Genomic DNA, 57,671 nt, shown 5'->3' on the forward strand with positions numbered 1-57,671 from the left:
ATACAAACATTGAGGGTGTAGTAATTAAAAACCAAGAGTAACAATAAGTAACAGCCAGCGATTAAGGATTAATTAAGCAGGCGTCATACGGTAAAACTGGGGTTACTTAAAATAAATGAGTGAAACGACAATAAATTAAGTGTGAGTCAACTGTAAAAAGTGAACTAGACCCACACTCATAAATATTCGACAGTAAAATTATAATAAATGTAACAGCTAGCCTAACACTTCAAACTCATCATCAACTAACTTAGCACAACTATTTTCTTGCGTTCGCATTGAACAATAAGGTTTGCCAAAAATGCTTAGGCTTCAGTACCAACAAACTCGCCACAAAAATGAGCAAGGCTGTTAGATCAAAGCAAAAGACTAGCCGCGACTCTATGCTCATACCGACGAGCAATGCCCGCTCCATACAGTTTATGCCCTCCATGACTTTGGTCGCACTCCGCCGCTACTTGCCAAGCAAACTATAGAAACGCTTATAGAAACCTTTAACCAATAGCGCACTACAGCGGCTGAGACGAGATAAAGCACTAAGCTAGCCTGCTTTTAGCTACATAGTTACTGCTATAAAACAAAATTATTAGCAGCGTTTAGCATTTTTAAAGGCCTGTACCTGATTTGTTTTGATAAAGCTGCTAACATTGCTGGCAATTTTTGAAGCTTAGTGAGAAAGATCAAGATGGGCAGAGCATACCAAAACCGCAAAGAATCCATGGCGAAAACTGCTGGGCAAAAAACGAGACTCTATTCTAGATACGGAAAAGAGATCTATGTTTGTGCCAAGAATGGTGGTTTCGATCCCGATGGCAACCTTGCACTTCGTCAAATGATTAACAAGGCTAAGAAAGATCAAGTGCCAGCACACGTTATTGAGCGCGCAATTGATAAAGCCAAAGGCGGTGGTGGCGAAGACTACGAAACTGCACGTTATGAAGGTTTTGGTCCTGGCGGTTGTATGGTGATTGCAGACTGTCTAACAGACAACGGCAAGCGTACTTTTACCGAAGTTCGTCAAGCATTCGTTAAAAACGATGCAAAATTAGGTGGCCCGGGTACTGTTGGCCACATGTTCGATCATCAAGCCGTATTCGTATTTGCAGGCGATGACGAAGATGCCATCCTTGAAATGCTAATGATGGCTGACGTTGATGTAACAGACGTTGAGCTTGAAGATGGTATGATCAGTGTCTATGCACCACACACAGAGTTCTTCAAAGTAAAAACCGCATTAGCGGCTGAGCTACCGGAAGACACTGACTATGTAATGGAAGAGATTACGTTCGTGCCGCAGACTATGACTGCTATCACCGATCCTGAAGAAGTTGAGCAGTTTGAGAAGTTCCTTGCTGCACTTGAAGATTGTGACGACGTACAGAACGTTTACCACAACGCAGAACTTCCACAGTAACCTTTAAATTTTAATGACTAGCAAAACGCTAATCAGCAAAAAAGGCACTCATTGAGTGCCTTTTTTATTACTCGTGACTACCCGAGCCAACTACTTCTTAAGCTATTTCTTAAGCAAGTAACGTAGCATGACGCCCTGTTGGCTAATGTCTAATATATAGTAGATAACCTCGTAACCGTGCCGCTCTTGATATTAGCGGCATCATTTGAGCTTTGCTTTTAACTTATTTCTTAAGCTACTTCTTAAGCAAATAACGTAGCATGACGCCCTGTTGGCTAATGTCTAATACTTCGTAACCATGGTTCTTGGCATCATTAGGAATGTTATTAATCGACTGCGAGCAGTCGGTGATCACTTCCAATACTTCACCCGCTTTAAGTGACTGCATCGCTTCAAGCGTAGCAACCGCAGGATAAGGACAAGGCTCACCGTAAATCTCTAAATTGTAATCGGGTACGATAGATGCTGTCATACTATACTCCTCAGCAAAACGTCGGCTCAACGGGCTTGAGCCGAATATAAAACAAATAGAATCAATTCATTATTTTTTAAACGAGTATTTTAAGCTTGAGTGGCTGACGTTACTGTACCTGTCACCACAGGCGCTACCTTTAACTCAGCAAGCTTTGCAGCCAGCGCTTGTTGCTCACTCTTTTGCTTATTAAAGAAGCGTTGCTCCCAGACTAAAATCAGCACAAAGGATAAGCCCAGTAATAGATAAGTCACACCTAAGCCCCCTAGTGGCCCAAACACATCCAATAGGTTGACCTTATCCCAGCTAGTCGCCAATGGCGCTGCCACCACATCCCAGTAGTAGGCTAATATCGTTGCACCAAGGATATTACCAATACCCACCCACCAAAAGTGCACCTGACCTTCTAAGGCACGGTACATCCAGCCTGTTTCACAGCCACCAGCAATCACAATACCGATACCAAATAATAAGCCACCAATCACCGCATTCGGGCCGGCCCATAGGGTTTTGGGGGGCATGCCTAGCTGCACATAGCTGTAAATACCGATAACACTCACCGCCATGCCTAAGATAATCGCCTTAGCCATATGGGTGCGGCCTGTTATCCACATGTCTCTAAATGCCGAGGTAAAGCAGATCTGCGCCCGTTCAATCAATAAACCAAAGATAATCCCCATGAACATGGCAATACCCAGCTTGGTTGAGTTTTGCATGATATAGAGTGAACCCGCGATCATGGCTGCAAACACTACCCAGCCTAAGCGAAAGCGATTTTGTACTTGATTAGGATTGGGTTTAGCAACTTGCTTCAAGCCACCCACTTTCAGCGTGGCGGTTGAGCGGAAAAACGGTAGCAAGGTGATCTTAGCGCCAATATAGGTGCCTGCCGCTGCGGCAAAGGCAAAGATCCATGCATGTAGCGTAAACTGTGGAATACCAGTGAAGAAGGCCGCTAAGTTGCATCCCATTGCCAAACGCGCACCAAAGCCTGCGATCATGCCGCCAATTAGTGCCTGTGCAATACGCTTTTTGGAGCTTGGCATACGCAGCTTCATGTTGTTGGCCCATAATACCGCAGCCAAACACCCACCAAACATACCGATAATCATCACGCCGCCAACGCGATCCAGTGGGGTGCCATTAAGGCCGATAATCTTAAAGTACTGCCATGACTCAGGCTCAGCGCCGAACCATTGCAAGATATGCCCCCCCCAACGAGTAAACTCCCCCGTTACCGCCCAAAGTGAACCGGTAAGACCAAAAAAATAGGTCGACAAAATACCTGCCGCAATAACGGCGGCAAAAGGCGACCAGAATTTAATAAAAAACTGATTTTTAAACGTTAACCACATATTTAAACTTTACCAACTAACATGAGAATTAAATAAAACACTTAATTTAAGCAATTGAGTCAAACGCTTAAATTAAGCACTTAAATGCAGCCCTTAATCTAAGTAAATAATTTAAGGGCCAAAAGTTAAAACACATTAATCACTGAGATAACACACTTAACTAGATTACAGCCAAGCTATTATTTTCAACATTACTTAGTGTTTTATTACATAAATACAACCTTTCAGGGTGGGTATAAATTGTCACTCTATTTTCACGACAAAACCCAACCAAGGTAATATTCGACCTGTTCGCGATATCAATCGCTAACGAAGTTGCAGAAGAAATTGCAAATATAATACTAATATTTGAAATGGCGGCTTTTTGTACCATTTCAAAACTAGCTCGACTGGTTAATAACAAGGCCGACTGACGAGTCTGATTATCAAAGCTGATATGACCAATTAATTTATCGAGGGCCACATGGCGACCAACATCTTCGAAGCAGCACATAATATCACCTTCTGCCGACAACATGGCAGCCGCATGTGTGGCACCGGTCAAATTAAATGCACTTTGATGCTTATGCAGGTTACCTAGGGCTGTTTTTAAACTGTTTAGATTAAACTTTTCATCCCCTGTGACTTTTACAATCGGTTTAACCGTTTGCTCTATCTGTTCTATGCCGCAAAGGCCACAGCCTGTGCGCCCGGCAAGACTACGGCGATGCGCTTTTAACTGCATAAAACAGCGTTGAGACACTTCTATATGTACCAGCACACCAGTGGCAATGGTTTCAATCTCAATAGAACGGATATCGCGTACGCTTTCGATAATGGATTCAGACAAACTAAAGCCAATGGCGAACTCTTTTAATGCCGTTGGACAGGCCATCATCACCACATGAGAAATACCATTATAGATCAGCGCGACTCTCACTTCTTTCGCTACCGTTTCTATTAATACTTGTTCTCTGTCATTACGAAAACAAGTGACTGAAGTCTGCTCGGTAATATTATTTAAGCCACACACAAGTTCCGTCATAGCGCTGTTCCATTTGTCCTGGTAAATAATGTCCCACTCAGCGATATCAATATCGATAAATGGTATTTAGATTCACATTTAATAAAGTTTGAAATCGACCGATATTGTTTAGCCAAACACAATTATCTATTATCTCCGAAAGTGATACGGAAGAACGTCGTTTCCGGTGAAACGTCTGGATTTCAAATCCAGGTGGGGCTGCCAGCAGTCCCGGGTAGGTTCAACTCCTATGTTCTTCCGCCAAATCACTCGTTATAAATATGCTGCCATCTCGAATGACTCTCGAATTATCCTTTTTCTTTCTCCACGTTAATCCACTGCGATCATAAAACTCCAACAATTGAATACTGGCCTTGCGGCCTAACTTAATCATTGAATTAAAATCAGCCGTTTTTATTTCGCCACGAATATTAATTTGCTGCCTAATAACATCCGCGTAAAAATAAAGGCGTTCAGTTAACATAAAGCGGTCTTTAATAATGGCGGATAAGTAACCTAATTGAATCAGCTTACGGCACAGTGGCCGTATGCTTGTGAGCTCTACATTAAGCTGCTTAGCCAGATCCGATGACCATAGCGGACCATTTGCTGCCAACATCAATTGTTTAATACTGAGCCAGAGCTGTTGCTCATGCTCCGACAAGCTCAAGCTATGTCTCGGCAGGTGCAACAGGCCGCGGGTGCTCTGTAGCTGTTGCTGCTCACGCAAACTGTCGGTCAGTTTGAGTAACACTGGCAAAGGGTATTGCCCATGGGTCATGCGCTGTAGACGGTTAATGCTTAGACCAAGCAGCTCTGGGGATGCCTGATGATAATCTTCCACTAGGGTTAATAGCTGAGTTTCAATATGCTGCTTTAATGTATGAGATAGCAGGTAACCATCAAGCTCTAGCAGACGCCTATCTGCTAATAGCGGAGCTTGCTCTGTTAACTGATTAGCCCACATGAAGCCAGACTTCTCAATGCAGTGATTCTGCATTTGAACCTGTAAGCTGCTTTTTACTGAAGTGCACTCTGTTAATGCTTCTAAATAAGCCAAACGCTCAGGGCTACGCTTGCCGCGTTTTGGTGGATTGATATCTAGCACTCGCAGCGCACCTAGCGTGGTTCTTGCTGCTGCGTCTCGCACTATGATTCGGTCTTGTTCCACACAATGAAGTGCCAGCTCACACTGCAACTCCACCAAGGCCTTACCATCAGCAAGACTCTGCAACAAGCCTATACGCGCCGTGGTATGGCTATTACCTAGGTGCACTTGTACGCTTTGCCAATGCTTGAATGAAGAGCAGGATTCAAATACGCCACAAATCACCTTAGGTGGGGCTATCGGCTCTAGCGCGGTTAACCAATCGCCGCGCAGAGCGCCGCGATGCTGGTCAACTCCAGTTAGATTTAGCGCCACGCGTTGGCAATGATGTGCCTGCTCACTCAAGCGGCCTTGGCTATGTAGTGTCCTAACTTTTACTGGTTTGCGCTGCCCCGAAAGATAGAGGTTTTGTCCCTGACTCACTTGGCCACTAATCACAGTCCCGGTGACGACGAGACCGGCTCCTTTCACGCTGAAGGCTCTATCGATCGCCATGCGAAAGCTAGACTCTGGGCTTACCTGATTTAGCGTTTTGGTTTGGGCTTCGGCCAGCTGTCTAATAGCAAGGTTTAGCTCATCAATGCCAACGCCGGTTTGCGCAGATACCACATAGATATCAGTTTGCCTTTGATGTTTTGCCAATAGCTCAGCCACCTCAAGCTTGAGCATTTCAACACGTTCGCTGTCGACCTTATCTTGCTTGGTAAGCACCACGATTAAGTGCTCAAGATTAAGCAGCTGCAAGATGGCTAAATGCTCGTGGGTTTGTGGCATCACGCCATCGTCACAGGCGATGATCAATAGCGCATGTTTGGCGCAGCTTACCCCAGCCAACATGGTATTAATAAACTTGCTATGACCCGGCACATCAACAAAGGCTAGACGCTCACCATCGACTAAATCCATAAAGGCATAGCCTAACTCTATGGTCATGCCGCGCTGTTTCTCTTCCGGTAAACGGTCGGCATCAGTGCCTGTTAGCGCTTGAATTAAGCTGGTTTTGCCGTGATCCACATGGCCTGCGGTAACGATAATCATTGGCTGCCTCCCAAGCTCATCGCTGCGATCGTCTTACCTACCTGCGTCAATACCCGCGCTAGCTGCTGGTCGTTATCGCTGCCACGTAGATCGAGCCAAAGCTGATTGGCAGTAATGCGGCCGATGATCGGGATCTCGGCCGCTTTAAAGTGGCTATCGAGTTGCTGTAGGCTTAGTTGACTGCCTGGTTTCGCAATAAAGCAAACTGATACCGAATCCAGCAACACATCCGGCTGAGAGCCACTTCCGACTTGAGTTTGACTAGCCTGTGATCTCACTTCAAATAGGGGATAAAAAGGGGTACAAGCAGCCACTAACTGGTGCGCAAGCTGTTCAAGTTCAGCCTGTGGCCTTGATAACTTTCTAAAGATGGGTAACTGAGTATCTAGCGCCTGAGGATTGCGATACTGCATAAGCGTGGCTTCGAGTGCTGCCAAGGTCATTTTATCGCAGCGTAGTGCGCGTTTAAGTGGATGAGCTTGCAACTTAGCGATTAACTCGCCATCGCCGACCACTAAGCCCGCTTGCGGCCCGCCGAGCAGTTTGTCACCTGAGAAGCTCACTAGATTGACGCCATCGCTAAGCATCTGCTGCGGCATTGGCTCTTTTGACAGACCAAAGCGTGATAAATCTGTGAGTGCACCGCTACCAAGGTCTGAAATTAACGCGATGCCGCGTGCTTTACATAATGCAGCGAGCTCGGCCTCTTCGGTGGCCTTGGTAAAACCAGAGATATGATAGTTACTGGTGTGCACCTTCATAATTGCGGCGGTATTTTCACTAATCGCTGCGGCGTAATCTTTAAGATGGGTACGGTTAGTGCAGCCCACCTCCACCAGCTTACACCCCGCCTGCGCCATGATGTCGGGAATACGAAACGCACCGCCGATCTCCACCAGCTCACCACGAGAGACAATAACTTCTTTACCCGCCGAAGTTGCGGCAAGCATAAGCAGCACGGCGGCAGCGTTATTATTGACGATGCAGCAACTGTCTGCGCCCGTTAGCTCATGAATCAATGCTGAGATTGCGCTGTCACGGTGGCCGCGTTTTCCCTGGCCCATATCAAACTCAAGCGGCACTGGGCTGCGCATCACCTTAGTTACCGCATCAATCGCCGCTTCACACATCTGCGATCGCCCAAGGTTGGTGTGTAATATGGTGCCAGTTAAGTTGATAACTGGGGACATACTTTGGCGCTGAGCACAAACAATACGACCAGCTAACTCTTCAGCGACGTGGCTTAAGTCCAAGCACCAGCTTGGCAAGCTTTGGCTCGTTGCTATTTGCTGGCGTGCATCTTGAAGCATTTGTGCCAGTAGGGATTTAACCCAGGGCTTCCCCTGCTGGTCGATAAAACTCATCACTTGAGGTATCAGTAGCAAGCTGTCCATTGCTGGTAAACAACGGTATAGCGCTTGAGTAGAGTTGATAGCTTTAGTCATAGGTCTTTGTCTGGTTGTGTTAGTTATTTTATTGAATCGATTTAATAAAAGAGCCACACCGAAATGCGGCTCTTGGTTGGCTTGCTTACTAGCTGTTTGTAAAGCTAGCTAGTGGATATCACCGACTTTTGGCTGAGGCTTTTCACTTGGCTGAAGCTCTCCATCAAGCTGAGGCTCCTGCTCATGGGCCAGAAGCAGCGGATTCACCGTAGTTGCGCTGTATCCCTGCTCAACGAGGTGGCTATCCATCACCAGAGTCGCCAAATCGTCTGCGGCGACTTCCAGCCTTGGGTTGATGTCGGTAAAGAACATCTTGGTGTACCCCATACAGGTATCGCAGCTTTCAACGCGAATTGCGGCATTGGTTTCAGTTTCAGCCCACAGAAACACGCCCTTGCTTTCACCACATGATGTGCACTCGGCACGCACTTCATGCCACTCGGTTTCACACAAGCTGCAATGCAGGTAACGCAGTCCAGCACGTGGCTCTTCCTTGATCACGCTGCCTACAGGGTGACTTCCACAAACGGGACATAATCGTTTGTGGGCCTCTGCCGCGTCCGCTAATCCTTGTGCCACCTCTACCGCCCAATGTGACCAGTACACCGACAGTGCAGCCCAGATAAATAGGCTGTACTGCGCTGGTACTTCGGCAAAGCGTCCGCTAAGCATAGACTTGGCATAACCTTGCAACACATCGGCTCTAGCCTTAGCTAACTCCTTTAGCACTAAGTGTAAGTCGGTGCTGACTTTTGGCATTAACTCACTAATCAGCTCCAGCAATACCGACTGCCAATAGTTGCCCCACTCAAAGTGCTGCTGCGCCATCGGCTTATCTTGGCTTAGATCTAGCTTTGGCTTTGGACCAAAGCAGCTCTTTGCCGCCTCACCATAGAGTGCCGATACCTTTTGTTGAGCAATCACTAACTGCTCGAGTAAGCCGAAGTATTCTGCTAATCCAGACTCCTCGGCTAGCTCAACGAGTCGCTGTGCTCTAAATTGATAAACGGCTTTGGGGTCTGCTGGGATCACGGTCTTAATATCCAATGACTGGCCAGAGATTTTCTCAGCGTCGAGTATTGCTGTGCTCATAATTAGTGTTTTTCCTGCTTTTTAGTCTTTAATTCAGGATCATTTAGCATGTTAGGGTGATGCTTCTTACACCACGCCCGCGACACATAGCCGTACAACATGCCTGCAACCGATCCTTCCACCCACGTTGCCATCCAGAAATGCACAATCACAAAGATCAACATGATCACTGCGCAGATTGCATGAATCAAAATAGCCCACTGGATAGTGCTTGCTTCAAAATAAGAGGCAAAGTAAGGCTGCCACATCATGAAACCCGTAATCGTCAAAGCGATTGAGGTCACCACGAAGGTACGAAACAGCACTTTTTGACCTGGGTTGTAATGGCCGATAGCTGGGATCTTGTCCTCGTTCTCGAACATCACATCCTTAATGGCTAACATCCATGTCAGGTCATTCTTTTCCCACTTGTTATGGTGGTAATAGCGCACGAGCATCAGCATTAACGGTAAGCACATCAGCAAACCGGCAATCGGATGAACGAAACGCGCCATCTGTGGTGTACCTGCAATCGAACCCAACCATTGAAATGATGGGAAGAAAAAGGCAAAGCCTGTTAGGAACGTCACCAAACCAGCGGCAACCACAAACCAGTGACAGATGCGGTCGAACAACTTATGACGCAAAATCATATTCTGCTTATGCATGAGCGTTACTCCTTATCTGACTTATCTGAGTGAGTGTGGTCAAACGCTGCTGGCTCATCTTCTTCAACGATGTTACGCCCCACAGTGATACGGTGTAGACAGGCCACCGCCACGGTTGCGAGAATACCCGCGGTACCCAGCGGCTTAACCACGTCTTGCCAGAGCTTCACCGGCACGCTCGTTTTCGGATCGGCAGGTAAACCGTAGTCTTGCGGCTTGCTAACATCATGCAAGATCATCATCATGCCTGTACCACCCACACCCTCTGGGTTGTATAGACCTGCATTAACAAAGCCTCGTTTATGCAGCTCTTTGATTCTAAGATCTGCGATAAACAACATGTCTTCACGGGTACCAAACTTCAGCGCACCAGTAACACAAGACTTCACACATGCAGGCTCTTGACCCACTTGCAGGCGGTCTGAACACATGCTGCACTTGTAGGCCTTTTGATCGATAGGATCGAGTCTTGGTACATCGAACGGACAAGCCGATACGCAGTAGCCACAACCTGTACACTTATCGGAGTCAAAATCGACTACGCCGTTAGCCCGTTGAACGATGGCACCTTTGGTAGAGCAAGCCGTTAAGCAAGCAGGATCGTCACAGTGCATACATGCGTTGTGAGTAAAACGCCAACGCAATTGGTTGTTCTCTTCAACTTCGTTGTACTTCATCAGTGTCCAGCACTCAGAAGACAGATCCATTGGGTTTTGGTAACTCCCTTGGAAACTACCAATTGGCGCTCTAAGGTCGTTCCATTCTGAACAAGACACCTGACATGCCTTACAACCGTTGCACTTAGTCGCATCGAATAACTTGGCGACCTTGCTTAACTTGCGGCGTACCTGCGCTGCAGGGGTGAGCTCTGATGTGCCAGAGCTTAAAATAATATCTTGAGAAGACATGATTACACTCCCTCAGCCTTAGTGATATCCACAAGGAATGCCTTGAACTCAGGCACCTGAGTATTAGCATCACCCACTTCCGTGGTCAGTACGTTACAGCTGTAACTTCTGCGGGTTAACCCGCTATGACCGCCATGACGAGGCAAGCCAACCGTATGCACCATCTGGCCGTGAACCTTGAGTGGCTGTAGACGCTTAGTCACTAGTGCTTTAGTTAGCAAGCTACCGCGCTTAGAGCTGACTCGAACCCAGTCGCCGTTAGCAATGCCCTTCTGTGCTGCTAGAATTTCATCCAGCTCAACAAAGGTTTCAGGCATAGAGATAGCCGCTAGACGACAGTGAATGGTCCAGAAGTTGAAGTGTTCAGTTAACGAGTAGGTGGTACACACATAAGGGAACTCCTTATGTGAACCTAAAGTTTCTTGAACGCCTTCTAACAAACGTACCGCAGGGTTACTGATCACATTCGGGTGCAATGGGTTAGTGCCAATTGGCGATTCCATTGGCTCGTAATGCTCAGGGAATGGTCCCTCCGCTAGCATTTTTAGCGAGAAGAAACGCCCTACACCTTCAGGCTGCATAATGAATGGGTGCGCCGACTCTTGTGGCGGTAACTTCATATTGAAGTCGCCCACATCGATGCCATGCCATTTACCCTGATCCCACTCAAGGATCATTCGTTTTGGATCCCAAGGCTTACCGTTCACATCGCAGGATGCGCGGTTATACAGCACGCGACGGTTTTGTGGCCAAGCAAATGCCCAACCAGGGGTAATCCCCTTACCTGAGGTATCGGAATTATCACGACGCGCCATCATGTTGCCCTCTTCGGTCCAACAGCCCGAATAGATCCAACAACCACATGAGGTACTACCGTCATCTTTTAACTGACTAAAGCTATCGAGCTGCTTGCCTGTTTTAAGGTCGATACCGTTCAGCTCTTTTGCCACCTCTTCGCCATGTGGGAAGTGTGGATCGTGATAACCAGCCCAGTTAACCGCTTCAATTGGCTCAGGTAACACACCGCCTTCGGCTTTATAGAGCTCACGCAGCTTCATCAAGATCCCCGATAGGATCTCAGCATCTGGCTTAGACTCACCCGGCGGGTTCGCGCCCTTCCAGTGCCACTGCATCCAGCGCCCCGAGTTAACGATACAGCCTTCTTCTTCAGCAAATAACGTTGTCGGCAGGCGGAATACTTCTGTTTGAATTTCGCTTGGCTGCACATCGTTGAACTCACCGGCTTTTTGCCAGAATAATGAGGTCTCTGTCGCCAATGGATCCATGACAACCAAGTACTTAAGCTTACATAATGCTGCTAAGGTCTTGTTACGGTTTGGCATAGAGTTAATCGCGTTAACCCCTTGCACGAAGTAACCATTAACTTGGCCCTTGTACATCATGTCGATGTGCTTGGTGTAGTCGTACTGTAAGTCCCACTTAGGTAACCAGTCATAACCAAAGCTATTAGCAGCAGTTGCATGCTCCCCCCAGAAACTCTTCATCTGCGAGATAAAGAACTTCGGATAGTTAGACCAATAGTTTGTTTGGCCTGGACGCAACGCCTTAGGCGTATAGTTATCTAGGTATGTCGCTAAGTCTGTATCCTTGTCATTTGGTAGCTTTAAGTAACCTGGCAGGTTCTGACATAGCAGACCCATGTCGGTTGCGCCCTGTACGTTCGAGTGACCACGTAGTGCGTTGACACCACCGCCTAACACGCCAATATTACCTAACAGTAACTGCACTAATGCCATAGAACGGATGTTCTGTGCGCCTTTAGTGTGGTGAGTCCAGCCTAGCGCGTACATGAAGGTCGCCACTCGATTGTGAGTGTGTGTGCTACCGATAAGCGCACAAACCTTCTCATAGTCTTCAACTGGCGTGCCGGTAATGTTACTGACAGTCTCGAAGTCGTAACGATCCACATGTTTCTTTAGTAGGTTCCACACACAGCGAGGATGCTCGTAGGTTTCATCAACTTTGGCGTAACCATCTTCATCTAATTCGTAGTACCAAGTTTCTTTGTCGTAGCTGCGGCTATTCTCATCAAAACCACTAAATAGGCCTTCATTGAATTCGAAATCTTCACGTACTATGTAACTCGCGTTGGTATACGCTTTGACATATTCGTAGTTAACTTGTTTAGTATCAATGAGGTATCGACATAGACCCAAAAGGAATGCGATATCAGTACCACTACGAAGTGGTGCATAACAGTCAGCTAATGCTGCACTGCGGTTAAAGCGTGGATCCACAACCACCAACTTGGCGTTATTGTGTTCCATGGCTTCTGTAACCCAACCAAAACCGACAGGATGTGCTTCGGCGGCATTACCGCCCATGATCACCACCACATTGGAGTTCTTAATATCGATCCAGTGGTTGGTCATGGCACCGCGCCCAAATGTTGGAGCAAGACTTGCTACCGTTGGGGAGTGTCAGTTACGCGCAATAGTGTCGATGGCAACTAGGCCAAGAGAACGAGCAAACTTATGAGTGATGAAGCCACCTTCGTTTGGTTGTGCAGATGAAGTCATCATGCCTGTGCTCAACCAACGGTTTACTGTGGTGCCATCACTATTTTTTTCAATAAAGTTTTCATCGCGATCGTCTTTCATTAGACGGGCGATACGGCTAAATGCCTCATTCCAACTGATGCGCTTCCACTCGTTAGAGCCAGCCTCACGCACTTCTGGGAAATGGTTACGGTTAGGGCTATTCACATAGTCCACTAGACCCGCACCTTTAGGGCATAATGCGCCACGGTTAACCGGATGGTCGGCATCGCCTTCAATGTGGAAAATCGCTTTCTCGGCGTTTTTCCCATTGCTGCCATAGCTGTACATCAATAAGCCACAACCCACTGAGCAATAACAGCAGTTATTGCGGGTCTCTTTTGCTTTCAACAACTTATACTCACGAGGCGCCGCCATTGCAGTACCGGGCATTAATCCCAATGCTGATATGGCCGATGTGGTCGCTCCGCAGGCACACAGTTTAAAAAACTGTCGTCTGTCCATATAACCCTCACACAATTAGTATTTTCTACTCTGGCCGACTAACTCATCTCGGCACGTAGCTTTGGTTTTCCCGCTAATCCACTTTTAGTCCAACCTGTACGACTAGCAACAAGCTAAACAAAGGCTAATTAACGCGAACCGATTATCCTCAAAGTCATCTATACGAACAATTTATAACACACGACAAAGATCACACTAAAATCACAACAAAATAAAACACTAAAAACTGACAAGCAATCAAATCAAAGGGCTGCAAAGGTGATAAAATAGAGACAAAAACAGAATAAAACACCAAAACTAGCTAACGAATAACAATCGGACATATTGACCCACAAAGATAAGACATTATGTCTCACGGGCAATGCGAATTAGATGTTAAATAGATTTAAGGGGAAGTAGAGAGTGATAAACAGGAAGAGGCGTGAGAGCACGCCTAGCAATAGGTAATGGAACTGACAGCCCGATAACAGCTTTTTAATAACAGATTCAGACAGCCTTAATGCTAGGCAGCGAACCAGTCAAGCTTAGACAATATGGCACACCTAAAACCACCACATCATGTACTGCAATGTTCTATCAGACCTAAAAATAGAATGATTTGCCGTTGAGTAAATTTTCCCCACCAACCAATCAACCTTGTTGTTTCGAAATTTTCAATTCGACTGTTGGTGAGTTTTCAACCATAACGGCGTTATTTATGACGCTAACTCTTGCCGGCATTTAAGGTGGCCAACCTAGCTTTTTCCAATTCAACTAAGTAACTGGCAATTTCCATCACCTGCTCAGCTGAAGTTGCCGATTCATTCAGCACGATATAGCGGCCATTGACTAATATGGTTGGCGTACTTCGGATCTCGGCCGATGACATAATCTGCATCGCCTGCTTAAGCTTAGACTTGATCTCTTCGGAGTTAAGCTTCTCGGTAAACTCCTGCTGCGTTAAACCGTAACCATTTAAGAAATGACCTAACTTTGATTGCTGTTGCTTGAGATCGGTAATTTCTCGCAAATCCATCACCTCTCCAAATAAAGCCGTATGGATTTTTTGTTTATCTGGCATCTGCTGTACGATAAAAAACACCTTGGCATGTAACTTCATCGCCTGATTCCACACCGCTGGCGATTGTACCAGTTGTACCCCATCGCCCATAGTTTGCTCCCACTTGTGCAGCGGCTTTTCAAACAGTTCACAGTGGGGGCAGCCATACCAAAAAAACTCGGTGACCGAAATATTATCGCTGCTTACGGGAATAGGGGTCGCTAACACACGGTAATGCACGCCTTCGACAAATCCTTCAACAAGGTTACCGCCAGCATCCGGTTTAGATGGTTCGGAACAAGCTATCATCGCTAAGGTGAGAAACAGGCTAACTAGAAGTTTTTTCATGACAGGTCCTTTTGTTCGTGTGATTGACCATATTACGGGCTACTTAGGATCATCACTAGCACTCATCACATATTAGCCCAAAAACAAAAAGGCACTCAAATGAGTGCCTTTTACCTAATCAAACAATTCCCTGCAAAGGTTGTTTAATACCAATCAGTATAATTCTAGTTATGAACAGCAATCTCGACGCCACCAATTTTTAGGAAGCTTATCAAGGAACACTTTAGCCATCAGTATCGCTAAAATAACACCCGAGGTGTAGACGATACTGGCAGGCAATAGCTCATGCTGCTCACCAATTTGAGGCATCACCACAAAACCAAAGGTGTCGACTAGGTAGTTAACTAATATACCTGATACTAGCGCCACGCCTAATACGCCGCCTAAGTAGCCATAGAGCGCACGCTTACCTAGCTCTTTAGTCACCACACCTAAGGTGGCAATATTGGTCGCTGGACCGGCTAACATAAACACCAATACTGCACCGGGAGATACACCTGCTAATAGCAGTCCCGCTGCGATTGGCGTAGATGCCGTGGCGCAGATATACATTGGCACAGAGATAAGTACCATCACCAACATAGCCAAAATACCATCGCCCCACTTAGCCATAAAATCACCTGGCACGTAGGTTTGTACCAATGCAGCGAAGAACAGGCCGATCAACAACCAAACGGTAGTATCACGCACAAGATCGGTCGCCGCGTAATGTAGACCCTTACCGATACGACTAATAATAGAGGTGCCTTTTAGCTCCGTTGCCACATCTCTGGTCGATTCACAGCAGCTTTCAGCTTCGTCACCTTTGTGGGCATGACTCGCAGTATCCACTTTCTTGCTACTGCAACAAGATGACTTTTCTGCTACTGATACCACTGCTGGTGCCTTACTTGAGCAACACGAAGGTTTTTCCAATTTAGGCTCAACAATCTCGGTAGCTTTTTTACTACTGCAGCAAGAGGCTTTTTCAGCCTTAACTTCTACTACAGGCTCGACCTTTTTACTGCTACAACATGAGCTGACAGGCTCTGCTTTCGGCGCTGTCTGTTTGCTACTACAACAAGATGTTGCAGGCTCGGCTTGAGGCTCTGAGCCGAGCTTAGCTGCTGCGCTAGCAACGGGCTTACCGTCATCGTCATCTCGCCCGACTAATAGACCAGCTACAATCGCACTGACAACTGCGGCTATTGGCCTCACAATCGCCATGAATGGCCCGAGTAACACATAAGATACTGTTACTGAGTCGACACCGGTCTCTGGAGTTGAAACTAAAAATGAGGTAGTTGCTGCTTTCGATGCACCACTACGGCGTAAMCCCACCGCCGCAGGAATAACGCCGCAAGAACACAAAGGTAGAGGCGCACCCAGTACCGCTGCCTTAACTGTGGTTTTAATGCCGTGACCGCCAAGCTGCTTTTGCATCCAGGCCATAGGCACGAACATTTTCAACATGCCAGCCAGTACTAGGCCGAGCAAAAGCCAGGGAGCTGACTCTAGAAACAGCTCAATAAAGTTTTCTAATAACATAACTACTTCTCACGTGTATTCTTAAGTATTCGATTTAGTTGTCGATTTAGCATTCGCTCTGTCTGTGCAGCTTTTAGTGAACTGCTTTTGATCATGAGCATGGGTGTCATTTTCACAGCGGATGCTGTCTGTATTTGATTCTAATGCTTCGAGTATTGAGCAATGCTCTGCGCTTTCAGGACCGCCACAGCAGGCTTGTGATAACCTTTGTAGAGACAATTGAAAATGATTCAGCTCTGCAATTTTAGCTTCGACATTCGCCAACTTATCATCAACCATGCCTTTTACATCGGCGCAGGCCCAATTGGATTTATCGAGTTCAATCGACAGAAGTTCGGTGATCTCGGCAAGCGTAAAGCCCACCGCCTTGGCGCGCAGAATAAAACGCAAGCGCTGGGCATCGGCCTCGGTATAGATGCGATAACCCGAATCGGTGCGTGAAGATGGCGCCAACAAACCGTGCTTCTCATAAAACCTTAGGGTGTCAGCCTTAACTTCACACAGCTGCGCAAGCTCACCTATTCGATACATGCCTAGCTCCAAATCAATCTTAAATTCAGTTTCCAACTCAAGCATTAACCAGCGATAAAACCGACAAACCACAAGGCTTTTGTCACTGCAATGGCTAGAGTATAAACCTTGGAGTTGTATCCAAGGTCAAGAGTTATTCTGCGCTTAAATAAACAAGAAAGCTTGTTCTGCTGAACGTATTGTGAAATCGCGCAGAAAAAAGCACCGCCGACTACAAATTTACGGTAAAATACGCGCGCCGTGACGAAAGGGTATAAAAATTGAGGGACTTTTGGAAAGCAGTGTAGGCCAATATGGCATGAGACTGTTCTGTTTTCCGAAAGATCCTTAAAAATAACTACTGGACCCTGTACCTACAATGAATAATGCCAGACCTATTCGTCGCGCGCTGTTAAGCGTTTCAGATAAAACCGGAATCCTAGAGTTTGCACAAGCGCTGCATGCTCAAGGTGTTGAACTACTTTCTACTGGTGGCACCGCACGCCTTCTGGCTGATAATGGTGTGCCTGTCATTGAAGTCTCAGATTATACTGGTCACCCAGAGATCATGGATGGCCGCGTTAAAACCCTGCACCCTAAAGTGCATGGCGGCATTTTAGCGCGTCGTGGTATCGACGAAATCGTAATGGAACAAAACAACATCAAACCTATCGACTTGGTTGCTGTTAACTTGTATCCGTTCGCAGCAACTGTAGCCGCAGAAGGCTGTACTCTTGCCGATGCTATCGAGAATATCGATATCGGCGGCCCAACTATGGTTCGCTCTACCGCTAAAAACCACAAAGACACCACTATCATAGTTAACGCTAACGACTACGGCCGCGTTATTGCAGAGATGCAAGCGAACGAAGGTAGCACCACCCTTGAAACTCGCTTCGACTTAGCGATTGCCGCGTTTGAGCACACAGCTGCATACGATGGCATGATTGCTAACTACTTCGGCACCAAAGTTCCTGCACACAGCAAGGACGAGTGTCATGAAGACTCTAAGTTCCCACGCACCTACAACACTCAGTTGGTTAAGAAGCAAGACTTGCGTTATGGCGAAAACAGCCATCAGACTGCCGCTTTCTACGTTGACACTAACCTTGATGAAGCCTCTGTTGCCACAGCGGTACAGTTGCAAGGTAAGGCGCTTTCATACAACAACATAGCCGATACCGACTCAGCGCTTGAGTGCGTAAAAGAGTTCGACGAACCAGCTTGTGTGATCGTTAAGCACGCTAACCCATGCGGCGTAGCGATTGGCGAAAATCTACTTGAAGCTTACAACCGTGCATTCCAAACTGACCCTACCTCAGCTTTCGGTGGCATCATTGCCTTTAACGGCGAGTTAGATGCAGCAACGGCTAGTGCAATTGTTGAGCGCCAGTTTGTTGAGGTGATCATTGCTCCTAAAGTTAGCCAAGCAGCACGCGACGTTGTTGCCGCTAAGGCAAACGTACGCTTACTCGAGTGTGGTCAATGGACGAGCAAGACCACCAGCCTAGATTACAAGCGTGTAAACGGTGGCCTATTACTACAAGATCGCGACCAAGGCATGGTTGGCCTAGACGAGGTTAAGGTGGTTTCTAAGCGTCAGCCAACTGCTGATGAGATGAAAGACTTAATGTTCTGCTGGAAGGTTGCTAAGTTTGTTAAATCAAACGCTATCGTTTACGCCAAGAACAGCATGACTATCGGTGTCGGCGCAGGCCAAATGAGCCGAGTTTATAGTGCCAAAGTTGCCGGTATCAAAGCCGCTGACGAAGGTCTAGATGTACAAAACTCAGTGATGGCATCAGACGCGTTCTTCCCATTCCGTGATGGTATCGATGCCGCAGCAGAAGCAGGCATCAGCTGTATCATCCAGCCAGGCGGCTCAATCCGCGATGAAGAGATCATCGCAGCAGCAGATGAGCACGGCATGGCAATGGTATTTACCGGCATGCGCCACTTCCGTCATTAATTTATATGAAGCTTTAGGTTTTAGATCCTAGGTCCTAGGACCTGCACTTTGCCCCAAGCTTCTAAAAATTGATTTTTAACGTTTAGAGCAAGCCATTTTTTCTAGGTCAAAGAAAGCACGCGCAGATTCTTGTTGGTAAAAAATGCCAATACGTGAGCATGCTTGATGCAGAGATAGGAAGAATGGCGCAGCTATAAAAGGTAAAGATATGAAAGTATTGATTATAGGTGGCGGCGGTCGCGAACATGCATTGGCATGGAAGGCTGCGCAATCTGAGCAAGTAAAAACTGTCTTTGTTGCCCCGGGTAACGCTGGCACCGCATTAGAGCCAAAGCTTGAAAACGTAGCGATTAACGTTGAAGAGATCTCGGCATTAGTGGCATTTGCGACAGAGCAAAAAGTCGCTATCACCATTGTTGGCCCTGAAGTGCCATTAGCACTTGGCGTTGTCGATGCCTTTAACGAAGCAGGCCTACCTATCTTTGGCCCAACTAAAGGCGCCGCGCAGCTTGAGTCGTCTAAAGCCTTCACCAAAGACTTCCTAGCACGTCACAACATTCCTACTGCGGCTTACTCAAACTTTACCGAGATTGAACCCGCTAAAGCTTATGTGACTCAAGTGACGGCGACTACGGGTTTCCCTATCGTGATTAAGGCCGATGGCCTAGCGGCGGGTAAAGGCGTGATCATCGCAGCCGATCAAAGTGAAGCGGATGCGGCTATCGAAGATATGCTAGCAGGCAATAAGTTTGGTGAAGCGGGTTCTCGCGTGGTTATCGAAGAGTTCCTAAAAGGCGAAGAAGCCAGCTTTATCGTAATGGTAGACGGTAAGAACATTCTTGCTATGGCCACCAGCCAAGACCATAAAGCACGTGATAATGGCGATCATGGCCCAAACACTGGTGGTATGGGTGCTTACTCGCCTGCCCCCGTCGTTACCCAAGCGGTTCACGATTGGACCATTGAACATGTGATCCGCCCAACTGTTGATGGCATGGCGGCTGAAGGCAATGTTTACACTGGTTTCTTATACGCTGGCTTGATGATTGCACCAGATGGCAGCGCCAAAGTACTTGAGTACAACTGCCGCTTTGGCGACCCTGAAACTCAGCCAATCATGATGCGTCTTAAGTCTGATCTGGTCGAGCTGTGCCTAGCCTCGACTCGCGGCGAGCTTGACCAGGTCACCGCCGAGTTCGATGCCCGCGCAGCTGTAGGTGTGGTTCTCGCTGCAGGCGGTTACCCGGATGCGTACCGCAAGCACGATGTGATTGACGGCCTATCTTTAGGTAATAACGACGCTAAAGTGTTCCATGCGGGTACTAGCATGAAAGACGGTCATGTTGTCACTAACGGCGGCCGCGTATTATGCGCAACGGCACTGGGCAACACAGTGACTGAAGCGCAACAATCTGCGTACGCCTTAGTCGATGCGATTCACTGGGATGATGTCTACTTTAGAACCGACATCGCTTACCGCGCTATTGCCCGTGAAAACGGCGAAGGCTAACTCAGCCTCTGTTCTAGCTTAAAAGCCCTGTTAATTCAGGGCTTTTTTATGCCTGTCACATAATGACTCATACGCTAAAATAACTAGGATGCCCCCGTCATAACTCAGCGACACCGCTTACCGTGCGATTGCCTGTGAAAAAGCCCGCGAAAACGGCGAAGGCTAACTCCGCCTCAGTTCTAGCTTAAAAGCCCTGTTAACCCAGGGCTTTTTTATACCTGTCATTCGCCTTAAACATAAGAAACCAAAAATGCGAGATAGGTCGCACTTTTTTTTAAATGCAAATTACCTGCATAAAAGCCCTTTCACAATATGGGGATATTTGGCGCTTTTTGGTATCTTTCAACAACTAAGCTAAAACATTGTTTTTATATGCGGCTTTTATCTCGCATACAAAATTTATAACCAGATAACTTCAATTAATTAGCAGCAAACAAAAACCTCCAACCCAATTGCAGCACATTTATCACACCCGTATACTCCCGCTTCAATTTTAAGCTGGAGGCGTTATGAAGTACCTAAGTCTGTTGTTGCTGTTCTTACTTACCGCATGTGGAGGTGGAGAGTCTGATTCAACAGAGTCACAGAAAGAACCTCATCCAATATTGAAAGCGGCTGATATCAAACAGCAGTTTTCACCAAACATCGCTATCACTCCAAATATCGAGGGCACGTTAGGCAGCATCAGTTATCGCCTAGCTGATAGCGCGGCAGATGACGTGGTACAGATCTCAGCAGATAAGCGTAGCCTAACAATACTCAATTCGGGTCGCACCGAACTCATCGCGACCGATCCCGGTAACGAGCAATACCTCTCAGCTAGCACCCGCTTCACCGTCACTATCGAAAAAGCCCCCCGCCTCCCTCTTGTTACCAATGACCTCAGCCTCCCCTATCAAGAAGCTGCACGCCATCAAGCCAGCGTAAATGGTGCGCTTGGTAAGGTAGAATATGAGCTTGCCTCAGATCAGAGCGACCAGGTCGTGCTGATTGAACGTGGCGGAGAGTTCCTTGTTTGGGGCAGCGGCAGTGTACTTATTGATGTCACCGATGATGGTGGCCGCAACTATCAGGCTGATACCCAGCAATTTAAGATCACGATAGAGACGGCTCAAACCGAGTTTGCTCAATTCAGTGATGTAATAGATAAACCTTTTCTATTGGGGGCGAAACTGCTCCCCGTGTACAGCGGAACGCCAACGCAGAGCATTCACTACGCTCTAGTCGATGGCGCGAATACAGACGTAGTGCAGATAGATGAAGCCAGCGGTGAGATGCTTATCATTGGTGCAGGCGAAACAGAGGTTCAAGTAATACAAAATGCCCCACAGCACCACGACATAGTTGCGCCTCAAATATTTAAAGTGCAGATCAACCGTGCCAAAAACCTTGCATTACAAGCCGCAGATCTTACGACCACTTATGATGAGGATGCCCAACAAACAATTCAGGTAATCGGCTCTCAAGGGAAGCTCTCTTTTAGCCTCTCTGAGAACGCGCCCTCCCAAGTCATCGATATTATTGATGCAGAGAAAGGCCTTATTAGCTTTGCCGGAATCGGAACAACACAAGTAATCATTAGTGACAGCGGTAACAAAAACTATCTACCTGAGAGTCTCTCAATCAATGTTGAGGTCATACGAATCGATTCTGACTCTTTAGACAGTTTAGATATTCAGGCCCGCTATCAGAAGAGCCAAGTCATTCAGCCTCAAGTGATAGGTGGCCATGGAGAACTAGCCTATACCTTGGCCAATGACAGCCCAACAGATGTCATAGCAATTGATGCAAAAACTGGCGCGATGACGGTGTTAAAACCTGGCATGGTGGAAGTCATCGTTAGCGATGATGGTGGAGAGTTTTGGGCTAGCCAACAGCAAAAATTTACCGTCACTATTGATAAACAAACCAACAACGAGTTGATTTTAACCAACACCCGCATCGACTATGCAGAGAGTGCCGTCTTCAGCCCCATTGTGTTAAATAGCAAAGGTGATGTGAGCTTTAACATCGATGATGGTGACGCTGTATTCAAGCAAGATGCCGAGACAGGTGTGATTGGCATAATCGGCGCAGGTCGGGGCTGGTTAACAGCGGTTGATTCGGGAAATGACTATTTCGCTCCTGCTACAGAGCGGTTTTATGTCGATGTCTCTCCCCTGTATGGCACCCTATCTATTGCTCCGGTTCGTACAAGCTACTCAGCAGGAAGAACGCTTGATATCCCTATTTCAGGCAGTATTGGCGAACTCGAATGGCAATTTAAACACGGCCAAAATGATGTCATCACCATTAATGAAGCCGCGCGCACCTTCACCATCAATAATGCAGGCTCAGCAACCTTCATAGTGACAGATAAAGGCGATGCAGGGCATGTATCTCAAAAGGTCGAATTTACCGTTGTTATCGATAAAGCAGCGGAAAATTCCGAGCTCGAACTTTCAACTTCGTTGCTCAATACACAATTTGCCGATGGAGCGACACTTGCGTCTCCAACTATAAACGGGCGAGGGGTAGACAGTGAAATTAGCTACTACAGCGACCTGCAAACCAGCCATATTGCCAGCATAGATCCAGTAAGCGGTATGCTAAGCATTAATGGAGCCGGTCTTACGCAAGTTAGCGTGATAGAGCAAAGTAGGAACTTCGAACGTACTGTGCGTCAGTTCAATGTGAATATTGAAAAGGCCAAGCATCCCGGTCTAGCCTTAGAGACCAATATTCTAAATGTCGCGTTTTACCCTGACCGTGTTATTAAGGCTCCGGCTGCAAGAAATCAGTTCGGTAAGCTGAACTATGAGCTTGAAACTGTCGTCTCACCTGAGCTTGCCGAGTTAGCGCCCAATGGTGAGATCACGATACATACCTACCCTAAATCTCGAGAGAATAACTACTTGGGTATCGTTGTAACTGACGACGGTGGACAAAATTATCAGTCTTCATCGGCGACCTATAAACTGTTTATCTCAGAAATTGAGGCGGGGTTAGGTGAGGAAGCCAGTGTCGATTTTAATGGAACAGACTTGCAAATAGTCTCTCCTGTTGAGATCGCTGCCAATGAAGTTTCATACTTCACAGCCTTTGGTGCAAGAGGCGAATTAACCGATCAGCCTGGCGATGAAAATAGCGGTGGCTACTCAACCATGGTCGCTCAAGTCTGTAAAGATCCTATCAATATAAAGGATTGCACCTTAGTCACGTTAAGGCTGCAAAAAACCAGTCATTGTAGTGATGGTAGTCAAGTCGCCTTGCCTATCAGCTCTAAAACCGTCTATACCTGTCCGGGATTGAGCCAGCCTATTAGCTCTGAGGTGACGATTAGCCTCAACAAAGAAGATGCCTTTAATGCTTGGTTCACTGAGTCTGGTCGCTACCAGACAAGCTCACCAATTGTGCTGGTGCACTTTGCCAAACCTTATCGTAGCGGCGGAGTCATTGAAGCTGGAGATATTCAAGCTAGTGCTTGGTGGTTAATCAACCTTGATCTAACAAACCATTAGCTATCCAGAAGCCCAGTTAATACTGGGCTTTTTATGACGGCATTTGCTAGCAGCCTCTCTAGTTCTCACTGACTGGAGCTCACTGACCAGCTATCGCTATCATCAAGCGAATAACCATTTTGTGATCTAGTTAACACAAGTTCATAGTTTGAAAGCGCATTCTAAACCAAACAGCAACTAGGCTCATTCGGTTAGAAATGAGTGATATGTGCTAAAAAGTTTTAAATAATTAAACTTAAATATCAGGGGTTAACCATGAAATATTCAGTTGGCGATCTTATCTATCAGGGCGAAACATCAGGTGTTCATAATTGGGATACTCTCTCTGGCTCCTCTTTTTATTGGCATCCAGACTGGCTGCATATTGCCGAAGATATGACGGGTCATAACGCCACCGCTCATATTGAACCTTCAGCAGAAAAAGCGACCAAAGCCGAAGCGGCAGAAGCAATCGTTAAACACCTAAACAAGTAGCCTATACTCAAGTTAGATAGACTAAACGTTCGCTTACCAAGGGTCGCAAGTCAGCGACCCGCCTCTATCGCCCTGCGTGCAATCTTATCGATAAGCCCAGGGGCGATAACTTTAAAGAAGCGTCCTACCCTTCCCCTAAAAGAGGTGATTAACAGACGCTTCCTGCTCGCAATGGCGGGTAACATCATCTGCGCACACTGCTCAGCGCTCATGATTTTCGCTTCCTGCATTGGCGTATCACCCAAAGCCTTTCCTTTTGCATCTAATGCGCGCTTATGAGTCTGCGTCACCACAAAGTCGGGACAAATCACCGTCACTGCAACCTTATAATCACTAAGCTCAATCCGCAGGGAATCAAAAAAGCCAATTACGGCATGTTTAGATGCCGCATAACCTGAACGTGCGGGTACCCCAGTCATGCCAGTGAGCGAGGCGACGGCCACGACTTGACCTTGGCTCTGTTTAAGATAGGGAATGGCGGCATGGGTGAGATAAGCAGGCCCGAGATAGTTAACCTGCATGATTTTCGATAACACAGTTAAGTCTTCAAGCTCATCGAAACGTGACCACATGGTCATGCCGGCATTATTAACTAAGATATCTAGCTGACCAAACTCTGCAATACAAGCTTGGATTAAGCCTTGGCATTGAGCTTGTTCCGATACATCTGCCACATGCACTAACGGCTTATAACCAAGCAAGGATAACTCTTGGCCTAAAGAGTTTAGCCGTTCGAGGTTGCGAGCACTGACCACCAGCTTGCATCCTTGAGGTGCAAGCGCCAAAGCTAAGGCTCGGCCAATGCCTTCAGATGCGCCAGTGATGATAATGACTTTGTCTTTAAAGCTGTCTTTAAATTTGCCCTTTAAAATATCCATATATTAGCGAACCACTGCCAAGCTGTTTTTATGCCTAGTCGTTAAAGCTCACACATATACACCCAAAGCGCAAATTGAGCTCAACAAGCCCTAGGCGATTAGTATCTCTGGAGTAATTTCAGCTTGATATGACGCGAGCGGCTTAGGGCGGCCTATGGCATAGCCTTGAGCATAGTTAACTCCGATGATCTCAAGCTTATCCATGATCTCTTGGTTTTCCACAAACTCGGCCACAGTCTCGATCCCCATCACTCGGCAGACATCATTAACCGACTTAACGATGGCATAATCTTTGGCATTACTGGCTAGGTTTTTCACGAAGCAACCATCGATTTTTACATAATCGACAGGCATCTCTTTTAGGTAACCATAAGACGCAAAACCGCTACCAAAATCGTCTAGGGCGAAAGCGAAGCCGCGCTTACGTAGGCCTAGTAACATCTTCATCGCGCGGCTGCGATTTTGAATCGCACTGGTTTCGGTTATTTCAAAACAAATACAAGCACTTGGGATACCAAAGCGCGTTTGCTGACGCAGGATGAAATCGGCGATCCCTTCGGCACCAAGACTATTACCAGACAGGTTTATCGAGAGGCAGTGATCATGCCACAGGTGTTCATTTAACGATAACCACAAGAAGGCTTTTCTGATAACCTCCTTATCCACTTCTACTATCAACTTAAAGCGCTCGGCGGCGGCAATAAATTGCGCCGGCGGTAGCAATCGTCCGTCAGACTCTTGGATCCGTAACAAGATCTCCAGACGCTGACGATGACTATGGGAGGAGATACGTTTGATTTTTTGATAGTAGAGGATCAATTCATTATGCTCTATCGCCTGCACAATTCTAACCGCCCACTTAGGCGCATTACGTAGCAGGCTAAGATCTTTATCACGACCATCAAAAAACTGTACTTGATTACTGCCTTTTTGCTTAGCCGAGTGACAAGCAATTTCCGCATCCTTAAGTAACTCTCGCACACCCTCATTTGCCTTGTTCCCCGCCAAGGCGATCCCAACGCTGACACCAACACGATAAGCAGTATCACCATGAAGCAACATCTGTGCGTTTACACTGGCGATGATACTTTTCGATAACTTAGCAACCTCAAGCGCGCTGCGATCCTTTATTGCTAAGGCAAATTTGTCACCGCCCAAGCGCCCCAGCAACTCATTATTCAATAGGCAAGAATTTATCGCTTTTGCCACCTTGCTAAGCATCTCATCGCCTACATTATGACCACAAGAATCATTGATTAACTTAAATTGCTCTAAATCAAAATAGATAATAGCCAGAGACTTTGATTGCTGTGCATAGCTCACTAAGCGAGTCCCGAAAACACTTCTAGTGACTAAGCCAGTGATAGGGTCAAAATCGACACATCGCTGCAACTGACGCTTTAGCAAAGCTTGCTGGGTGATGTCTCGCAACACTATTGCCGCCCCAATCACTTTCCCAGAATGACTACGTAGATGAGTTAAGCTGCCATTGACCAACATAGGAGTGTCCCTATTTAGGCGCAATAAGAGCGGAGCTGCAGTTTTATCTGCCTCTTGTATAAAAGCCTCGACCTTAACGGTGAGTCCAAGATTACAGCACAACAGCGGCTCAAGACTGCTCCCCTGCACCTGTTCATTCTTTAGCGCCAGCATACACTCAGCATACGGGTTGATATAACTGACCTTGGCTAGCGTATCGGTAAAGATGACGACTTCGGAAGTGTTGTCTAAGACAAGTTGAGAGTGAGTTCGCTGATGATAGAGATCCGACAATAACCCATTAATGTTTGTTGTTAACGGCTCTAATTCAGTGCCTGCGGCGCTATCGATTAGTTGGCATGCCTTAGAGCCGACATCGAGGCTTGAGCATTGAGTAACAAGCTTATTGAATGGCTTGATAAGTGCCTGTCGCAACCAGAAATACAGTGCTAATTGCAGTGCAACTACAAACCCCAACAGTCCTAGCGCTAGCAAACTGTATTTCATCGCTATCTGCGAGAAAAAGTGATTAGAAAAACTGATAGAGAGATGAAGCGGAGTATGCTCAATAATTGAGAGGAGCTTAAGCTGAGCCGTCACCGTATCGTCCATAAACAAGTGCTCTGTGGACGCCGTGCCGGTTTGAATTTCAGCCTTGGTTATCATCCCCTTCTCAGCAAGGCTCAAGAGGTAATCATCCGTCAATCGACGAACTAAGAGTAGACGTTCTCCATGGAGCTGGCCCTGCAGACTAACTAAGTAACTCTGCTGCTGACTATCAAGATATACCCCCGTTCTCTCCCGATGACTAGCTAACAACTCTGGTGGTGGAACAAATTTATCGTCGTCTTGCACTCTCAGGTAGGTCAACTTCCTCCCTGTAAGCCCCAGTAACTGAGTGTCTCTCAACAAGCTGCCATCGCTGCCTAATAGGCTCGGCAGCCCTTGTTGTGAGTAGAGTGGGTTGTTACGAAAAACCAGTTGAAACGACTCAAGCTCTTTATTCAGCTGTGACTGAATACTCTCAAGTTCTCTTTCTATGATATAGCCTCGAATCGTATCGATCCCGCTATATAAGTGTGCAATTCCAGCCAAACAGCTAGCAGTGAGGAGGGGGATGAAAATCCCAAAGATCACTAAGACAACTTTCTTGCCAATTTTCATCTAAAAATAACTTCTCTAATTCAAAACCAGCCAGCAACTCTGGCTACTACTCGGTTTGCGCTAGCAAAGTACCCCATTTTGCAACAGATAACACCTACCTTTGAAACAGTCGTTTATAAAAACAACAGCCGAGCTACGCTTACTCAAAAATACTGTAATTTTTTAGACTAAAGCTCAACAGCAACGCTTCAATTCTGCGAAAACTCAATTGTTATATTTTTGTGATAATTAGGCGATATTCCAGTGATAACCCTTTGCCAAACTAAAACTCATTCAAAGCAAAGGAGAGATATAATGAAACTAAATCAAGTCACAAAATTACTGATTATAAGCAGTGTTATCAGCCTACCGGCAACTGCAGCAGAACTAGAGATAAGCATTACTAATCTAACCCACGGTAATCATTTCACTCCCTTATTCATTGCCGCCCACGATGCTGATAGCCACATTTTCCAAGTTGGTGAAATGGCAAGTAGCGCTTTACAAAAAATGGCTGAAGGCGGAGACATTGGCGATTTAGATGCTGCGATTATGGGAACAAATGGCATTACAGTAACGAACCCTGCTAGTGGGCTACTCGCACCCAGCGCAAAAGTAGATGCCATCATGTTAAACACCGGCACTATGACTCACTTATCAATCGCGGCTATGGTATTGCCTACCAATGATGCATTTGTCGGCTTAGATGCATGGCAGATCCCAACCGAAGCTGGCAGCTACACCTTCACCTTAAACGCCTATGATGCGGGCACGGAAGCCAATGACGAGATAATTAATGGCGGTGGTATGTCAGGAGTGCCGGGCATTCCAGCAGCACCGAGCGGTGACGGCGGCATGAACGCTAGTGGCGTAATGGATATGAGCAATAATGATAAAGTGCATATCCATCCTGGAGTGCTTGGTGATACAGACTTACAAGGTGGTATGAGTGATCTTGATAGTCGTGTACACCGCTGGTTAAATCCTGTTGCTCGCGTAACGGTTATCGTTAAGTAGGAGGTTAACCATGAATATCCTCAAACTCAATTGCAAATTTAACGGCCTCATACTAATAAGTACCGGAGTATTACTACTTAGCGCCTGCTCTGACAACGACCACGTAAATCCTACGCCGATTACTCCTCCGGTCATAACACCAACAATGCAGGATTACACAATAGCTGTAACCAACTTAACAGCTAATCAGCCAATGTCACCAATTGCAGTAGTGAGTCATAGCGCTGACAGCGTACTTTGGAGTAGCAGTCAGAGCGCAAGTATGGCATTAGAAACTCTAGCTGAATCTGGCGATGCCAGCAGCTTAAACAGTGAACCCGGTGTCAGCAGGCTAACTAGTGGCGCAGGTATTTTAATGCCTGGAGCAAGTGAACAGATAAGCCTAAGCCTTGATTCAACTGCTGTTGCAGATTTATCGGTACTGACAATGTTGGTCAATACAAACGATGCATTTGCAGGCTTTACTGGTTATGACCTAAGCCGTTTAGCCGTTGATGAGTCTATGGTATTTAGAGTGATAAGTTATGATGCGGGAACTGAGGCTAATAGCGAAGCCAAAGGCACCATTCCAGGCCCTGCTGATGGTGGAGAAGGGTTTAATGCTGCTCGGGATGATACCGATAAAGTTCATGTCCACCCCGGTATAGTTAGCAGCGACGATGGCCTTAGCGACTCCGTACTGAATGCTTCGCATCGCTTTGATAACCCAGTATTACTTATCAAAATAAGCCGCACAGAATAAGCACTCACTTATATAAATTTAAAAAGTGCGTAATAAATGTTTCCACTGGCGGGTCTTGTTGACAAGGACTCGCCTTTGGGAGCTAAGCATGAACGGAGCAACTACAAACACAGGTCATATTGCCAATAAGCAGATCTTACTTGTTGAAGCAGAACAAGACTTAGCTGATCTGTTAACCCTGAATCTAAAAAGTATGAATCACCATGTAATTCACTGCACCACACTGCAACGGGCCCAACAATACTTAAGCAATAACCAAGTAGATCTAATCTTAATGGACAGAATCCTCCCTGATGGAGATGCTATTAGCTTATGCCAACAGTTTCGAGATGCAGGCAACCAATTACCTTGCCTGATGCTGAGTGCTAAAGATTCAGAAGCCGATATCGTTTTGGGACTAGAGTCTGGTGCAGACGATTACCTAGTAAAGCCCTTCAGTTTGTTGGAGCTAAAAGCGCGAGTCAAAGCCTTAATACGCCGCTCTAAGCTAGCAGAAAAGCAAGATCACGCCATTAAATTTGAAGGGATTAGCATTGATTGTAATACGCGGGAGGTCATCGCATTTAATGAAGTACTTGAGCTAACGGCCAGAGAATTCGATCTATTACTCTATCTGGCTCAGCATCCCAAGCAAGTATTTAGTCGGATGCAATTATTAGAGGCGGTCTGGGGATATTCATACTCTGGTTATGAGCATACCGTAAATAGCCACGTGAACCGTTTACGCTCTAAACTCGCCCGCAATGTACGTACCTCAAAGCTAGTTAGAACCGTATGGGGCGTCGGCTATAAATTTACCCCACCTGCAGCATAAACTGCAGATTAGTAGTCATTGACCATAAACTAAAGTCAATAAATCACAGCAGTAAAAAAGGCCCAGTAAACTGAGCCTTGATTAGTTATCATCCGCAGTTAAGCAAACTGATTACTTGTGGTACTTAGCCGATAGCTCATGTACAGAGTTGATAAACGAGCCAGCATGCTCTGGATTAACGTGCTGGTGAATACCATGACCCAAGTTAAATACATGACCAGTGCCTTCACCGTAAGAAGCAAGAATTTGATCCACTTCTTGATGAATACGCTCTGGAGAAGCATAAAGTACAGATGGGTCCATGTTGCCCTGTAGCGCAACTTTATGACCAACACGGCGACGTGCATCACCGATATCAACAGTCCAGTCTAGGCCTAGTGCATCACAGCCAGTTTCAGCCATAGACTCAAGCCATAGTCCGCCACCTTTAGTAAACAGTGTTACTGGCACCTGACGACCGTCAGCATGACGAGTTAGACCATCAACGATTTTCTGCATGTAACGTAGAGAGAATTCACGGTATGCGTGGTGAGAAAGCGCGCCACCCCATGAATCGAAAATCATTAGCGATTGTGCACCGTTAGCAACCTGAGCGTTCAGGTATAGCGTCACAGAGTCAGCTAGCTTGTCTAGAAGCATGTGCAGAGTTGCAGGCTCTTCGTAAGCCATCTTCTTAATCTTTTCAAACGCCTTGCTAGAACCACCCTCAACCATGTAAGTCGCTAGGGTCCAAGGTGAACCAGAGAAACCGATTAGTGGCACTTCACCTTTAAGCTCACGACGAATAGTGCTTACTGCACGCATTACGTAGCCTAGCTCATCTTCAGGATCTGGGATGCAAAGCTTTTTAATTGAATCGATAGTATCTGTAGGACGTTCGAAACGTGGGCCTTCGCCAGCTTCGAAATATAGGCCTAAGCCCATAGCATCTGGAACCGTTAGAATATCTGAGAACAGGATAGCTGCATCTAAATCATAGCGACGTAGGGGCTGAAGAGTCACTTCGCAAGCTAAGTCTTGGTTCTTACAAAGAGACATGAAGTCTCCAGCTTCTGCGCGGGTTGCTTTATATTCTGGAAGATAACGACCTGCTTGACGCATCATCCAGACAGGAGTTCTGTCGACAGGCTGTTTTAATAACGCACGTAAATAACGATCATTCTTTAATTCTGCCATTTGGCTTGATTCCTAAACTTATAGTGATATCCGCTTGGGGCGATAGTTTAGCATTTACGTTAATAAAGTAACCCGAATCCGTAAAATAATGTGACAAGTAACGCGACAAATTCCACCAACTCGGAGGTAGTTAACATTATTGAACTGATTCACGGCTGTATTTTCTCTCTATTCACTGCAGTTCACAGCTTTAAGCTAAAACGTGAAATAGATTCACAACTTAGCTTAACCTAAGCTGTACGGCTCGCAATGTGACAGAAAAAAGTTGCACCTAGATGCTAGCTTTGGTATAAAAAGTCTGCGCTAGCAAGAACAATCAAGAAGCTCGTCGCATCGAGCCCGCAAAAACTTTACTCGCCCAGCGATAGATTTCTATCGCTGGGCATTTTATTTTTTAGCACTCTGTTCACAAACCTCCCGCTGGTATGTCCATTCGCTAAATCCTCATAAATCCATCAATAATGGTTGATCAAAAGCACATTTTTCCCCTACATTAGAGATACAGAGATGGATTTTTAACGGGGAAGATCATGCTAAGAAAGCTAGAGAAAGCCGAACAAAAATGGGGCGGCTCAAATACTCTTATAGATCAATGGTTAAATAATCGGCGCAACCTGCTTATTAACTATTGCCAGATTGCTGGGATCCCGCCGTATGAAGAAACCGACAAATCACTACCCGCCTTCGATTCAGTGAAACAGTTCTGTGACCAATTAATGGATTATGTGTCAGAGGGTCACTTTGAAATCTACAACCAAGTCGTTACCGCCTGTGAAAAACATGGCTCTGAGAGCCAAGCGCTAGCCCAACAACTCGTGCCGCAGATCAGCGCCACCACAGATACCGCCTTAGACTTCAATGACAAATACACCGAAGCCGAAGACGAGCAAGTGCTATTTCATCTAGATAAAGATCTATCATCCCTTGGTCATGCAATGGAAACGCGCTTCGAGCTTGAAGATAAACTGTTAGAAGTACTGCATACCAAGCACTCTTAGGACTTAAAGAAGGTTCTAGGTTCTAGGTTCTAGGTTCTAGGTTCTAGGTTCTAGGTTCTAGGTTCTAGGTTCTAGGTTCTAGGTTCTAGGTTCTAGGTTCTAGGTTCTAGGTTCTAGCAAAGAGTAAAATGAATCAACAAAAAGGCCAGCTGATTAGCTGGCCTTTTTAGTGCTCCAATCTAGCTTAAACTGCTGATTGGAAAATCACTTCGTCGGCTTTTGCCGTGTACGATGCAATCTGATCGAAGTTCAAGTAACGGTAAGTGTCAGCTGCTGTCGCATCTAACTCTTTCGCGTATGTCTGATACTCATCAGGAGATGGCAGACGACCAAGAAGCGCCGCCACTGCCGCAAGCTCGGCTGATGCCAGATAAACATTTGCACCAGTACCTAGACGGTTCGGGAAGTTACGAGTTGAAGTAGAAACCACCGTTGCACCTTCAGCAACACGTGCTTGGTTACCCATACACAGTGAACAGCCTGGGATCTCGATACGCGCACCGACACGACCAAAGATAGCGTAATAGCCTTCTTCAGTTAGCTGATCGCGATCCATCTTAGTTGGCGGCGCAATCCACAAGCGTGTTGGTAGAGTCGATGCAAACTTATCTAGCATTTTACCCGTTGCACGGAAGTGACCAATGTTCGTCATACAAGAACCGACGAACACTTCATCGATCTTAGTATTAACCACAGATGAAAGTAGAATCGCATCATCAGGATCATTCGGCGCACAAAGAATTGGCTCTTTGATTTCATTCAAATCAATCTCGATAACTTCTGCGTACTCAGCATCGCTATCCGCTTCCATTAGCTCAGGGTTCGCTAGCCACTCTTGCATCGCGGTAATACGACGTTCGATAGTGCGACGGTCGCCATAACCTTCGGCAATCATCCACTTAAGCATAACGATGTTTGAGTTTAGGTATTCGATGATTGGCTCTTTGCCTAGCTTGATGGTACAACCTGCGGCGCTACGCTCAGCCGATGCATCTGAAAGCTCGAATGCCTGCTCAACTTTAAGCTGCTCAAGGCCTTCAATCTCAAGTACGCGACCAGAGAAGGCGTTGATCTTACCTTTCTTCTCTACCGTGAGCAGACCCATCTCAATCGCTTTATGGGGAATAGCATGTACCAAGTCACGTAGCGTGATACCTGGCTGCATTTCACCTTTAAAGCGTACTAAGATCGATTCAGGCATATCCAGTGGCATCACTCCTGTTGCTGCAGCAAATGCGACAAGGCCAGAACCTGCTGGGAACGAAATACCGATAGGGAAACGTGTATGCGAGTCGCCGCCTGTACCTACAGTATCTGGCAGTAACATACGGTTTAACCAAGAGTGGATAACACCATCACCAGGACGTAGCGCAACGCCGCCACGATTCATGATGAAATCAGGCAGTGTATGGTGCGTGTTCACGTCAACTGGCTTTGGATAAGCCGCAGTGTGACAGAAAGACTGCATGGTTAAATCAGCGCTGAAACCAAGACAAGCCAGATCTTTAAGCTCATCACGAGTCATAGGGCCTGTAGTATCTTGTGAACCCACAGAGGTCATCTTAGGCTCACAATATTGGCCAGGACGAATACCTGTAACGCCACATGCCTTACCTACCATCTTCTGCGCAAGGGTATAACCCTTACCAGTGTCCGCCACATCTTGTGGACGTACGAATTCAGTTGAGGCTTCAAGACCTAATGTTTCACGAGCTCGATCTGTTAGGCCACGACCGATAATAAGTGGAATACGGCCACCAGCGCGAACCTCATCCATCAACACATCGGTTTTCAGCGAGAACTGTGAAATCACTTCATCAGTATCATGACGCTTAACAAGGCCTTCATATGGATAGATGTCGATTACATCGCCCATCTCCATCTTACTTACATCTAGCTCGATTGGCAGTGCGCCTGCATCTTCCATGGTGTTGAAGAAGATAGGTGCAATCTTGCCACCCAAACAGAAACCACCTGCACGCTTGTTAGGAACGTTCGGGATATCATCGCCCATGAACCACAATACTGAGTTAGTCGCTGACTTACGCGAAGAACCTGTACCGACAACGTCACCCACATAAACCAGTGGGAAACCTTTAGTTTTAAGTGATTCAATCTCTTTGATTGGACCGATAACACCCGCTTCATCAGGAACGATACCGTCACGCGCGTTTTTAAGCATAGCTAGTGCATGCAGTGGGATATCTGGACGTGACCATGCATCTGGTGCCGGAGATAAGTCATCGGTATTGGTTTCGCCCGATACTTTAAATACGGTTAATGAGATTTTTTCTGCAAGCTTAGGACGAGAAAGGAACCATTCAGCGTCTGCCCAAGAGTGAACAACCTGCTTAGCAAAGTCGTTACCCGCCTGCATTTTTTCGACAACGTCATGATACGCATCGAACATAAGTAGAGTGTGAGATAAGGCTTTTACTGCAAGCGGTGCTTGCGCGTCGTTATCTAACTGAGCGATCAATGGCTCAATGTTATAACCACCTTGCATAGTACCAAGCAGCTCAACTGCGCGCTCAGACGATAAGATAGAAGATGACGCTTCGCCTTTTGCGACTGCATCTAAGAAACCAGCTTTAACGTATGCGGCTTCATCAACACCTGGTGGGATACGGTTTTCAAGCAGATCGAGAATAAACTCTTCTTCACCTGCAGGTGGATTTTTTACCAATTCGACTAGTTGTGCCACTTGTTGGGCATCTAATGGCTTAGGGACTACGCCCTCTGAAGCACGTTCTGCGACGTGTTTACGATATGCTTCTAGCACGGCAACATTCCTCTTTGTTTGGCGTTCAATACCAATCTAAGATTGATATAACAGCGAAACTGCTCGTCTTCAAATTGAAACTGACAGCTCGGCAGGCTCGACCCTTCATTCGAGCGCTATTATACTACAGCTTTACAAAAGTATGAATCCGATCACACTTCAGCAAAACTAAAACAACACTCAATCGACATCTCGAGCTATACAGTAGAACTATTCGCTCAAAAAGAAAACTAGACCATAGTGGGAAAGTTTGATCTAAATTATATAAATCATAGATTTAAATGTATTTCAGCCTCGATTCACTGCTCAAAATCCCAGCTAAAATAGCCCTGAGGATAGTGGTATCATCTAGGTATTATTTATAAAGCAGCCCACTTTCACAGCTACTATTCACCAAAGTTATAATGAACATAATTGGACACTTATGAGTACAGCAGCACTAAAAGCCGTTATTTTCGATATGGATGGAGTACTAATCGACTCCGAACCTACGTGGCAAATTGCCGAGCATACGGTACTAACCGAGCTAGGTTTAAACGTTTCCATGGAGGATATGGCTCTCACAACGGGGCTGAGAATCGATCAGGTCGTGGCCTTTTGGTATAGCCGCTCTCCTTGGGATAACTATGATAACCAACAAACGGCGCAGGCCATTGTCGAGCGGGTAGTCAGCCATATCACTACACATGGAGAACCGATGACAGGCGTTATAAAAGCACTCCAAGCCTGCCAAGAGCGTGGTCTAAGAGTCGGTCTGGCCACCTCATCTTCTAGCGATATCATCAATGCTGTTTTAAACAGGCTGCAGATCGCAGAATATTTTCATGCCATCAAGTCTGCCGAACACTTGGCTTATGGCAAACCCCACCCAGAGGTATATTTAAGCTGCGCTCAGGCACTAAATATTGATCCTATCTATTGTCTAGCGATTGAGGATTCATTCAATGGATTAGTCTCTGCTCGCGCAGCTAATATGCAAACCATCGCGATTCCAGAAGCTAAAGATGCTGCACTCAGCAAGTGGGCCATTGCACATCATCGGCTCGACAACCTAGCCGAGCTAGCAGAGTTTTTGGCTAAGCATAGCTAGCCAAAGAGCTCCCCCCTAACTCACGCCAAGGTAGAAAAATAAAAAGCCCATCTTTAGACGGGCTTTAAATCTTATCGACTTGAACCTACCAGTTCTTTCCGAGAAACAGGAATATGGTTTTCTCGCCATCATCGGATGCACCAAAACCGAAGGCGGCCGGACCAACACTGGTATCAATTCCTAAGTATAAGCTTCCAGCATAAATAAGGTCATCTAACGACACGCTATCTTTTTGGCTCCATACATTACCCGCCTCGATACTGGTACCTAAATATAACGGATATTCGGTCATACCCAGTACGTCTCGACCTAAGTCATACTGATACACAAAGGCGCCAAAAATTTTATGTGAACCGTACAGGGCGTTCTTGTGGTAACCCGATAGATTCAAGAAGCCACCTAACTCAGAAACGTTGACAGTAAAGGCACCATCCTTATCAACGGTCGCCAATGATGCTATCCCCACAAAGGCATGATTCCCCACACCGACGGCACCACGCCAATCGGCTTCATACTGCATAGAGAAGTCATTGGAGTCGCCTATACCATCGAGTTCATATCCCTCTTTTCTGAGATACACATTGAAGGTAAAACGATTGCCCGATGTTGGGAAGTTGATACTATTTAAGTCATCATAGGCAAATTTAAAGTAGCCACCATAACCGGTGTAATCCACCTTACCAAAACCCCAGACATCATTTTCAAGATCGCCCATTTCGCCCAGTATGCCGATTTCAACCATACCGTTTTGAGTGTAATTGGCACCAATCCCCAGCTCTGTACGATAAGCAGTTTGTCTTAGCTCCAACACTCGGCTGTTATTTTCAAAAAAGCTCCAGTCTTTGAGTTCATACTCCACCCGTGCACGGCTGAAGTAGGACTGATCTCTAGCTAACGGTTGATAAAACTCCGATGCTAATAACTTGTCGTAACCAAGTGAGACCTCGTTACGCCACTCTCCTCCGGTCTCAGTTAACTCCGTCATGGTGTAAGCCACATCGAGTGAAACGGCAGAGTCTAAGCTAAAATCATCTTCCCAACTAAAGCCGAGCTGAAAATAGTTCGGCCCCCAAGACTTTGCCTTAGTAGTTACGGTAAGTACGCGTCCCTCTTCCGTATCGGAAAATTCCGCATCAACTCGCTCAAACTTATCTAGGGCATAAATTCTTTTTAAACCAGCCTCTAGCTCCTCTACTGTAACAGCTTCACCAACATTGAGATCTAGATTGTCTGCGAGAAGCCTTTCACTCACTTTGGAGTCATTATCATAAATAATCTTAAGTAACGGCCTATCAATATCGGCTAGCCACTGCCTACTCTTTTCTTTTTTATGGGCCAAATATTGTTTGTACTCGCCAGCATCGTCACTATATTGCTCAAGCTTGTCGCTTTGCTCCCGCGCAGCGATCTCACCTAGCGGCAGCGCGATAGGCATGATGCTAAAATCTGTGGTGCTTAACTCACCGATGTTTGGCCTGATCAAGATATCATGATCGCTAAGCAGGGCTTTTTGCCTCTCTGAACTCGCATTAGTAAGCATGGTGGAAAGCTGATTCAGTACCGCAACCGTACTATTAAGCTCATCCTTACCGACCAAGGGAGAGCCGATATCGACAGCAATAATAATATCTGCACCCATGGCCTTCACCACATCGACAGGCATATTGTTTGCGATCCCGCCATCCACCAATAACTTGCCGTCAATGACCGCCGGCTGTAAGGCACCAGGAACCGAGGCGGATGCCTGCATCGCAGCAACAACACTGCCGGAGCTGAGCACCACAGGCTCACTGGTAACGAGATTCGTTGCAACCGCACGGTATGGAATAGCAAGATCATCGAAATGGCCGAATTGATGCACCAAGTTTGTAGAGCTACGCAACAACAGCGACATCGTCTGTCCTCGAAGCAAACCCGCAGGGGTTTTAACTTCCTCGTCACTGTAGCCAACGTTTATTGGAATATTGAACTGATCGCGAGTCTCTTTATCTCGGTAACTTAATGACTCTCGCGGGATGGTATCTGAATAACCTTTACTCCAATCGGTATTCATCATGATGGCTTCAATTTCTGCCGCGCTATAACCTAAGGCATACATGCCCCCGACATAGGCGCCGATACTGGTTCCAGCGATATAATCAACGGGGATCTTTTTCTCTTCGAGTACCTTAAGCACGCCGATATGCGCTGCGCCTTTAGCACCGCCACCACTCAGGACTAAACCAATTTTTGGCCGCTCTTCAGCAAACGAAAACTGCGAACTAGCTAGCGCTAGAAAAAGAATAATAACTCTTTTAATCATAATGACTTATTTAGCTCTTCTACTGGTATCTTAACGTATTTTATTTAGTGGCAATGCGCAAGGAATTGCGCACTTTTCGGCTAACCTTCTAGGCTTAACTCTTGCTCTAGCCCCATATACTCTTCAATTGCAGCAAGTGGCATGGGCTTAGCAAAGTAATAGCCCTGAATCACATAGCATCCTCGACTGAATACATGTTCGAGTTGCTCATGGGTTTCAACGCCTTCGGCAACGACATCTAACTTTAAGTTTCTCGCGAGCTCTATAATACTGCTTGCTATCGCCTGATCGGCCTTATTGGTTGCGATATCAATCAAGAAAGAGCGATCAATCTTAAGAGTGTTAACTTCAAAATGTCGTAAGTAAGCCAGCGATGAATATCCCGTACCAAAATCATCAATTGCGACATCGATACCTATCTCTTTAAGCGCTTTAAGGTGTTGCTTAGCGACTTTGAGCTCTTTCATCAATACCCCTTCGGTGATCTCTAATGAGAGCGAAGAGTTTGGCATGCCAGTTTCAGCCATGATCTGTTGAACACCGCTAATAAAATCTGGAAGACGAAAATGTAGCGCTGAGATGTTGACCGAAACCTTAATAGGCTCTGCTAATTGCTCCGCCCAACGTGCTCCATATAGGCATGCCTCTCGCATCACCCAACGATCTATCTCAACAATAAGTCCGCACGCCTCCGCAACCTTGATGAAGATGTCAGTTCGAATAAAGCCCTCTTTAGGGTGGCGCCAACGTAGCAGAGCTTCCACACCAACGAGCTTATCATTTTGTAAAATATCAATTTGCGGTTGAAAATGCAGCTCCAGCTGATTTCTCTCTATTGCCTTACGCAGATCAGCTTCTAACTTTAAGTGATAAAGTGCTTCTGCATTACGCTCCTCAGAATAATACTTAAAGTGGCCACGTCCCTCCTCCTTAGCATGATACATAGCCAGGTCCGCATTTTTAATTAACGCCTCGGGTTGCTTCGCATCTTCAGGCCATAAACTCACGCCTATGCTGGTTGAGATGTAAAACTCTCGACCGTAAAGCATAAAGGGTCGCTCAATACTCGCGAGTAACTGTTCACACAGGTAGTTTATCGCATCGATATTTGGGCCATCTCTAAGCAGAATAACAAACTCGTCCCCACCGAAGCGGCACAAGACATTTTCATCAGAGATTAGCGCCTGTAAGCGGTTAGATGCCTCAACTAGTAAGGCATCTCCCATACTATGCCCATAGGAGTCATTTACATGTTTAAACCTATCTAAATCTAAGAAGAGTAACGCTAAACTTGTACCATCCTTTTCAGCCTGATATACAGATTGAGAAAGTTTACTCGAAAATAATGAGCGATTAGGCAAGCCCGTCAGCACATCGTAATTGGCTAAACGACGAAGATCGGCCTCGGTACGCTTTCGCTCGGTAATATCTGAAAACACAGCCACGTAATGACTGGTGTCACCATGGGTATTCAAGATTGACGAAACGTTTAACCAGACGGGCCTATTGAGCCCCTCTCCGGTATCCACAAAACACTCACCAGTCCAACTCAGCCCCTGCTGCAATAAGTTGGCAATACTCGAACTCACTCCGTCTACCTGTAACACCTCAAGGAATGCTAAGCCAATTAAGTTATCTGGCGCTAAACCAATCATATCTTGAGCCGACTTATTGGTAACTTGAATTCTCTCACTACTATCAAAGATAAGCACAGCTTCAGAAGTGTTTTCAAACGCTTGCGCCAATAAGTAGACATCGTCTTTGAGCTTGCGCTGCTCGGTAATATCACTGTAGATCCCAGAAACCCGCTCTATCACTCCAGTTGATAGACTGCGCTCAACAGGGCGTCCCATTACACGTACCCAGCCCATACTGCCGTCTGTGCGCCAGTATCGATACTCAAGCTCAAACCTATCGGTACGCTCCTGTAGCATATCTTCCCAAGCCGCCATCACTTCCGCTGCATCTTCTTGATGAATGGGGAACTCTTTCAGGCTTAGGTATACTTGCGGCTCTTCGGCACTCAACAATCCGGCAATGTTTTCTAGGCGAAACAGCTCCCCCTCTCGCTGCCATTCCCATAGCTCTGAGTTACTGCCTTTTAGCGCCTGTTTTAAACGATTTTCACTATTAGTCAGTGCTGAGTTCATGACTTTAAATGCTTTCACTTGGCGCTGACGAATAAGAATAACGCCAAGGGCTGCAAGCAATAAGCAGATAAGTAGCATTCCTTTAAACCATGAGCTCTGCCACCAAAATTTTTCCACATAAAAACGATAGGAAAATGGTTTGTCTGACCAAATTTCATTATCCATGCTGAGGATATCAAGTGCGTAGGCGCCGGACTCTAAACCGGAGATATTCAGCTGCGAGTTGCCATCAAGATAGATATAGCTAGCTTGTTTATCAAGGCCGCTACGACGCAGGCGATACTGGAGCTGCATCGGCTTTTCATCAAGGTAGTTATTACGGGATAACTGAAAACTGATCAATTGTGCCCCCGGCAAAATATGATAGTCATTCAGTGGCATCAAATTGAGTTCACTGTGGTCCTCAAAATAGATCTCTACTGACTCCAAGATCACTGAGTCATGAGCAGTTCGATTTTCCAGTGTCTCAACATTGAGTAGCATTGCGCCATCAGGCGTACCGAGATAGACCCCTTCGTCAGCAGCAAAATAAGCCCCCTCATTTAGCTCATCGCTGATCCAGCCATCATGTGGTAAGACGGTGACAATTTCTCCGTCGATAAGGTTTTGGCGGATCATAGAACGGGGGCAGCCAATCAAACGGTAATGCCCCAAATCCTCAATAAAATAGATGCCGCTACACTTAACCTTCCAGTCATCGGTCACGCTTCTAAGGGCACCGGTTTGCACATCATAGGAGATGAGCCCCTGGGCATCCAAGCCAAGCCAAAGTTCTCCGGGATTAACCTCTTTAATGAATCGAACATTGGGTTCTCCTGAGCGAAAACTTAATGGTTCCAGTACCGGATGAAAAATATCCTGAGAGTCTAAGTAACCAAAAATATGATTACCACCTAGCCATAAGCGCTGGCTGCTATCTCGAGTAATCGAGACGATCTCAACCGCTATATTACTATTGAGGGCGCTGCCTAACCGCACCGACTTAGGCTCAAGGAACCCCTGTTGCCAATAAAATAGCCCACTACTCGTTGCAAACCAGATACGCCCCTCAATGAGAGGATCGAAGTAAGTATTGTAAACAACTTTATGTTCAAGCGAACTTTTACCACCGGACCAGCTGGCAAAACTTTGGGTATGGAAAGTGTTCTTATTTACAACAGATAAACCATTGGTACTCGAGAGCAATAGATAGTCTTCGTCTAATGAATCGATTTTATAAATACTATCGTTTAAGTTTATGCCATGAGGATTAATGACATAAGACCCCTGAGTCCGCTTGTCCACTAAGATCAGACCGGCATCGGTACCAAACCAGAGGTGTTCATCATCTGTATAGATAGCCCAAATCACCTCATCCTTCATCTGGTAGGGTGAGGCTTTGCTGAATTTATCAATAATAAAGTCGGGATCGTTGGCTAAGATCGCCACTCCATCGCCACTGCCACCGACCCAAATTAACCCCGTTTCATCGACAGCGATATCGTAGGTGTAATCGATATTAGACTTGAGCTTTAATTCATTACCGTAGAGCACACCTTTTTTGGCATCGGGAAACCATCTTAGCAATCCAGCCCGAGTAGATAGCCACAGAAACCCCTGTTTATCTTCGGCGATACTCGTGATGTAGTGCTGGAGTTGTTCAACTTTTTCTATTGCTAAACTGGCTTGGTCGATCTCAAACAACCCCTTACTCGAGGTTATCCACGCTCGGCCACTGGAATGACGAAAAACATTCTTAATCTTTCCCCAGGCATCGGGCCAAGGCAACACACCCAGCCTGACTCCATGGATATCTCGCACCTCTAAATGCTGCTCTTTGCCAATAAGCAGACGCTGATCGGATAGGGGTAACATAATACGCCATGGGTGATCGAGATTGCTGGGAAGGAAGTTTATCCGTTCAAGTGACATGCTTTGATAGTTAAAACGAAGCAATTCACCATCAAAGGTCAAAAAGATCCTGTCACCGTTAGCCTCTTCTATTTGAGATACGATGCCACTACCGCGATACTCAGGAAATAACTCAGGGCTACCAAACTCAATAAATTCGTTGGTGTAAATATCATATAGGTAAATGCGATAGGCACCACTAACAAGGATATGTTGCTTACTTAGAGGCAGAGAGAGGTAAAGCACACTATCGGAGAGTTTTGAGTGTAAACCGACCTTATCGATTCGACGAACTTTATTACTGCTGACTCGATACAGCCCCTCTTCTGTCGCCAACCAGGTAAAACCGTGCTCGTCAAAAGCGATATCCCACACAGTGCCATTGATGAGTCCATCACTCGCACTCAATACGCGCTGCACCACTCCGTTAGCCAGAGCAGGTACGGCGCAAGTAACCATTAATAGAATAAAGCCAAGCCAAATTTTTTTAATTATTGTTCTCATCTGCTTTAGTGCCCTTCCAGATTAACTCGAATGTAGCATTTAGGTAACAGAGATTCACCCTTTGATTACCTAAAAAACACTATTGCATGTAGCTCAAATAAAAAAGCGCTCAAAAGAGCGCTTTTTTCAGGTGAAAAGCAGTTTATCTTAACCGCTTACTTTTTCTTCTTTGCCTTTGGGTTTGGCAAATCAGTGATTGAACCTTCATAAATCTCAGCCGCTAGGCCAACAGACTCATGCAATGTTGGGTGAGCATGAATCGTTAGTGCTAGATCTTCAGCGTCACAACCCATTTCAATTGCGAGGCCGATTTCACCTAATAGCTCACCACCGTTAACACCGACAATAGCACCACCAATAACACGGTGTGTCTCTTTGTCGAAAATAAGCTTAGTCATGCCATCGGCACAATCAGAGGCGATTGCACGGCCGCTTGCTGCCCATGGGAAAGTCGCTGTTTCGTAAGCAACACCTTGCTCTTTCGCTTCTTTCTCAGTTAGGCCAACCCACGCTACTTCTGGGTCAGTGTAGGCGATTGATGGGATAACTTTAGGATCGAAGTAGTGCTTAAGACCAGAAATTACCTCAGCAGCTACATGACCTTCATGCACACCTTTGTGCGCAAGCATTGGTTGACCCACGATGTCACCGATTGCAAAGATGTTTGGTACGTTAGTACGCATCTGCTTATCAACATTGATGAAGCCACGCTCATCGACATTCACGCCAGCTTTCTCTGCATCTAGACCTTTACCATTTGGAACACGGCCAATTGCAACCAATACTGCGTCATAACGCACTGGCTCTGTTGGCGCTTTCTTGCCTTCCATCGTCACGTAGATGCCATCTTCTTTTGCTTCTACTGCAGTAACTTTGGTTTCAAGCATCAAGTTGAACTTCTTCTTGATCTTCTTGGTATAAACGCGAACTACGTCTTTGTCAGCAGCTGGGATCACTTGGTCAAACATCTCAACCACGTCGATTTCGCTACCTAGAGAAGAGTATACGGTACCCATCTCTAGACCTATGATGCCGCCGCCCATAACCAGTAGCTTGCCAGGCACTTCTTTAAGCTCTAGCGCATCAGTTGAATCCCATACGCGAGGATCATCATGAGGAATAAATGGCAGTTGAATTGGGCGAGAACCCGCTGCAATAATTGCCTGCTCAAAATGAACGACTTTAACGCCGTCTTCACCTTGAACTTCTAACGTGTTAGGACCTGTGAACTTACCAAGACCATTAACCACGTCAACCTTACGCATCTTAGACATTCCGCCTAAGCCGTTGGTTAGCTGACCGATTACTGATTGCTTGTATTCACGTAGCTTATCAAGATCAATCTGTGGCTCACTGAAAACAACACCGTGGTTAGAAACCGCTTTTGCTTCTTCAATGACTTTAGAAACGTGAAGCAAGGCTTTAGAAGGGATACAACCAACGTTTAGACATACACCGCCTAACGTGCTGAAACGTTCGACGATAACAGTATCTAGACCTAAATCTGCAGCACGGAATGCAGCTGAATAGCCAGCAGGGCCAGCGCCTAGTACAACTACCTGAGTTTTAATTTCGTTACTCATGTTTTCCTCTATTCTTTTTATGTCGTTGATGGCACCGACTTAACAATAAGTACCGACTCAACGAAAAACTGTGGCCAAATCTTGTAAGGTGGCCGCATTTTAACCTTTGTTTGATACGGATCACAATCCTAGAAACACTTAATCTTGTTGATGATTCTTAATAGTTGAAGATTAAGCTATCTAGAAAATAGGCTGCTTGAATCAAGCAGCCTATTTTGTTTAAAGCACTAAGGTTCGAATATCTGACAGGCAGCTATTCAAGTAAGTGATGAAACGCGCACCATCGGCACCATCGATCACTCTATGGTCATAAGAGAGTGATAGCGGCAACATCAAGCGCGGCTCAAACTCTTTACCGTTCCAAACTGGCTTCATGTCTGACTTAGATACGCCCAAGATAGCCACTTCAGGTGCATTCACAATCGGCGTAAATGCCGTACCACCAATGCCGCCTAAGCTTGAAATGGTGAAGCAGCCGCCTTGCATATCAGCAGCCGTTAGCTTGCCGTCACGGGCTTTCTTAGACACTTCTTTCAATTCATTAGAAAGCTCATGAATCCCTTTCTTGTTCACATCTTTAAAGACGGGAACTACAAGGCCATTCGGCGTATCAACAGCGATACCTATGTTGACGTACTTCTTCAAAATCAAGCTTTCGCCATCTTCTGACAGTGAAGAGTTAAAGGTTGGGAAAGTTTCCAACGCCTTAGCTGCAGCCTTCATAATAAATACTAAAGGCGTGATCTTCATGCCCGAGTCTTTCTTCGCTTCAGCAGCATTTTGTGCCTTACGGAAAGCTTCTAGCTCTGTAATATCTGCATCATCCCACTGGGTAACATGCGGGATCTTCACCCAGTTACGGTGTAGGTTAGCACCTGAGATCTTTTGAATACGTGATAGCGGTTTAACTTCTGTCTCACCAAACTTGCTGAAATCGACTTTTGGCCATGCCAATAGATTCAATTCGTTACTACCACCAGCAGTGTTAACACTACCCGATTCAACTTGCTTGATCGCCGCTTTAATGTAGTTTTGAACGTCTTCTTTAATGATACGATTCTTACGGCCTGTACCTTTCACGTTAGTAAGGTTAACACCGAGTTCACGCGCCATACGGCGGATCACTGGTGAAGCATGCGCGTAAGCACTGTTCTCAACGAAGTCTTCTTTCGCTGCAGTTGTCGCTGGCTGACTAGAGACTGCTTGGCTAGGTGCAGGAGCGGCAACTGGCGCAGGAGCAGCTTGTGCAGCGGCTGGCGCCTCAACTGCAGGAGCGCTACCCGCCACTTCGAAGGTCATAATTAATGAGCCCGTAGACACCTTGTCGCCTTGAGCAACTTTAATCTCTAATACTTTTCCGGCAAAGGGTGCTGGTACTTCCATCGCAGCCTTGTCGCCCTCAACAGAGATAAGAGATTGTTCCTCAGTTACCGTGTCGCCCACTTTAACCATGATCTCGGTCACTTCAACCTCATCGCCACCAATATCTGGTACGTTGACGTCTTGTGCAGTTGGCGCTGCCGATGGTGCTGCTACGGCAACCGGAGCAGGCTCAGCAACAGGCGCAGCTTCTGCTGTACTCGCTGCTGCATCAGATTCAAAAATCATAATTAATGAGTCTGTAGACACTTTATCGCCAACGGCTACTTTGATCTCTTTCACAATACCCGCTTTCGATGCCGGAACTTCCATCGCAGCTTTATCGCCCTCAACAGAGATAAGCGATTGCTCCTCTTCAACCTTGTCACCAACGCTAACAAGGATCTCTGTTACTTCAACCTCATCCGCACCAATATCAGGGACATTAATTTCGATTGCCATTTTGTGTTGCCTCTTACGCGTATAGCGGGTTTGTCTTGTCAGTGTCGATGTTGAACTTAGCGATGGCTTGTGCAACCACTGACTTTTCAATATCACCACGTTTTGCGAGTTCATTCAGTGCCGCTACAACAACGTAGCCAGCATTGACTTCAAAGTGACGACGTAGGTTTTCACGGCTGTCTGAACGACCAAAACCATCTGTACCTAGTACTTTGAATGTTTCTGAAGGCATAAATGCACGAACTTGTTCCGCATAATTCTTCATGTAATCTGTTGCTGCAATTGCAGGCTCTTTGCCCATCACTTGGGTGATATACGCTTGCTTAGGCTCTGCTTCAGGATGCAACATGTTATAACGCTCAACATCTTGACCTTCACGGGTTAACTCGTTAAATGAAGTCACTGAGTAAACATCTGACGCCACATCGTACTCATCACTTAGGATCTGCGCTGCTTTACGCACTTCATTCATGATGGTACCCGAGCTCATTAACTGAACCTTATGGCTACCCTTATAAGATTCAAGCTTATAGATACCTTTACGAATACCTTCCTCGCAACCTTCTGGCATTGCTGGCATCGCATAGTTTTCATTCATCAGCGTCAAGTAGTAGAACACGTTCTCTTGCTCGCCATACATACGACGGATGCCGTCTTGCATGATCACCGCTAGCTCGTAAGCGAATGTTGGATCGTAAGAGATACAGTTCGGAATGGTGTTTGCCTGAACATGGCTGTGACCATCTTCGTGCTGTAGACCTTCACCGTTTAGCGTTGTACGCCCTGCTGTAGCACCTAATAGGAAGCCACGAGCCTGCTGATCACCCGCCATCCATGCCATGTCACCAACGCGTTGGAAACCAAACATAGAGTAGTAGATGTAGAATGGGATCATAGGCAGATCGTTAGTGCTGTATGAAGTTGCTGCTGCAACCCAAGACGACATAGCACCTAGCTCATTGATACCTTCCTGTAGTACTTGGCCAGAAGTGGCTTCTTTGTAGTAAGACACAACGCTACGATCTTCTGGCGTATATTCCTGACCATACGGGTTATAAATACCAATTTGACGGAATAAGCCTTCCATACCAAAGGTACGCGCTTCATCGGCAATAATTGGCACTATGTTCTTACCAATACCCTTGTTTTTAAGCAGGATATTCAAGGTACGCACGAATGCCATAGTGGTTGAAATTTCACGCTTTTGCTCAACAAGCAAAGAGCTAAATTCTTCAACAGCAGGTAGTTCTAATGCCTTAGTGAAATTAGGTAAACGCTGTGGAGTATAACCATGCAGTGCATCACGGCGCGCGTGTAGATAATCATATTCTGGCGAGCCTTCCTCTAACTTTAAGTAAGGTAGCTCAGACACTTTGTCATCACTTAGCAAATCGCTTAGTCCTAGGCGGTTACGAAGCTGTAGCACATGAGTCATGTCCATTTTCTTCACGCCGTGAGCGATATTCTTGCCTTCAGCCGCATCACCCATGCCATAACCTTTTACGGTTTTAGCTAAGATTACCGTTGGCTTGCCTTTTGTCTCTTGAGCATTCTTAAATGCTGCAAACAACTTAGATGGCTCATGACCACCGCGCTTAAGCGCGAAGATCTCAGCGTCTGTCATATCAGATACAAGGGCTGCTGTTTCTGGGTACTTACCGAAGAAGTGCTCACGTACATAAGCGCCGTCTTTTGACTTAAATGTCTGGTAGTCACCATCGATGGTTTCATTCATCAACTGCAGTAATTTACCTGTGGTGTCTTTTGCAATCAGTGAGTCCCAGTTGTTACCCCAGATCACCTTGACCACATTCCAACCTGCACCTCTAAACAAGCCTTCAAGCTCTTGAATGATCTTACCGTTACCCATAACAGGACCATCTAGGCGCTGTAGATTACAGTTGATTAAGAAGCATAGGTTGTCTAACTTTTCACGGGCAGCGAAAGAGATTGCACCGCGTGATTCCGGCTCATCCATCTCACCATCACCAAGGAATGCATATACACGCTGGGCAGAAGTATCTTTTAGGCCACGGCCGTCTAGGTACTTAAGAAAACGTGCCTGATAAATTGCAGACATTGGGCCTAGACCCATAGATACGGTCGGGAACTGCCAGAACTCAGGCATCAGCTTTGGATGCGGGTATGAAGGAATACCTTTGCCATCAACTTCCTGACGGAAATTATCTAGCTGCTCTTCAGTCAAGCGGCCTTCAACGAATGCACGCGAGTAGATACCTGGAGAGATGTGACCTTGGTAATAGACTAAATCACCACCATCTACCTCGTTTGGCGCACGGAAGAAGTGGTTAAAACACATTTCATAAAATGAAGCGGCAGATTGGTAAGACGCCATATGGCCACCGAGGTCTAGATCTTTTTTAGACGCACGTAGCACAATCATGGTTGCGTTCCAACGAATAATTGAGCGAATACGACGCTCAATAGTTGTATTACCAGGATAAGCAGGCTCTTGGCTTGTAGGAATAGTATTGATGTAGTTAGTCGTAATCCCCGTTGCCATATCGACACCGTCTAAGCGGGCCTTATCGAGTACTTGTTCCAATAGGAATTGAGCACGCTCAACCCCTTCTTCACGTACAACAGATTCTAAAGCAGACAACCACTCGTTGGTTTCTAGTGGATCGACATCTTGTAGCATATGTTCAGACATTTGCAGTCCTTTCCTATACGTAATACCTAAGTAACTACTGCCAGTTATTAGTGTATTTGATTTAAATCTACTTCGGTTACAAGCCTATTCCTCAAGTTGAGTAAGCTTATACACCACTCTTTAAACGGCGCAGGCTACGCTGCAACCGGCTATCTTCTTCCCTTACAGACAACATCACTTCTTCAATGTAACTTAAGTGTTCATTGGAAGCTTCGCGTGCCGCTTCAGGGTCTCGACGAACAATGGCAGCGAGCAGTGCTCGCCGATGTTCATTGGCCATCGTAGAGGCTTCTTCGCGTCGGCTTAAAAGCTCTAAGTTCTGTGCCACGTTCTTATGCAGCACAGGGGATAAACTTAATACTAGGTGTAACATAGCCACGTTGTGGGAAGCTTCTGCGACTGCACGATAAAAACGCACAATGGCATTAGCTTGCTCTTCGATGTTTTTAGCGGCTTCCACTTCTAAAATGGTGCGCTTGATATTTTGCATATCGGCATCGGTACCACGAAGCGCAGCAAAGTACGCCATCATGCCTTCTGTGGCATGACGAAACTCCAGCAAGTCATACTGACTCTCTGAATCTGAATGCATTAGTTCAACGATTGGATCGGCAAGACTTTGCCAAAGCTGCTCTTTTACATAGGTTCCGCCGCCTTGACGACGCATCAACAAGCCCTTTGCCTCAAGCTTCTGGATCGCTTCACGCAAAGAAGGTCGGGAGACTTCAAATTGCAACGCCAGTTCACGTTCGGGAGGAAGCTTCTGACCTGGTTGGATACTCCCTTCCAAGATCATCTGTTCCAACTGCCCCATAATGACGTCGGATATTTTCGGCTGGTTTATTTTGCTATAAGCCATATGGGCCTCAGCTCCTATTGTAAATTGGTCTTACCAATTTAATTGACTGAGCGCACTTTATCAAATCACACTTTGGATGTCCAGTTAGTGATCTACATCATATCTATGCACGATGTGTGAGCATAGCTGATTTTTTTCACTATGGGGTCAGACCAATGTGCCAAATTAGATAATTAGCGCAGTGATAATTATTATCATAAGCAATTAAACATGGAGAGATTTTTGATGAATATTAACGATAAATGAGACTGTGCGAACCACTTTAATTCAGTGGTCCGCACACAAATTTGCCTAATTATTTGAAGGCGTATTTTTTATTATCAACCTGACTGTTTGCCTATTAACTCACCACCCTTTAATTAACGACACCGAGTATTGTCATTAATGACAGCACAGTGATCAGCAAGATGAAGTTGCGTTTACTCAGTTGCAGTAGTGCAATAGTCGATTGCAAACAGATAGGTGCAGAAGAAGCTTCCGGCAAGGTTTCTGCTGCGACTGCAACATGGGTAATGATATTTCTAGCCGAGCGATTGGGCTTAGTCGCATTTTGCAGCCAAACCGCAATAGCTTGTCTAAAGTGGCCACTCAAAACATAACCAAATGAGAAGATTCGACTTGGCAACCAATCTAATACGAATAGTAGATTATCCACCAAGGGCAATGGCTTCTCACGAAGATGGCTCTGCTCACTATAAAAACGCACGCTACAATAAAGCACAGCCCCAACAGGGCCTAGCACTATGAGGTATAAGGCAATAGCACCATAGTAACGGTAGTTAATCCAAGCAACGCTTTGACCAACTACCTCACCTAAATCCTTCTCATCCACCGACTTTAGACTCTGGCTAGGATCCAGTGCTTTGGCGTAGTGAAAACAAGCTTGTGAATCGCCTCGACAAGCGGCTTGAATATAGCGCTTAAACGCCTGCCTCTGGGGGTTATGACTGAAGCACAAAACAGCAATGGCTACCCAAAGTGCAACGCTTACCGCCCCCCAAAGTAAACCTGAAACCAACCAAGATAAAATATAAACCACAACACTAGGCAGGATGATCGCCACTATCATCGAACCCAAGGTGGGCTCACGCTCATCGTTTATTAATGTTTTATGGTACTTAGCTAATAACGCATCAAACTGCCACGCATCTGGCAACAGCCTTAACCGCTCGACCAAAATGGCGACTAACAACGCAAACAAAGCCATATTTTCCACCTTTCCTATTTAGCTGCAGCACAAGCCCAAGCCGCATCTCCCATTGGCACCCTATCTAGAATGCCGCCTTATATCGCAGCCAATCAAAGCTACTACCGGGATCCGTTTTTCTCCCAGGCGCTATATCACTGTGTCCTGTTACCCTATTCTTATTAAGTGCAGGGTAATGTTTAAATAAGCTATGAGTTAGCTCAATTAAGCATTGATACTGCTCATCTGAATAAGCAACATCGTCTGTTCCTTCAAGCTCAATGCCTATGGCGAAGTCATTACAGTTTTGCCGACCGTCAAACTCGGACACTCCAGCATGCCAAGCGCGATCATCACAAGAAACATACTGCACTAACTCACCATCTCGCCGTATAAGAAAGTGGGCTGAGACCTCTAACCCCTTCAGCTCTTTAAAACTTGCATCGGCGTCTATGTCTAAACAGCCTTGAAATAACTGGTCGATATAGGGCTCACCAAAACACCCCGCTGGCAGACTGATATTGTGGATCACCAACAGGCTCACTTCATTGAGCGGTCTTAGATTAAAATGGGGTGACGGGCAAAATCGAGCCTGAATCACCCAGCCATCTAGTAAAGTAAGCGACAAAAGCGAGATCCCAAAGCTAATATATTAAACGCACTTTAGCAGTTTTAACCCTATGAATATAGCCACTCTTTTGAGTTTTATCATCCTAAAAAAGCGAACAATTCAAGAGTATAAACCGCAATAATGCTAGCCTCTTTCCTAATACCAATCAGTAAAAACATTTGGTCCCTCAGCGAGAATTTAGCGGCTCAGAGGCAAGCAATGAGTGAAGAGCATAGTAATTTACAGTTAAGCTCACTCTAGTTTAAAAAGAGTCACAACATCAGAACCGCTAAAACTTGCCATTCAGGAGCGTTTTTAACTGCCTACTTATGCGTTGAATAGCTTTTATAAGGGAATAACCATTATTACAGCTATTCGCCTTGAAACAGTTTGTCAAAAAACGCTCTGAGTAGATCAAACTCTTATACTGATTGGTATAACCCTTTATGTTAAGATAAAAACCATTATTAAAGCGTGCCTCATATATTCCTGTATAAGCCAGTAAGAAAGGACAGCTCACATGCTTGAAAATGACATTCGACTCTCAGTCAAATCTGCTCTTGACGAAGATTTAGGTCATCAAGATGCCAATTCGGACTTCTCCTCTAGACCACGATCCGATGCCGACATTACCGCACAACTGATCCCAGCAGAAAAACTCGCTCAAGCCACACTTATCACCCGTGAAGAGGGCGTTTTTTGCGGAAAGGCCTGGGCCGAACAGGTTTTTAATCAATTAGGTGGCGAAGTCGCCCTACATTGGCATGTTGATGATGGTGACTTAGTGCTGCCCAACCAACTCCTTTGCGAGCTAGAGGGTCCCGCTAGAGCCATCCTCACCGGTGAGCGAACAGCGATGAACTTCATCCAAACCTTATCGGGTGTCGCCACGTTAACTAAACACTACGTAGATCGTTTATCTGGCACTCACACTCGCCTGCTTGATACCCGTAAAACCATCCCGGGTCTGCGTACGGCGCAAAAATATGCAGTGACGTGCGGCGGTGGGCAAAATCATCGTATAGGGCTCTTTGATGCGTTTTTAATTAAAGAAAACCACATCATGGCCTGTGGCGGTATCGCCAAGGCCATTCAAACAGCAAGAGAACTACATGCTGACAAACTGGTCGAAGTTGAAGTGGAGAGCATTGACGAATTAAAACAAGCCCTCGATGCCCAGTCTGATATCGTCATGCTAGATAACTTCGACATCACCATGATGCTTGAAGCGGTCGAACTGAATAATAGTTACAAAGACAGAGGGCTTGGCGTAAAGCTTGAAGTATCCGGTGATGTAACCCTTGAGACCATAGGCAACTTCGCCAAAACGGGCGTCGACTATATCTCAGTAGGCGCATTGACCAAGCATGTGCGCGCACTGGATCTATCGTTAAGGCTTAAGTAACCCTTCAGCCACATTCAAGACAAGATGAGATAATCATCAACAAAAAGCCTAAGCTAAACGCTTGGGCTTTTTTTAGTTAAAGAAACGCATTTAAAAGTCGCGCCTAAAATTGCCAACAAATACCCCGCTCATCAAATAAACTTTACCGTCCACTCTCAAATTAACCTGCCAGATAACGTTATTATCGAAATGAATAGAAATGCGTTTAAAACGCTTTTACTCTCTATATTTAATCAAGATAAGAAAGAAATGTTAAACTAACGCAATGACCAAATAGGTATATTTTTCTAATCACACGCGCCCAACTAATAAAATAAAAACAAAGCTTAAGTTTATTTAGCGTCACGACCCAATCGCCAAAATTTAACATTTAAGTCAATCCTGCAGCCCTTGATCAGGCTTCACAAACAAGTTACTCGGCTTTGAGTTTCCCATTAGCATTAACCTTTATTGTTCCTCTCCTAGCCTAAATGCAAATAAGCGGCGCATAGCAGCTTGCAGCATCAGTATATCCATAGAGTATTTAGGGGCATTAGGTTTTATATTAGCTTTTATAAAAAGCTCATGAATCGATCATCAAAAAAATGACACCTTAACCATAAGTGCCAATATTTTAAACACAGTCAAACAACCGCTATAACCAAAGCGACCGCAATTACTTATTTTTAGAAAAATTAGCACTTAAAAAGCTACTTTATGGCAATTCACTATTCCATTTTTATTAACTTTGTACTAACTTGCACTTAGGCGAGATTGCCGGCTTGGTTAACTCGTTATTGATATAACTACAGCTTTGGCTTAACGAAAATGAAACAGATCATTTATTAACCAGAACTGAGTAAGCTTCAGTTAAAAAAAAGTAATACAAATTTGTTAATACTGAATTTTTCTGAAGATGAAACACGTTAACAATAACGGCGGGTGACCTTTAAATTTAACTTTTTATATTTAAGATAGACACGGATACCTAAAGTCGCACTATGCGTCACTAAGTAGCTAAACGAGATACTCTCAGGCAATAGCCAGTATCAGCCTTAGTTGTGACCATTAGTATAAGGAGTCGCGACATGCTAGCGCAGGAGCATCGAGCAGGGTTGAAGCACTATTCACTGATGTAAACAGTGATATACACAGTACGAATAGCGATTTGAATAGCAACAGTCTGCGTTCAAACGTGATTCAAAGCTTTCTAATGGAGATAGACATGAAAAGCATGATGAAATCAAACATGAATAACGCTAAGGGCTTCACCCTAATTGAATTGATGATCGTAGTTGCGATTATCGGTATCTTGGCAGCAATCGCATTGCCTGCTTATCAATCTTACACAGATAAAGCTCGCTATTCTGGTGTAGTTGCAGCAGGTGGAGCAGTTAAAACAGCTGTTGAAATTTGCGCACAAACAAATGGTAGTATTGATGCTACAGAGTGTGCAGCCGGCAAAGGTGGAGTACCATCTGACGTATCAGGTCTAACAAAAGGTGCATATAGTGGGATCTCATGGGATGCAACCAAAGGTGAAATTACCGTAACTCCTATTGCTGCTGGCGGAATAGCAGTAGGTGACACATATGTTCTTACTGGCGTATATGACGCAGGTCGTGTGATTTGGACAGATAACTGCACAGACCTTTGTTAATTGTTTCACTCTAAGCATGAGGGGAGGTAGCCTCCCCTTTTTATTAAGGTTACCATGCCAACAACAGGGCTTCACCTAGGCTTATCCACCCTCTTCATTCGCAAAGGCCTACTTAGCGAAGAGCAGATCGCATCGGCTGTTGCCAGTTCCCGTAAACATAAAACTTCCCTCGTCAGCACCGTTATCAGTAATAAGCTGATCTCAGCACGGGATATCGCCGAGCTCTGCTATGAAGAGTACGGCACCCCACTGCTCGATCTCGATGAATTCGATATCAGCTCAATTCCCGAAGAGTTCATCAATAAGAAGCTGATCGAAAAACACAAATGCCTGCCGCTATTTAAGCGTGGCAATCGCCTCTATATCGCTACCTCTGATCCCACGAATATTGCCGCACTGGAAGACTTTCAATTCAGCGCTGGGTTACATGCTGAAGCGATACTGGTGGAAGACGATAAACTCATTAAGGCACTGGAAACCGTGCTCGAAGAGGATATCAGCGCGCTGGATCTCGACGGTATCGATGAGGAGTCACTGGCTGGAATCGAAGTTACCGACACCGACAAGCGTGATGAAGAACAGGCTGGTGATGGTAAAGATGACGCACCGATAGTCATCTATATTAATAAGATTTTGACCGATGCCATCCGTAAGGGCGCATCGGATCTGCACTTTGAGCCCTATGAGAAACGTTACCGCATCCGCTTTCGCATCGACGGCATCTTACATGAGGTCTCCGAGCCTCCAGTAAATTTATCAGGCCGGATCTCGGCACGCTTAAAGGTGATGTCAAAACTGGATATTGCCGAGCGCCGTATTCCACAAGATGGCCGCATTAAGATGCGCCTATCTCGCACTAAGTCTATCGATTTTCGTGTTAGCACCCTGCCCACCATCTGGGGCGAAAAGATAGTAATGCGTATCTTGGACTCCTCTTCCGCCCAGCTTGGCATCGAGAAGCTCGGCTATGAAGATGACCAGCGGTTGATGTATGAAGAGATGCTCGCCAAGCCTCAAGGGATGATTCTAGTTACAGGGCCTACTGGCTCGGGTAAAACGGTATCACTTTATACCGGCCTCAATATTCTCAACACCCAAGAGCGCAATATCTCCACCGCCGAAGATCCGGTGGAAATTAACCTCGAAGGGGTGAACCAAGTTCATATTAACCTAAAGGCAGGTTTAACCTTCGCCTCTGCGCTGCGCTCATTCCTACGTCAAGACCCCGATGTGGTCATGGTGGGTGAAATTCGAGACTTAGAGACCGCAGAGATCGCCATCAAGGCGGCGCAAACGGGTCACTTAGTACTATCCACCCTACATACCAACTCGGCAGCCGAGACCCTAACCCGTTTAATCAATATGGGCGTACCCGGCTATAACATCGCCAGTTCGGTTAACCTGATTATTGCCCAGCGACTCTCTAGACGCCTCTGCCCAACTTGCAAAACGCCAGAAGAGATCCCTGCTGCCGAGCTACTAAAGCTTGGTTTTAATCAACAGCAGGTCGATGCAGGCATTACCGTTTTCAAACCCGTAGGTTGCGACCTCTGTTCTGGCGGCTATAAAGGCCGAGTCGGTATCTATGAAGTGATGAAGATGTCCGATGAAATCGCCCGTACCATCATGGAAGGCGGTAACTCGTTGCAAATTCTGAAACAAGCAAAACTGCAAGGCATGCGCGACTTGCGAGAATCAGGACTGTTAAAGGTGATACAAGGCGTTACTAGCATAGCCGAAATTAATCGCGTCACTAGCTTTTAACTCTTCTAAATTAATGCACAACGGAATCTACTAAATAACAAGGACTCACTATGGCCACGGCAGCAATCAAAACAAAAACGCCTCAAGCCAAGAAAAAAAAGTCGGAACCTAAGGTTGTCACCTATCAATGGAAAGGCACAAACCGCGATGGTGGACGCACATCGGGTGAGCTGAGAGGCGTCTCTAGCGCCGAGATCCGTGCTCAGCTTAAGGCACAAGGCGTCACTCCAAAAACAGTTCGCAAAAAAGCCGCTCCGCTGTTTAAGTCAGAAAAGAAAATAAAACCCATGGATATCGCCATGGTTACCCGCCAAATTGCAACCATGCTGGCGGCTGGCGTACCTATTGTGACAACACTCGAACTCTTGGGCAAAGGACACGAGAAGCCTAAAATGCGTGAGCTGCTGGCAACCGTAGTTAACGACGTACAATCGGGTATTCCACTCTCCGATTCGCTGCGCCCTCACAGACAATATTTCGACGATCTCTATGTCGATCTTGTTGCCGCTGGTGAACACTCAGGCTCACTCGACGCGGTATTTGACCGTATCGCCACCTACCGAGAGAAAGCCGAAGCACTGAAGTCAAAGATTAAAAAGGCGATGTTTTATCCTGCTGCCGTCGTTGTCGTTGCCATATTGGTTACCTCGTTACTGCTACTTTTTGTGGTTCCCCAATTCGAAGAGATTTTTAACGGCTTCGGCGCCGAGCTTCCTGCATTCACTCAATTAATTATCGGTATATCCCGTTGGCTGCAGGCATCTTGGTATATCTTCGTCATTG

Annotated in this window: 38 protein-coding genes and 1 tRNA gene (1 of these 39 running past the window's edge); 15 read left to right on the forward strand and 24 right to left on the reverse strand. The window is 46.0% G+C overall.

Annotated elements, in window-relative coordinates:
- The first annotated feature begins 685 nt into the window (after positions 1 to 685).
- Positions 686 to 1,414, forward strand: a complete 729-nt coding sequence (locus tag L1D44_RS16325) for a YebC/PmpR family DNA-binding transcriptional regulator (protein WP_028767656.1) — start codon at positions 686 to 688, stop codon at positions 1,412 to 1,414.
- 235 nt (positions 1,415 to 1,649) lie between these two features.
- On the opposite strand, the gene yedF is transcribed toward L1D44_RS16325, so the two are convergent.
- The 3 genes from yedF to fdhD all read right to left on the reverse strand — a co-directional run bounded on the left by yedF (position 1,650) and on the right by fdhD (position 4,265).
- A complete protein-coding gene (yedF, locus tag L1D44_RS16330) occupies positions 1,650 to 1,886 on the reverse strand; it encodes a sulfurtransferase-like selenium metabolism protein YedF (RefSeq protein WP_239892334.1) in 237 nt (78 codons plus the stop codon).
- 89 nt (positions 1,887 to 1,975) lie between these two features.
- Positions 1,976 to 3,241 (reverse strand): selenium metabolism membrane protein YedE/FdhT, encoded by a 1,266-nt coding sequence (yedE, locus tag L1D44_RS16335; RefSeq protein WP_239892336.1) that lies wholly within the window; start codon positions 3,239 to 3,241, stop codon positions 1,976 to 1,978.
- 160 nt (positions 3,242 to 3,401) lie between these two features.
- Entirely contained in the window at positions 3,402 to 4,265 is an 864-nt protein-coding gene (fdhD, locus tag L1D44_RS16340; protein WP_239892338.1) for a formate dehydrogenase accessory sulfurtransferase FdhD, read from the reverse strand.
- Between the two features lie 148 nt (positions 4,266 to 4,413).
- On the opposite strand from fdhD, the gene L1D44_RS16345 reads away from it, so the two are divergent.
- Positions 4,414 to 4,508 (forward strand) — tRNA-Sec (locus L1D44_RS16345).
- Here L1D44_RS16345 and selB read toward each other — a convergent pair.
- The 9 genes from selB to zntR form a co-directional block, all read right to left on the reverse strand.
- A complete protein-coding gene (selB, locus tag L1D44_RS16350; protein ID WP_239892340.1) occupies positions 4,486 to 6,390 on the reverse strand; it encodes a selenocysteine-specific translation elongation factor in 1,905 nt (634 codons plus the stop codon). The two genes, L1D44_RS16345 and selB, sit on opposite strands and share 23 nt — an antisense overlap.
- Positions 6,387 to 7,835: an L-seryl-tRNA(Sec) selenium transferase gene (gene selA, locus L1D44_RS16355; protein WP_239892342.1), complete on the reverse strand. Its 1,449-nt coding sequence runs from the start codon at positions 7,833 to 7,835 to the stop codon at positions 6,387 to 6,389. Before selA ends, selB begins: the two co-directional genes overlap by 4 nt.
- A 108-nt stretch (positions 7,836 to 7,943) precedes the next feature.
- Positions 7,944 to 8,927, reverse strand: coding sequence for a formate dehydrogenase accessory protein FdhE (gene fdhE / locus L1D44_RS16360; protein WP_239892344.1), 984 nt, complete (start codon positions 8,925 to 8,927; stop codon positions 7,944 to 7,946).
- Positions 8,928 to 8,929: 2 nt separating this feature from the next.
- On the reverse strand, positions 8,930 to 9,574 hold the full coding sequence (locus L1D44_RS16365) for a formate dehydrogenase subunit gamma (protein ID WP_239892346.1): 645 nt from the start codon (positions 9,572 to 9,574) through the stop codon (positions 8,930 to 8,932).
- Positions 9,575 to 9,579: 5 nt separating this feature from the next.
- Positions 9,580 to 10,482 (reverse strand): formate dehydrogenase subunit beta, encoded by a 903-nt coding sequence (fdxH, locus tag L1D44_RS16370; protein WP_239892349.1) that lies wholly within the window; start codon positions 10,480 to 10,482, stop codon positions 9,580 to 9,582.
- A gap of 2 nt (positions 10,483 to 10,484) precedes the next feature.
- A complete protein-coding gene (gene fdnG / locus L1D44_RS16375) occupies positions 10,485 to 13,505 on the reverse strand; it encodes a formate dehydrogenase-N subunit alpha (protein WP_239892351.1) in 3,021 nt (1,006 codons plus the stop codon).
- Between the two features lie 703 nt (positions 13,506 to 14,208).
- A complete protein-coding gene (locus tag L1D44_RS16380; RefSeq protein WP_220767809.1) occupies positions 14,209 to 14,892 on the reverse strand; it encodes a thiol:disulfide interchange protein DsbA/DsbL in 684 nt (227 codons plus the stop codon).
- Between the two features lie 168 nt (positions 14,893 to 15,060).
- Positions 15,061 to 16,419 carry an SO_0444 family Cu/Zn efflux transporter gene (locus L1D44_RS16385; protein ID WP_239892353.1) on the reverse strand — a complete coding sequence of 453 codons (1,359 nt, stop codon included), beginning with the start codon at positions 16,417 to 16,419 and terminating at the stop codon, positions 15,061 to 15,063.
- 21 nt (positions 16,420 to 16,440) lie between these two features.
- Complete coding sequence (gene zntR, locus L1D44_RS16390) at positions 16,441 to 16,950, reverse strand: Zn(2+)-responsive transcriptional regulator (protein WP_239892410.1); 510 nt, start codon at positions 16,948 to 16,950, stop codon at positions 16,441 to 16,443.
- Positions 16,951 to 17,308: 358 nt separating this feature from the next.
- Between zntR and purH the strand changes: the two genes are divergently transcribed.
- The 4 genes from purH (at position 17,309) to L1D44_RS16410 (ending at position 24,382) form a co-directional block, all read left to right on the forward strand.
- A complete protein-coding gene (gene purH / locus L1D44_RS16395; protein ID WP_239892355.1) occupies positions 17,309 to 18,898 on the forward strand; it encodes a bifunctional phosphoribosylaminoimidazolecarboxamide formyltransferase/IMP cyclohydrolase in 1,590 nt (529 codons plus the stop codon).
- 208 nt (positions 18,899 to 19,106) lie between these two features.
- Positions 19,107 to 20,408, forward strand: a complete 1,302-nt coding sequence (gene purD / locus L1D44_RS16400; RefSeq protein WP_239892357.1) for a phosphoribosylamine--glycine ligase — start codon at positions 19,107 to 19,109, stop codon at positions 20,406 to 20,408.
- 509 nt (positions 20,409 to 20,917) lie between these two features.
- Positions 20,918 to 23,908, forward strand: coding sequence for a hypothetical protein (locus L1D44_RS16405; RefSeq protein ID WP_239892359.1), 2,991 nt, complete (start codon positions 20,918 to 20,920; stop codon positions 23,906 to 23,908).
- A gap of 255 nt (positions 23,909 to 24,163) precedes the next feature.
- Positions 24,164 to 24,382 carry a hypothetical protein gene (locus L1D44_RS16410; protein ID WP_220767804.1) on the forward strand — a complete coding sequence of 73 codons (219 nt, stop codon included), beginning with the start codon at positions 24,164 to 24,166 and terminating at the stop codon, positions 24,380 to 24,382.
- Between the two features lie 50 nt (positions 24,383 to 24,432).
- On the opposite strand, the gene L1D44_RS16415 is transcribed toward L1D44_RS16410, so the two are convergent.
- Together L1D44_RS16415 and L1D44_RS16420 are read right to left on the reverse strand one after the other, a co-directional pair.
- A complete protein-coding gene (locus tag L1D44_RS16415; protein WP_239892361.1) occupies positions 24,433 to 25,260 on the reverse strand; it encodes an SDR family oxidoreductase in 828 nt (275 codons plus the stop codon).
- 90 nt (positions 25,261 to 25,350) lie between these two features.
- Positions 25,351 to 27,903: an EAL domain-containing protein gene (locus tag L1D44_RS16420; RefSeq protein WP_239892364.1), complete on the reverse strand. Its 2,553-nt coding sequence runs from the start codon at positions 27,901 to 27,903 to the stop codon at positions 25,351 to 25,353.
- 294 nt (positions 27,904 to 28,197) lie between these two features.
- Here L1D44_RS16420 and L1D44_RS16425 point away from each other — a divergent pair, with 294 nt between their 5' ends.
- From L1D44_RS16425 to L1D44_RS16435, 3 genes are all read left to right on the forward strand, one after another.
- Complete coding sequence (locus tag L1D44_RS16425) at positions 28,198 to 28,899, forward strand: spondin domain-containing protein (protein ID WP_239892366.1); 702 nt, start codon at positions 28,198 to 28,200, stop codon at positions 28,897 to 28,899.
- Positions 28,900 to 28,909: 10 nt separating this feature from the next.
- Positions 28,910 to 29,641, forward strand: coding sequence for a spondin domain-containing protein (locus L1D44_RS16430; protein WP_239892368.1), 732 nt, complete (start codon positions 28,910 to 28,912; stop codon positions 29,639 to 29,641).
- An 88-nt stretch (positions 29,642 to 29,729) separates the two neighbouring features.
- Positions 29,730 to 30,455, forward strand: coding sequence for a response regulator transcription factor (locus L1D44_RS16435; protein ID WP_239892370.1), 726 nt, complete (start codon positions 29,730 to 29,732; stop codon positions 30,453 to 30,455).
- A gap of 111 nt (positions 30,456 to 30,566) precedes the next feature.
- Here the strand turns inward: L1D44_RS16435 and hemE are convergent, their stop codons facing one another.
- Positions 30,567 to 31,631, reverse strand: a complete 1,065-nt coding sequence (gene hemE, locus L1D44_RS16440) for a uroporphyrinogen decarboxylase (RefSeq protein WP_239892372.1) — start codon at positions 31,629 to 31,631, stop codon at positions 30,567 to 30,569.
- Positions 31,632 to 32,161: 530 nt separating this feature from the next.
- On the opposite strand from hemE, the gene rsd reads away from it, so the two are divergent.
- Complete coding sequence (rsd, locus tag L1D44_RS16445) at positions 32,162 to 32,629, forward strand: sigma D regulator (protein WP_239892374.1); 468 nt, start codon at positions 32,162 to 32,164, stop codon at positions 32,627 to 32,629.
- A gap of 184 nt (positions 32,630 to 32,813) precedes the next feature.
- Here the strand turns inward: rsd and acnB are convergent, their stop codons facing one another.
- Entirely contained in the window at positions 32,814 to 35,411 is a 2,598-nt protein-coding gene (gene acnB / locus L1D44_RS16450; protein ID WP_239892376.1) for a bifunctional aconitate hydratase 2/2-methylisocitrate dehydratase, read from the reverse strand.
- A gap of 424 nt (positions 35,412 to 35,835) precedes the next feature.
- Between acnB and hxpB the strand changes: the two genes are divergently transcribed.
- Entirely contained in the window at positions 35,836 to 36,501 is a 666-nt protein-coding gene (hxpB, locus tag L1D44_RS16455) for a hexitol phosphatase HxpB (RefSeq protein ID WP_239892378.1), read from the forward strand.
- A gap of 85 nt (positions 36,502 to 36,586) precedes the next feature.
- Here the strand turns inward: hxpB and L1D44_RS16460 are convergent, their stop codons facing one another.
- From L1D44_RS16460 to ampD, 8 genes are all read right to left on the reverse strand, one after another.
- Entirely contained in the window at positions 36,587 to 38,803 is a 2,217-nt protein-coding gene (locus L1D44_RS16460) for a patatin-like phospholipase family protein (protein ID WP_239892380.1), read from the reverse strand.
- A gap of 80 nt (positions 38,804 to 38,883) precedes the next feature.
- A complete protein-coding gene (locus L1D44_RS16465; protein ID WP_239892383.1) occupies positions 38,884 to 43,347 on the reverse strand; it encodes an EAL domain-containing protein in 4,464 nt (1,487 codons plus the stop codon).
- A 155-nt stretch (positions 43,348 to 43,502) separates the two neighbouring features.
- On the reverse strand, positions 43,503 to 44,930 hold the full coding sequence (gene lpdA, locus L1D44_RS16470; protein ID WP_239892385.1) for a dihydrolipoyl dehydrogenase: 1,428 nt from the start codon (positions 44,928 to 44,930) through the stop codon (positions 43,503 to 43,505).
- 219 nt (positions 44,931 to 45,149) lie between these two features.
- Entirely contained in the window at positions 45,150 to 46,751 is a 1,602-nt protein-coding gene (gene aceF, locus L1D44_RS16475) for a pyruvate dehydrogenase complex dihydrolipoyllysine-residue acetyltransferase (RefSeq protein ID WP_239892387.1), read from the reverse strand.
- A 13-nt stretch (positions 46,752 to 46,764) separates the two neighbouring features.
- Positions 46,765 to 49,425 (reverse strand): pyruvate dehydrogenase (acetyl-transferring), homodimeric type, encoded by a 2,661-nt coding sequence (gene aceE / locus L1D44_RS16480; RefSeq protein ID WP_239892389.1) that lies wholly within the window; start codon positions 49,423 to 49,425, stop codon positions 46,765 to 46,767.
- 106 nt (positions 49,426 to 49,531) lie between these two features.
- Complete coding sequence (pdhR, locus tag L1D44_RS16485; protein ID WP_220767792.1) at positions 49,532 to 50,284, reverse strand: pyruvate dehydrogenase complex transcriptional repressor PdhR; 753 nt, start codon at positions 50,282 to 50,284, stop codon at positions 49,532 to 49,534.
- Between the two features lie 355 nt (positions 50,285 to 50,639).
- The gene (gene ampE, locus L1D44_RS16490) at positions 50,640 to 51,491 is read right to left on the reverse strand and encodes a beta-lactamase regulator AmpE (RefSeq protein ID WP_239892391.1); all 852 of its coding nucleotides are present in this window, start codon (positions 51,489 to 51,491) and stop codon (positions 50,640 to 50,642) included.
- A 64-nt stretch (positions 51,492 to 51,555) separates the two neighbouring features.
- A complete protein-coding gene (gene ampD, locus L1D44_RS16495) occupies positions 51,556 to 52,098 on the reverse strand; it encodes a 1,6-anhydro-N-acetylmuramyl-L-alanine amidase AmpD (RefSeq protein ID WP_239892394.1) in 543 nt (180 codons plus the stop codon).
- A 502-nt stretch (positions 52,099 to 52,600) separates the two neighbouring features.
- Here ampD and nadC point away from each other — a divergent pair.
- The 4 genes from nadC to L1D44_RS16515 all read left to right on the forward strand — a co-directional run.
- Positions 52,601 to 53,485, forward strand: a complete 885-nt coding sequence (gene nadC / locus L1D44_RS16500) for a carboxylating nicotinate-nucleotide diphosphorylase (RefSeq protein ID WP_220767789.1) — start codon at positions 52,601 to 52,603, stop codon at positions 53,483 to 53,485.
- A gap of 1,213 nt (positions 53,486 to 54,698) precedes the next feature.
- The gene (locus tag L1D44_RS16505; RefSeq protein ID WP_275660511.1) at positions 54,699 to 55,124 is read left to right on the forward strand and encodes a prepilin-type N-terminal cleavage/methylation domain-containing protein; all 426 of its coding nucleotides are present in this window, start codon (positions 54,699 to 54,701) and stop codon (positions 55,122 to 55,124) included.
- Positions 55,125 to 55,178: 54 nt separating this feature from the next.
- Positions 55,179 to 56,888: a type IV-A pilus assembly ATPase PilB gene (gene pilB, locus L1D44_RS16510; RefSeq protein WP_239892396.1), complete on the forward strand. Its 1,710-nt coding sequence runs from the start codon at positions 55,179 to 55,181 to the stop codon at positions 56,886 to 56,888.
- 50 nt (positions 56,889 to 56,938) lie between these two features.
- Positions 56,939 to 57,671 carry the 5' portion of a type II secretion system F family protein gene (locus L1D44_RS16515; protein ID WP_239892398.1) on the forward strand. The gene runs 530 nt beyond the window's last position, so 733 of the gene's 1,263 nt are visible here — the first part of the coding sequence; it begins with the start codon at positions 56,939 to 56,941; the stop codon falls past the right edge of the window.

Origin of the sequence: Shewanella sp. Isolate13, from assembly GCF_022398325.1 — a bacterium.
Taxonomy (GTDB): domain Bacteria; phylum Pseudomonadota; class Gammaproteobacteria; order Enterobacterales; family Shewanellaceae; genus Shewanella.

Coding starts and splice junctions, on each gene's coding strand:
- L1D44_RS16325 (WP_028767656.1), top strand. CDS start 686: ATGGGCAGAGCATACCAAAACCGCAAAGAATCCATGGCGAAAACTGCT.
- yedF (WP_239892334.1), bottom strand. CDS start 1,886: ATGACAGCATCTATCGTACCCGATTACAATTTAGAGATTTACGGTGAG.
- yedE (WP_239892336.1), bottom strand. CDS start 3,241: ATGTGGTTAACGTTTAAAAATCAGTTTTTTATTAAATTCTGGTCGCCT.
- fdhD (WP_239892338.1), bottom strand. CDS start 4,265: ATGACGGAACTTGTGTGTGGCTTAAATAATATTACCGAGCAGACTTCA.
- selB (WP_239892340.1), bottom strand. CDS start 6,390: ATGATTATCGTTACCGCAGGCCATGTGGATCACGGCAAAACCAGCTTA.
- selA (WP_239892342.1), bottom strand. CDS start 7,835: ATGACTAAAGCTATCAACTCTACTCAAGCGCTATACCGTTGTTTACCA.
- fdhE (WP_239892344.1), bottom strand. CDS start 8,927: ATGAGCACAGCAATACTCGACGCTGAGAAAATCTCTGGCCAGTCATTG.
- L1D44_RS16365 (WP_239892346.1), bottom strand. CDS start 9,574: ATGCATAAGCAGAATATGATTTTGCGTCATAAGTTGTTCGACCGCATC.
- fdxH (WP_239892349.1), bottom strand. CDS start 10,482: ATGTCTTCTCAAGATATTATTTTAAGCTCTGGCACATCAGAGCTCACC.
- L1D44_RS16380 (WP_220767809.1), bottom strand. CDS start 14,892: ATGAAAAAACTTCTAGTTAGCCTGTTTCTCACCTTAGCGATGATAGCT.
- zntR (WP_239892410.1), bottom strand. CDS start 16,950: ATGTATCGAATAGGTGAGCTTGCGCAGCTGTGTGAAGTTAAGGCTGAC.
- purH (WP_239892355.1), top strand. CDS start 17,309: ATGAATAATGCCAGACCTATTCGTCGCGCGCTGTTAAGCGTTTCAGAT.
- purD (WP_239892357.1), top strand. CDS start 19,107: ATGAAAGTATTGATTATAGGTGGCGGCGGTCGCGAACATGCATTGGCA.
- L1D44_RS16405 (WP_239892359.1), top strand. CDS start 20,918: ATGAAGTACCTAAGTCTGTTGTTGCTGTTCTTACTTACCGCATGTGGA.
- L1D44_RS16410 (WP_220767804.1), top strand. CDS start 24,164: ATGAAATATTCAGTTGGCGATCTTATCTATCAGGGCGAAACATCAGGT.
- L1D44_RS16415 (WP_239892361.1), bottom strand. CDS start 25,260: ATGGATATTTTAAAGGGCAAATTTAAAGACAGCTTTAAAGACAAAGTC.
- L1D44_RS16420 (WP_239892364.1), bottom strand. CDS start 27,903: ATGAAAATTGGCAAGAAAGTTGTCTTAGTGATCTTTGGGATTTTCATC.
- L1D44_RS16425 (WP_239892366.1), top strand. CDS start 28,198: ATGAAACTAAATCAAGTCACAAAATTACTGATTATAAGCAGTGTTATC.
- L1D44_RS16430 (WP_239892368.1), top strand. CDS start 28,910: ATGAATATCCTCAAACTCAATTGCAAATTTAACGGCCTCATACTAATA.
- L1D44_RS16435 (WP_239892370.1), top strand. CDS start 29,730: ATGAACGGAGCAACTACAAACACAGGTCATATTGCCAATAAGCAGATC.
- hemE (WP_239892372.1), bottom strand. CDS start 31,631: ATGGCAGAATTAAAGAATGATCGTTATTTACGTGCGTTATTAAAACAG.
- rsd (WP_239892374.1), top strand. CDS start 32,162: ATGCTAAGAAAGCTAGAGAAAGCCGAACAAAAATGGGGCGGCTCAAAT.
- hxpB (WP_239892378.1), top strand. CDS start 35,836: ATGAGTACAGCAGCACTAAAAGCCGTTATTTTCGATATGGATGGAGTA.
- L1D44_RS16460 (WP_239892380.1), bottom strand. CDS start 38,803: ATGATTAAAAGAGTTATTATTCTTTTTCTAGCGCTAGCTAGTTCGCAG.
- L1D44_RS16465 (WP_239892383.1), bottom strand. CDS start 43,347: ATGAGAACAATAATTAAAAAAATTTGGCTTGGCTTTATTCTATTAATG.
- lpdA (WP_239892385.1), bottom strand. CDS start 44,930: ATGAGTAACGAAATTAAAACTCAGGTAGTTGTACTAGGCGCTGGCCCT.
- aceF (WP_239892387.1), bottom strand. CDS start 46,751: ATGGCAATCGAAATTAATGTCCCTGATATTGGTGCGGATGAGGTTGAA.
- aceE (WP_239892389.1), bottom strand. CDS start 49,425: ATGTCTGAACATATGCTACAAGATGTCGATCCACTAGAAACCAACGAG.
- pdhR (WP_220767792.1), bottom strand. CDS start 50,284: ATGGCTTATAGCAAAATAAACCAGCCGAAAATATCCGACGTCATTATG.
- ampE (WP_239892391.1), bottom strand. CDS start 51,491: ATGGCTTTGTTTGCGTTGTTAGTCGCCATTTTGGTCGAGCGGTTAAGG.
- nadC (WP_220767789.1), top strand. CDS start 52,601: ATGCTTGAAAATGACATTCGACTCTCAGTCAAATCTGCTCTTGACGAA.
- L1D44_RS16505 (WP_275660511.1), top strand. CDS start 54,699: ATGATGAAATCAAACATGAATAACGCTAAGGGCTTCACCCTAATTGAA.
- pilB (WP_239892396.1), top strand. CDS start 55,179: ATGCCAACAACAGGGCTTCACCTAGGCTTATCCACCCTCTTCATTCGC.